Below are 57671 nucleotides of genomic sequence, written 5' to 3'. Positions count from 1 at the left end.
CACGTCGCAAAATCAGCCCCCGATCGGGCCTCGCGCCCCAAGGTCATAGCCGGCTAAGCTTGTGTCGCGGCTTATGCCGGCCGTTTCAAGCCCAGGTGGTCGCGCAGCGTGCGGCCTTCGTAGTCTTTGCGAAACAGGCCGCGCCGCTGCAGTTCCGGTACGACCAGCGTGGCAAAGGCGTCGAGTTCCCCGGGGAAGTAGGAGGGCATGACATTGAAACCGTCGGCCGCGCCGCTTTCGAACCGCGCCTGCAGCTCGTCGGCGATCTGGGTCGCCGTTCCAACGATGCGCCAATGGCCACGTGCACCCGCGAAATGCCGCGCCAGCTGGCGGATGGACAGGTTGTCGCGACGTGACTGCTCGATGACCAGCGCTTGCCGGCTCTGCATGCCTTCGCTGGGCGGCAGCTCCGGCAGCGGTCCGTCGATCGGATAGCGCGACAGATCGGAAATGCTGAGATAGCTGGACAGCAGTGCTACGCCGACATCGTCGGGGATGAGTTCCTGCAACTCCTCGTATTTTTCCTGGGCTCGGGCCTCGGTTTCCGCCACCACCGGTGCGACGCCGGGCATGATCTTGATGTCGTCCGGCTCGCGCCCATAGGCCGCCAGACGCCCCTTCAGATCGTCATAAAACGCCTTCGCCTCCTCGAAAGTCTGTGCTGCGGTGAACACGACGTCGGCGGTGCGGGCGGCTAGGTCGCGGCCGACATCCGAGGCGCCGGCCTGAACCAGCACCGGTGCGCCCTGCGGCGAACGCGGCAGGTCGAGCGCATCACGCACGGAAAAGCTCTGGCCGTCATAACCGGAAGCTCCGTCGAGCGTGCCGCGCCAAAGCCCGGCGACCACCTCGGCGAATTCACGCGCCCGTTCATAGCGATCGGCATGTGGACGCAAGCCGGTCGAGCCGAAATTGGCAGCCTCGATGGGACTGGCTGACGTGACCAGGTTCCAGCCGGCCCGGCCGCCGCTCAGATGGTCGAGCGACAGGAAGGTCCGCGCCAGCCCGTAGGGCTCGTTGTAGCTTGTCGAGGCCGTGGAAACGAGACCGATGCGGCTGGTCTGGGCGGCCAGAGCCGAAAGCAGGCTGATCGGCTCGAAGCCGATCGAGCGTGACGTCTGGCTGGCGATGCCGACATTGGCTTCGCGCAGGCCGGCGGCGTCCTCGCAGAAGACCATGTCGAACTTCGCTGCTTCCGCCGTGCGCGCCAGCTGGATGTAGTGCTCGATGTCGATGCCAGCGGTCGCATGCGCCTTGGGGTGGCGCCAGGCGGCGATATGGTGGCCAGTCGCCCACAGGAAGGCGCCGAGCTTCATCTGGCGGGGAGCAGTCATTGGTCGCCTCCCGCCGTCAGGCCGAGATGCGAGCGCAGGGTTGCCCCGGGATAGCTCTCTCGAAACAGGCCACGCCGCCGAAGCTCCGGCAAAACCAGATCGACGAAATCGTCGAGTGCCGAAAGTTGCGCCGGCATCAGCATGTTGAACCCGTCGCAGCGTTTCGCCCGGAACTGTTCTTCCAGCTTGTCGGCGATGACGGCCGGCTTATCATTCGTGACCGGCGAGACATTCATCAGCACCTTCACGGCGCCCGGGTGGCGTCCGCAGGCGGCAACAAGCCGCTTCAGATCGTCATAGCGTGCTTTCGCACTGTCGATCGGCCCGTCGTCCAGCAGGACGACATCGGCGGTGCGGGCGGCGCGATCCATGTCTGATACCAACAGGCCGGACAGGACCAGCACCGGTCTGTCCTGCGGCGACCGCGCGACGTTCAGCGGTCCGCGCACGGAAAAGAACGCGCCCTTGTGGTCGAGCAAATGCATCTTTTCGGGATCGTGGAAGCGGCCGCTGCCCTTGTCGAACTTGAGCGCGTCGGCATCCCAGCCCTGCCACAAGCCTTGGACGATGCCAATGTATTCCTCGGTACGGCGGCGAAAGTCGTCGGGCGAAAAGCCCTCGGGACGACTGAAATTGGCCGCTTCGCGCGGATCCTGCGCCATGGTCACATTCCAGCCGGTGCGGCCATGGCTGATGATGTCGAGCGACGCGAAACGGCGCGCCAGATTGTAGGGCTGGTGCGCGACCGTCGAGGCAGCGGCGACCAACCCGATCCTGCCCGTCACCGTCGCCAGTGCGGCCAGCAACGTCGTCGCTTCGAAGGGCGTCTGCCTGTTTGCAGCATCGCTGCCGGACGCCGGCGCGGAATCGGCGAAAATCACCATATCCAGCCCGGCCGCTTCGGCCTTTTGCACAAACCGCGCCAGAAGGCTGAAGTCCGGCTCGCCCCCGGGCGATGGATCGGTGGTTACCGGATACGGCGAAACGGCAAGATGCATTGTGGCGCCGTTGTCCATCGATGGTCCCTGCAAGACGAAATGCCATCGGAACTATGTTCGCCACATCCAGCGATGGCAACCGCTGGCGCTGGGCCAACTACTGGTCACTTGCCGGCCAGCCATCACTTTCCGGCCAGCCCCTATTTGCCAGCAAGCAGGTCGTTGATCAGCCGCTGGCAGCGCTCGGCCATGAAGTCGAGCAACAGCCGCACCTTGGGGTCCTGCAGCTTCTTGTGCGGATAGACGGCGGCGAATTGCACCGGCGTTGGTGGCGTGCTGCCCAGGATCACCTTCAGCCGCTGGTCGCGGATGAAAGGTTCGACCTCGAAGCGCGGCTTGTTGATGATGCCGCGGCCGGACAGCGCCCAGCCGGTCAGCACATCGCCATCGTCGGTGTCGTAGGGTCCGTGCACCTCGAATTTCTGCGGGCCGGTGGGGGTCTGCAGCGTCCACACATATTCGCGCGCGCCGGAGTAACGCAGCATCAGGCAGTCGTGCTTTTTGCCGATCAGATCCTGCGGCTCAATGGGTTCGCCGCGCGCCTCCAGATACTTCGGTGCCGCCACCAGCACGCGTTCGCATTCCATGATGCCGCGCATCCTGAGGCTGGAATCCTCGATGATGCCAAGCCGGAACGCGACATCGATGCCCTCCTTCATGATGTCGACATTGTGGTCGGACAGCCTCAGCCGCACCTCGATGTCAGGGTATCTGTCGTGGAAGTCGGGAATGCCCGACGCCACCAGCCTGCGGCCGAGGCCGAGCGGTGCCGTCACCTTTATGGTGCCGCGCGGCTGACCGGAAAGCGCCGAGACGGCGGCTTCCGCTTCGGTGATCGCCTCCAGCACCTGCTTGGCTCCCGAATAGAAAACCGTGCCATGCTCGGTCGGCATCAATTGACGTGTGGTGCGGTTGAACAGCCGCACGCCAAGGTGCTTCTCCAGTTCCTTGATGCGGTTGGAGGCGACCGCCGGCGAGATTCGCATGTCACGCCCTGCCGCCGACAGATTGCCGAGTTCGACCACGCGAACGAAGACAGCGATGTTGTCGAGATAGGCCATGCGGATTTCGTGGCTTTCATCCAGCTGCGCGCAACGACTCTAGTATTTTCCATTTTTTTTTGAAAGTCATCGCACACCTCGCCTCTTTCCGTTTGCGCGCGACACCGTAAAGTCGCGTCATCGGCAGGGACGACTTCAATGATGGATTTCGCGATTTTCTGGGACTGGCTGAGCTTTGCGGTGCGCTGGCTGCATGTCATCACCGGCATCGCCTGGATCGGCTCGTCTTTCTATTTCGTTGCGCTCGATCTCGGCCTGCGCCAGCGGCCGGGCATGCCCGTCGGCGCCTTTGGCGAAGAATGGCAGGTGCATGGCGGCGGCTTCTACCACATCCAGAAATATCTGGTGGCGCCTGCCGAGATGCCCGAGCACCTGACCTGGTTCAAATGGGAATCCTACGCCACCTGGCTGTCCGGCTTCGCCATGCTGTGCGTCGTCTATTATGCCGGGGCGGATCTGTTCCTGATCGATCCCAACGTGCTGCCAATGTCGGTACCGGTCGGCATCCTGCTGTCACTGGCGACAATCGGCGTCGGCTGGGTGGTCTACGATCTGTTGTGCCGCTCGCCGCTGGGAAAAAGCGACACCGGCCTGATGCTGGTGCTCTACTGCGTGCTGGTGTTCGTCGCCTGGGGGCTCACCCATCTGTTCACCGGGCGTGCCGCCTTCCTGCATCTCGGCGCCATCACCGCGACGATCATGTCGGCCAATGTCTTCATGGTCATCATCCCCAACCAGAAGATCGTCGTCGCCGACCTCATCGCCGGCCGCAAGCCCGATCCGAAATACGGCAAGATCGCCAAGCAGCGCTCGCTGCACAACAACTACCTGACGCTGCCGGTGTTGTTCCTGATGCTGTCGAACCACTATCCCTTAGCGTTCGGCACGCAGTTCAACTGGGTCATTGCCTCGCTGGTGTTCATCATCGGCGTGCTGATCCGGCACTATTTCAACAGCGTCCATGCGCGCAAGGGCAACCCAACCTGGACCTGGCTGGGAGCCCTTGTGCTGTTCATCATCATCATCTGGCTGTCGACCGCGCCGAAGGTGCTGACCGGCGAATCCAAAGAGTCCGCCGCGGCGCAGGTCTATGTCGCCTCCGCGCACTTCCCGGCCGTGCGCGACACGGTGCTCGGCCGCTGCTCGATGTGCCATGCGGCGGAGCCGGTCTATGAGGGCATCTACCACGCGCCCAAGGGCGTGATGCTCGACACCGACGCCGACATCGCCAACCACGCCCGTGAGATCTATCTGCAGGCCGGACGCAGCCACGCCATGCCGCCCGCCAACGTCTCCCAGATCACCGACAAGGAACGGGCGCTGCTGGTGGCCTGGTTCGAAGGCGCGGGGAAATAAGCATGACCTCGACACTTCTGCGCGGCCGCACGCTGTCCTTCGTGCGTTGGCCCGAGACCATCGATGACCATTCCGCCTGGCGCTACGAGGAGGATGGCGGCCTGCTGATCCGCGACGGTCGTATCGTCGCCGCCGGCGCCTATGCGCAAGTCGAGAAACAGGCCGGCGAGGGCGCAAGGAAGGTCGACCACCGGCCCCATCTGCTGCTGCCGGGCTTCATCGACGCGCATGTGCATTTCCCGCAGATGCAGGTCATCGCTTCCTATGGCGCCGAACTGCTCGACTGGCTCAACACCTACACCTTTCCGGAAGAGACGAAGTTCGCCAATGCGCAGCATGGCCGCCGCATCGCGCGGCTGTTCCTCGACGAGATGGTGCGCCATGGTACAACGACGGTGGCAGCCTACTGCTCGGTGCACAAGGCGTCGGCTGAAGCCTTCTTTGCCGAGTCGCATGACCGCAACATGCTCAACATCGCCGGCAAGGTGATGATGGACCGCAATGCGCCCGACGGCGTGCTCGACACGCCGCAATCCGGCTATGAGGACAGCAAGGCGCTGATCAGGGAATGGCACGGCAAGGGGCGCCAGCACTATGCGATCACACCGCGCTTCGCCATCACCTCGTCGCCGCAGCAGATGGAGATGGCTGGCGCGCTCTTCCGTGAACATCCCGACCTGCATATGCAGACGCATCTGTCGGAAAACCACGCCGAGATCGCGTTCACCCAGGGACTCTATCCGTGGTCGCGTGACTACACCGACGTCTACGAGCATTACGGGCTGCTGGGGAAAAAGAGCCTGTTCGGCCATTGCATCCATCTGTCGGAGCGCGAGGCGGACGCGCTCTCAGCAACGGGCTCGGTGGCGGTGTTCTGCCCGACCTCGAACCTGTTCCTCGGCTCTGGCCTGTTCGACTATCAACGCTTCCGCCGCCGCGAAAAGCCGATCCGTATCGCCGCTGCCACCGATGTCGGCGGCGGCACCAACTATTCGATGCTGCGCACCATGGACGAAGGCTACAAGGTAATCGCGCTGAACGGCGAGAAGCTCAATCCCTTCCAGTCCTTCTGGCAGATGACGCGCGGCAATGCCGAGGCACTGTCGGTGGCGCAAAAGATCGGCACGCTGGACGAAGGCACCGATGCCGACATCGTCGTGCTTGACGCCAGGGCGACGCCGGCGATGCGGCTCAGGATGGAGACGGTCGAGACGCTGGCGCAGGAGCTGTTTCTCCTGCAGACCTTGGGCGACGACCGCGCCGTGCGTGAGGTCTATGTCGCCGGGCGGGCGGCCAAGACCGACATGGCGACGTAGAACGCTTCGATGTGTTCTTTGCTTGACCCGGCGGCAGCCATCGGTCAAAGCGTGCGGCGAAGTTGACAGGGGAACGACATGGCCGTTGCTGACGACATCGCACTGATCAAGAGACAGGAAGAAGTTCTTGTCTTCCCCGCCTTCGATGAGGCCGTCGCCTTCAAGATCGGTTCGGCCATCCGTGATCGCGCGCTGACCGAGAACCTGCCTGTTATCGTCGACATCAGAACCTTCGACCGGCCGCTGTTCTATGCCGCGATGCCCGGCTCGAACGCTTCCAATCCCGACTGGGCGCGGCGCAAGATCAATGTCGTCAAGCGGTTCCTGAAAAGCAGCTATCGCAGCGTGCTGGAGCAGCAGCGCCCCGATCGCACCTTCAAGATCGGCGAAGGGCTGGATATCGCTGACTATGTGCTGGCCGGTGGTGGTTTTCCAGTCACCGTCAAGGGTGCCGGTGTCATCGGTGTGATCGCCGTCTCCGGCCTGCCGGAGCGCGAGGATCATGGCGTCGTCGTAGAGGCGCTGTGCGATCATTTGGGCATCGACAAGCGCGGGCTGGTACTGCCCCCGGAAGAAAAATGAGCGATCCCAAGGCCTTCCTCACCGCCATTTTCGGCGCCGCCGTCGCCGCCGCCGATCCCGAGCGAACCATCCGGGATCATTTGCCGGCGAAGCCCGGCGGCCGCACCATCGTCATCGGCGCCGGAAAAGGCTCTGCGCAGATGGCGGCGGCCTTCGAGAAAGGCTGGGACGGCCCGATCGAAGGGCTGGTCGTCACCCGCTACGGTTATGGTGCGCAATGTGAGCGCATCGAAATCATCGAGGCGGCACATCCGGTTCCGGACGCCGCCGGGCTGGAAGCTTCGCGACGGTTGCTGGCCAAGGTCCAGGGTCTGACGGCGGACGATCTGGTCGTGGCGCTGATTTCCGGTGGCGGTTCGGCGCTGTTGCCGTCGCCCGCCGGCAGCCTGACGCTGGCCGACGAGATTGCCGTCAACGAGGCGCTGCTCGCGTCCGGTGCCCCGATCGCGGCGATGAACACTATCCGCAAGCATATCTCCACCATCAAGGGTGGCCGGTTGGCGGCCGCCGCCTGGCCGGCCAAGGTGGTGTCGCTGGTCGTTTCCGACATTCCCGGCGACAATCCGGCGCTGGTCGCCTCCGGTCCGACCGTCCCCGACACCGGCAGCCGCGAGGACGCGCTGGCGTCGATATCAGCCTACGGCATGAAACTGCCGGCTGCGGTGATGGCGCATATCAACGCGCCGGCCGCCGATGCACCAAGTCCCGGCGATGAACGCTTTTCGCGCAACGAGGTGCACCTGATTGCCTCCGCCGGCGTGTCGCTCGAAGCGGCGGCGGCGGAAGCCAAGCGGCAAGGCGTTGAAGCGGTCATCCTCTCCGACGCCATCGAGGGTGAGGCGCGCGAGGTTGGCGGCGTCCATGCGGCAATCGCCCGCGAAGTGGCGACGCGCAACCGGCCATTTCCAAAGCCGGTGCTGGTCCTGTCCGGGGGGGAGACAACCGTGACGCTGCGCGCCAAGGGCAAGGGCGGCCGCAACTCGGAATTCCTGCTCGCCTTCGCCATCGGCATCAATGGCGTCGATGGCATCCACGCGCTGGCCGCCGACACGGACGGCATCGACGGTTCGGAAGACAATGCCGGCGCCTTTGCCGACAGCTCGACCGTGTCACGCATGCGTGCAGCGGGTGTGGACGCCAAGGCAATGCTGGCCGGCAACAATGCCTGGACGGCCTTCAACGCCGTTGGCGATCTGTTCGTACCCGGCCCTACGGGCACGAATGTCAACGACCTACGAGCCATCCTCATCAGGTAATCTCAACCGGCCATGAGCCGCTTCACCTGTTTCATGTCGTGCAGGAAACGCTCGCGTTCGGCTTCCTTGTCGGCAGGTTCATGGATGCGCAGGATGAAGGAGGGGTGGATGGTGATGAAGATGCGTAAGCCGTCCGCGCGCTCGATCACCTGGCCGCGCATCTTTGTCACCGCGATCGCCTTACCCAGCAGCGACAACGCCGCCGTTGCGCCAAGTGCCACGGCAAGGTCTGGCTTGATCAGTTCGAATTCCCTGTCGATCCACCAGTGGCACGCCTGAACCTCGCCGGCATTTGGCTTGGAGTGGATGCGCCGCTTGCCGCGCGGCTCGAATTTGAAGTGCTTGACCGCGTTGGTGACGTAGACCTTTTGGCGGTCAACCCCCGCGTCAGCGAGAATGGCGTCGAACACCTTGCCTGCCGGACCGACGAAAGGTTTGCCGGCGAGGTCTTCCTGATCGCCCGGCTGTTCGCCGACGAACACCACCTTGGCGTCATCAGGACCTTCGCCGAACACGGTCTGGGTCGCGTCGCGCCAAAGCGGGCAACGCTGGCAGCCCTTCGCCGCCTGGCGCAGTTCGGAAATGCGTGCCGCATCGCCTTCCTGCGTGGCGGGCTCACGCTTCGGCCAATGCCTAGCCTGCACCTTGGCGTGGTGCGGCGCGGGCGTCGTCGGCATTCTGGTGATCATGTCTTTGGCGGCCTTGTCCGCACCTGCGATCAGATCTGGAATGAGCGAGGCCTCGGGAAGGTTCCGCCAGTATTTCTTAGGCATCTCCTTCTGCATTGCCTTTACCTTCAGCCGCGCCGGATTGAAGATGTGCTCGAAATAGGTGAGCCACAGCGCTTCGGTGTCATCCTGCGTTGGCGCATCGCCCTTGGCAGCGCCTGGCCCGATCGCCAGCCTCTCGCCATCCCAATCGGCTGACACATGCGGCGTCAGGATCGTCCAGCGCATGCCGGTGAAACGCCTGACGAAGAAAGCCGCGTTGCGCTCGACGATGAAATGATCCGGCTCGAACCAGGCAACATAGCGCTCCTCATCACCGTCGCCGATCTTCCGGAACCGCACGAAGGCGCGCATCTTGTGGATGTCGCGCCGCACCGCCTTTTCCATAGTATCGAGGCGCCCGGTGTCGGGATCCGATGCGATCGCTAGCAGCTTGGGTTCTGTGCGCAGCCGCCACAGCACCCGGTAGAGAAGGGCGAACCGGTCGGGGTCGGCGTGGCAGAAGGCGATTTCGGCATGCTCGATGAACTCGCGCGGGACAACGAGTTGCACGCCCGCAGGCACGGCCGGCAAATCGCTTTGATTGGAGCTCGGCTCGACATGCCAGCCGATGTCCTCGGGCCTGACCTCATTCAGCGCCAGCCGTCGTGCCGCATCACGCCAACCGGAAAAGTCCGTTTCGCTGTCGAGCCGCACGCCGTATCTGGCAAAGTCGAACTGTGCCGGCCGCATGGTCAAAACAGCGCCAATTGTTCGCAAGGTGGCACGATCTTGCCGCGCAATCCGGCCTTGTCAGTGAGCGTTCCCGGCGACCACCCTTCGGCAATGATGAACGGGCGTAATTTTGCGATCGATTGGCAGAGGCGTCCGACGTCTTCCAGCCGCAGCCGCCGGTGGCGGCGGGTCTCCAGGATTATCGCGATCACCTTGGTGCCAAGACCCGGAACGCGCAGCAGCGCCTCACGGTCGGCACGGTTGATGTCGATGGGAAACTGTCCTCGGTTGCGCAGCGCCCAGGCCAGCTTCGGATCGATGGCGAGGTCGAGCATGCCATCGCTGCTGCCAGCCAGGATCTCCGGCTGCGAAAATCCGTAGAACCGCATCAGCCAGTCCGCCTGATAAAGCCGGTGTTCGCGCATCAGCGGCGGCTTCTGCAAGGGCAGGGACGACGACGAATCCGGGATCGGGCTGAAGGCGGAATAGTAGACGCGTCGCAGATGGTAGCTTCCGTAGAGCCGCGCGCTGGTGTGCAGGATGCCGTCATCGGAGGTCTTGTCGGCGCCGACAATCATTTGCGTCGACTGCCCGCCCGGCGCGAAGCGTTCGCGCTTTTTGGTCCTCAGTGTAGGTTCGGCTTTTTCTTCCATTTTCTGCCGCAACCTGGCCATGGAAAGTCGGATTGTTTCCGGCTTCTTTTCCGGTGCCAATTTCTTGACTCCCTCGTCGGTGGGTAGTTCGACATTGATCGACAGCCGGTCGGCGTAGAGTCCTGCCATCTCGACCAGTTCCTGCGAGCTCTCCGGGATGGTTTTCAAATGGATATAGCCGGAGAACTTCTCCTCCAGCCGCAGCCTTCGCGCCACCTCGACCATCTCGCCCATGGTTTCGTCTGGCGAGCGGATGACGCCTGAGGATAGGAACAGGCCCTCAATGTAATTGCGCCGGTAGAAATCCATGGTCAGCTTCACCACCTCGTCAATGCTGAAGCGGGCGCGCCGCACATTCGACGACGAGCGGTTGATGCAATAGCTGCAGTCATAGATGCAGAAATTGGTCAGCAGGATTTTCAGCAGCGAAATGCAACGCCCGTCCGGCGCGTAGGAATGGCAGATACCCATGCCTTCGGTGGAACCAATGCCGCCGGATTTGAGCGAATCCTTTTTCGCCGCACCCGACGAGGCACAGGAGGCGTCGTACTTGGCGGCATCGGACAGGATTGCAAGCTTTTCGCGGACGGTGAGTGCACTCATCCGTTCATGGTATGTTCTTAAGGGCTGGCGCGCCACCTCATTTGTTGGAAGCGGCTAAAAAGTGATCGCCGCCCGATCACAGAGCCATCACACCTCGTGCAGATAGAGGTGGTAGTCCAGTTCGCTGACCGTGCGTGCCACGCGCAGGTATTCTGACTGCTTGATCGCCACGAAGGTGCGGTGCAGGTCATCGCCGAGCGCGCCCTTCAGGAAGCTCGACGCCCTGGCTGCTTCGATGGCGGCACGCCAGTCGACCGGCATCGTCGTGCGCGTGATCGCTGCCTCATAACCATTGCCTGTCGTTTCCGGGCCGGGGTCGAGACCTTCGTCGAGGCCTTTGATGATGGCGGCAAGCACCGTCGCGGCGATCAGATAGGGGTTGGCGTCGACGCCGGACGGCCGGTGCTCGATGCGCCGGTTCTTCGCGTCGCCCGCCGGCACGCGCAGCGCCACCGAACGGTTGTTGACGCCCCAGGTCGGCGCCACCGGTGCATAGGATTGCGACACGAAGCGCCGCCAGGAATTGGCGTGCGGTGCAAACACAAGCATCGATTCGGCCATCGTCTGTATCAGGCCGCCGAGCCCCTGCAGCAACGGCAGCGACCAGCTCTCGCCACCGGATTCGGCAAAGACGTTTCGGCCGGCCTTGTCCTGCAGCGAGACATGGAAATGCATGCCCGAGCCAGCATATTTCTCGATCGGCTTGGCCATGAAACAGGCGGTGACGCCGTGGCGCCGCGCCTGCGCCCGCACCAGCCGCTTCAGCATGACCAGATCGTCGGCCGCCCGCATCACGTCCTTGCGGTAGTTCAGCGTCAATTCATACTGGCCGGGCGCATACTCGGAAATCACCGTCTCGGCCGGAATGCCTTGCGCCTTGGCCGCCGCATAGATGTCTGAGAACAGCGGCTCCATGCCGTGCAGGTGATCGACGGAATAGACTTCGGTCTTGCCCGAGACGCGGCCATCGAGCACCGCGCGCGCCGGCTGCACCTTGCCGTCGGCATCGCGCTCATTGGCCAGCAGGAAGAATTCCAGCTCGAAGGCGCCGGCCGGATAAAGCCCCTTGGCCGCGAGGATATCGACCTGCCGTGCCAGCGCAAGCCTCGGATCCGACGACATCGGCTGGCCGTCGAGGTAATACATCGCCATCAGCAGTTGGCCGCGCGGCGGATTTGTACCGTAGAGCGGCACCAGCGTGCCGGGGATCGGCCAGGCCCTGAGGTCGCCGTCACCGGTGGTCCAGATCAAACCGGTCTCGTGCACGTCCTCGCCGGTGATGTCGAGGCCGAGGATCGAGATCGGCATATGCCGGCCGCTCTCGAAAATGCTCTTGAGCTCGTGCCGGCGCACGATCTTGCCGCGGCCGACGCCATTGGCGTCGGTCAGCACGATATCGAAAGCTTCGATCTCGGGATGGGCGTCGAGAAAGGCTTGCGCCTCGGTGGGCGTCGAGCCCGAAGGTGAGGTCATGATCTGTCCGGCTTTGCTTGGCGCGCCCATCGGTCAGCTTGTCTCATGCCGCAAGCTTTGCCGCAACCGCGCCGAAGGCGGTGATCAGCCGGTTGACCTGGGCACCGGTGGTTGCAGGCGAGATCAGCATCATGTTGTGGAAGGGCGCGATCAGCACGCCGAGATTGACCAGCGCGACATGGATGGCCGCTTCCAGTTCCGGCGCATGCGCCGTCTCCGCCTCGGCGCCATTGTGCAGCGGACCGGGTGCGCAGATAAACTCGACGCGCGCGCCGACGCGGGCAACATGCCAGGGCAGCCGATAGCGGTCGATCACGCCGGTCAGCCCGGCATCGAGCCGCCGCGCCAGATGGTCCATGCGGGCGTAGTTTTCCTCGGTCATCACCTGTTCGAGCGTCGCGCGCATCGCCGCGAACTGAAACGGATTGGCCGAGAGCGTCGTGCCCATGCCGGAATAACCCGGCTCCTTGGTCCTGTTGTAGCCGGCGTAGCGCGAGGCGACATCGTCGCTCATGCCCCACACACTTGCCGGCACACCGCCGGCGATCGGCTTGCCCAACACGAAGAGGTCCGGCTCTAACCCGTATTTCCTGGTGTAGCCGCCGGGGCCGGTTGAGATCGTATGCGTCTCGTCGATCAGAAGCAGGGTGCCGGCTTCACGCGTCAGTCTGCGCAGCGCGTCATGGAAGCCCGGATCGGCCAGCACCATGCAGGAATTGGTCAGCACAGGCTCGGCGATGACGCAGGCCACGTCCTTGTCTTTCAGGGCGGCTTCCAGAGCGGCAACGTCGTTGAACTCGATCACCTTGGCCGTGCGGGTCAGGTCGCGGAATTCGCCGGCCAGCCCTGGCCGGTTGACCGGGATACCATCGACCAGCCGCACCATCGTCTCGTCGACCGAGCCATGATAGCAGCCATTGAAGACCAGGATCTTTTCGCGCCCGGTGACGGCGCGGGCAACCCGCAGCGCAAAGCGGTTGGCGTCGGTCGCCGTCGTCGCGATCTGCCAGAACGGCAGGCCGAAACGCTGCTGCAGCAGGGGGCCGATGGCCAGCGCGTCTTCGGAGGGCAGCATATAGGTCAGGCCGCGCCCGGCCTGGCGGCGGATGGCGCGCGCCACCGGCGGCGGCGAATGGCCGAACATCGAGCCGGTGTCGCCGAGGCAGAAATCGTCGAGCCTAATACCGTCGATGTCGGTGATCGTGGCGCCCCTGGCGTTGTCGACCAGGATCGGAAACGGCGTCGGCCAGTCGTTCATCCAGTGCATCGGCACGCCACCGAAGAAGCCGGGCAGGCCGTTGCCGACCTTCGCCAGTGATTTCGGCCGCGCCTTGCGGAAGGCTGCCGCCTCGATCTCCAGCAGATCGGCAATGCGGTCGCGATCGATGCCGCCGATGGACGTCCTTGAAGTGTCGCTGCTGTGCATGAAAACCCCTCTGGTCGGTTCCCTCTTAGCCAATCCGTGTCCGCAACCGCAATCGGCCGCGCATCTGCCCTGCATTGGCTCAGCCGCTGGTGCGGTGCTTGACCTGGAACCCGAAGTCAGCACCAATGTGGATGGCAATGGGCGTGCTGGGAGGGGAAATGCGGACGATCATCTGTGCAGCGGCGCTGTTCCTGTCGGCCGGCACGGCCTTCGCCTCCGGCGGCATCTGGTGCAATGTCGATGATACGGCGGTGAAATTCGAGGTCGGCGCCGGCGTCACCAGAGGCATGGGCGGCCCTACTTTCAATTTCAACGGTAACCTTGAAATTCTTGGTCGGCCCGCCAGTGACGATCTGCGCAAGACGGTGTTTGAGGATTCCAACCTGACCCAGTACTGGCTGGACAACAAGGAGTTGCGGCTGAACATCTACCAGGAGCATCAGCTCGCAGATGCCTACAACTATGTCGAACTGACGATCCTGACCAAGACCAGCGACGAAGGCGTCTATGACGGGCAGTACACGCTTGCCGTCTATGACAGCACGGCTGACAAGGACGGCGATGGCAAAACCGCCGATCTGACCGGCAAGGTTTCCTGCGGCGCCGAGTGACCCGCTGTTTTGAAGCTACCCGGTGATGTCGATGACGCCGCAGTCGCCGGCAGCACTGCCGAAGGCGACGCGGCGTTCTTCCTTGTCCCACATCATCGAGGTGATCGCGCCCTTGCCCGGTCGCCGCAACAGCACTTCCTTGGCATCGGAAAAGCGCACCGCCATCACCATGCCGTCATCATAGCCGACGGCGACGACATCCTGGCTCGGGTGGCAGGCGACCGCCGTCACCATGGCGTTGCCGCGCGTGCCGAGTTCCAGCGGCGCCTTGCCCATCGGCCCGTCCTTGCCCGAAAACGGCCAGACGATCGCCGCCGGCGCGCCGGAACTCGCCAGCCATTTTCCTTTCACGCTCCACGAAAGGCTTTTGACCTTGCCGGGATAGCCGGTCATACGCATGTGCTTGCCGTCGGCGAGCTTCCAGCCGTGCAGCGCGTTTTCTTGCATGGTGGTGACAAGGAAGGCACCGTCCGGCGAAAAGGTGATGCCGGTGTGGGCGCCGGCCCATTCGAGCTCCGCCGGCTTGCCTTCGGTGGCCGGGAAATGCAGCGTCGCGCCATTGTAGCGGGCAACGCCGAAGCGCATGCCCTTGGGCGAGAACGCCAACCCCTCGACCGAACGTGGATGGGCAAATTCCCTGGTCTTGCCGTCGGCGAAGCGCACGAAGGCGGTCTTGCCCGTCGCATAGGCGATGGCGCCCTGCGGTCCGGCGGCGACGCTTGTGATCCATTTTTTCCCGGCGCTCGCCAGTTCCTGGATATTGCCGCCTGCCTTCACGGCAAACACCTTGCCGTCCTCGCCACCGGTGATCAGCCGGTCATTGGCAGTATCATGGAAAGCGGCGAGCAGCCCGTCATTGGCCTGGACTGTCTTGTGGCCATGGTCGAGCCGATGGACGGCACCATCGGCCAGCGCGAAATGCGGCACGTCGGCGAGGAAGACGGCGGCGATGCAATGGCCTTCGAGATCAAGCGGGGCGACGGTCGGCATGGGAGACTATTTCCATTCGAGATTCTGCTTGCGACTCACCCTTACGGGGTTGGGCCATAGGTCTCAACCCGTGCTTCGGAGCGTCGTAGGGAGAGAAGAGGGCGCCAGAGCGGCTTCTTCCTTCTCCCCTTGTGGGAGAAGGTGGATTGGCGCAGCGCCAAGACGATTGAGGGTGCTGGACGGAGTTCTGTCAATGCCAAGCTGGAACACCCCTCTTCCGACCGAGCTTCGCTCGGCCACCTTCTCCCACAAGGGAAGAAGGAAGAAGGACAGCGAAATCAGGCCGCCTGGCAGGCGTCAAAGCTCTTCTTCAGCCGCTCGGCGTCGAGTTCGCGGCCGATGAACACCAGCCGGCTCTCGTGCTTCTCGCCATCCTTCCACGCGCGCTGGTGGTCGCCTTCGATGATCATGTGCACGCCCTGGATGACATAGCGCTCGTCGTCGCCCTTGAGCGCGATGATGCCCTTCAGCCGCAGGATGTTGGGGCCTTCCATCTGGGTGATCTTCTCGATCCACGGGAAGAATTTCTTCGAGTCCATCTCGCCGCCGCGCAGCGACACCGACTGCACCGTCACGTCGTGGATATCGGAAGGATGCGCGTGATGGTGGTGGTCGTGTCCGTCATGATCATGGTGGTGGTGGCCATCGTGATCGTGGTGGTCATGGTCATGATGATCGTGATCGTCATGCGCCTCGAGGAAATGCGGATCGTTTTCCAACGCCCTGGACAGGTCGAAGGCACCTCGGTCGAGCACTTCGGACAAGGCGACGCCGGCGCGTGTCGTGCGATGGATCTTCGCCGCCGGATTGATGGCGCGGATCGTCGCCTCGACCTTGGCGAGTTCTTCCGGGGTGACGAGGTCGGTCTTGTTGAGCACCACGACGTCGGCGAAGGCGATCTGGTCTTCGGCTTCCCTGGAGTCCTTGAGCCGCAGCGGCAGATGCTTGGCGTCGACCAGTGTCACCACCGCGTCGAGCCTGGTCTTGGAGCGCACGTCGTCGTCCATGAAGAAGGTCTGCGCCACCGGCACCGGATCGGCGAGGCCGGTGGTCTCGACCACGATGGCGTCGAAACGGCCCGGCCGGCGCATCAGCCCCTCGACGACGCGGATAAGGTCGCCGCGCACCGTGCAGCAGACGCAGCCATTGTTCATTTCGTAGATTTCCTCGTCGGATTCCACGATCAATTCGTTGTCGATGCCGATTTCGCCGAACTCATTGACGATGACGGCGTAACGCTTGCCGTGGTTTTCCGACAGGATGCGGTTGAGTAGCGTCGTCTTGCCGGCGCCGAGATAGCCGGTGAGAACGGTTACGGGGATCTGCGTCTGTGCGTCGCTCATGGCTTGCCTCGAAGAATCTGCGCCTTGAAAAAGGCCTCGAAAAAGGGATTGTCGGCTCCATATAGGATGTGTGCCGGGTTTTTGCACGAGGCAAACCGATGGGCCAAACCGGCTTGCCGAAATTACCGAATTTTCATTGGTGAGAGCCGCCATCGCAGCCTGGATCAGGACGCTGGAGGCCAATTCGAGAGGCAGATATGTCCGGCAAGCCATCCTCCTTCTCCTTGAGCCGGCGCAAGGCGCTCGGCTTGATCGCGGTGACCGCCGGTGGTGGTGCCTTCCTGCCAGCCGCGGCAATCGCCGCCCAGTCTTCGGCTTATGCCGGGCTTACCCTGTTCGAAAGCGGTGCCGGCGTCTGTGCCATCACACCTGAGGTGACGGAAGGGCCGTTCTATTTCGACCCGAAACTCGAACGTGACGATGTCACCGAAGGCAAGAAGGGCCTTGCCCTCACGGTCAGGCTGCAGGTTGTCGACGCGGCCTGCCGCCCGCTTGCCGGCGCCCGTGTCGACATCTGGCATTGCGACGCGCAAGGGGCCTATTCGGGCTACCCGGGACAAGGTGACGGCCGCGATGTCGACACGTCGGGCCAGACCTTCCTACGTGGCTGGCAGAAGACCGATGCAAGCGGCATCGTTTCCTTCGCCACCATCTATCCCGGCTGGTACCGCGGCCGCACCACCCATATCCATTTCAAGGTCTTCCCCGACGACAGTTCGGTGATGACCGGCCAGCTGTTTTTCCCCGACAGTCTCAGCGAACAGATCTTCACCACTGTCGCGCCATACAATGACAGGCCCGGCCAGCGTGACACCTCGAACGCCAGCGACGGCATTGCCAGGCAGGCCGGACCGCTGTCGCAAGCCGCACTGCGCGAGGTGGAGGATGCCTATCAGGCGCTGATGGTCGTCGCGATGAAGCTCGGCTGAGCCGCATTTCCTCACGCACGTCGCCCGCGGCGAAAACTCCTGTCGCGAAAAGTCGTTTGTCATCTAACTGAAATAAACATCTGGCATTAGCCACGGCGGACACCACAATGCTTGCCGGCAAAGCTGTTTGGAGCGCCGGAATCTTTTTGATCGTCGATTGCCAACCGGCCGGCTGCGTCTATGCTGATCGCACCGGTACGGCCGAAGAGGGATGACCATGGCCAAGGCGGACAAGACTGCAACAATGAGCCGGCTGCATTCTGCGGCAAGGCTGGCAAGAACCGCGCTCGCGGCGCGGCTTCTGGCGCACGGCTTCTATGCCGGCCAGGACCAGATCATGCTGGCGCTCGACCGTGAAGACGGCCAGACGCCGGGTAATCTCGCCGGTCGCCTCGGCGTGCGCCCGCCGACCATCACCAAGACCATCAACCGGCTGCAGGCGCAGGGTTTCCTGGAAAAGCGCGCCTCCTCGGCCGATGCTCGCCAGGCTCATATTTTCCTGACCGACACTGGCCGCGACATCATCCACGCCATCGAGAAATCGGTCAAGAAGACCGAAAAGCAGGCGCTGAAGGGCCTCGACAAGAAGGACCAGAAGGCGCTGTTCAAGCTGCTTGCCCGCATCGAGGCCAACCTCTCGAACGAGGAATTGGTGTTGATCGACGACGACGCCGAGACGGACGACTGATCGCCGGCGCAACGATCAAGCCGCTGCCGCCGCAGCGCCCTGGATCAGCGACGACCACCGCCCCGGTGTCAAGCCGAACGCTTTCTTGAATTGCCTGATAAAATGGCTTTGGTCGCTGAAGCCGGCCGCGATGGCGATCTGCGCCAGGGGCTCGCCGGCAGCGATCATCCGCCTCGCGCGCTGAAGCCGGCGCATCACTAGGAAGCGATGCGGGCTGGTGCAGAAGGCGGCCCGGAACTGCCGTGACAGGGCATAGCGATCGAGTCCGGTGATCGCTTCCAATTCGCCCGAACGCACGGGGCGGCCGAAGTTTTCCGTGAGATAGTCGCGCGCCAGCGTGGCCGCCCGCCATGCCGTTCTGGCCATCGGCTTTGCCGGCTGGCCGGCATGCCGGGCCAGGCTTTGCATCAGCCGCGCAAGGAAATCGGCAACGAACAGCTCGTCGAGTTCCTCATCCAGCGGCCCCAGCGCCGAAAGCAGCGTTGCGCACAAGGTGTCGTCCGTCAGCACGCCCTCCCTGACGAAGGGCAGCGACGCGCCGCCAAGGCAGTCGAGCATCAGCGACGGCTCGAGATAGAGCATCCTGTAGCGCAGGCCGTCCTCGGTGCCGGCGCCGCCGTCATGCAATTCGTCGGGATGCAGCGCGATGATCTGGCCTGGCAGGCTGTGGCGTGTCGCGCCGCGGTAGCGAAACGTCTGCACGCCGTGCAGCGTCACCCCGATCGCATAGGTGTCGTGGCGATGCAGGTCGAAGGCGCTGCCATGGAAGCGCGCCTCGATCCGCTCCATGCCGGCAGGGTCGGAGGCGGAGATGATGCAGTTTTCCGCTGCATCAGTGCACAAACGTCCAAGACCCTCGAAGGCCTGGCTGCCTAGATCGTGCGACATCTTCTCCTTCAGCCTCGCATTGGGGCACAAACTCGAATGGTCAATGTCTCATGTTCGATACGAAATTTGCAATCGTCCTCAGGGAGGATCTGCCGGTCTGGCAGAAACTCAACGTCACCGCTTTCCTGACCAGCGGCATTGTTGCCCAGTTTGCGGACATCATCGGCGAATCCTATCGCGACCGCGCCGGCAATCTCTACAATCCACTGTCAATCCAGCCGGTCATCGTGCTGTCCGCCGACCAGGCGACGCTCGGCACGATCCACCGGCGCACGCTGGAGCGCGGCGTGACGACATCGCTCTATGTCGAGGAGATGTTCGCGACCGGCCACGATGTAGCCAACCGCGCCGTCTTTGCCGAATTCGCGCCCGATGACGCCAAGGTGGTCGGCATCGCGCTTCGCGCCGACAGGAAGATCGTCGACAAGATCACCAAGGGTGCCCGCATGCACGCCTAAGGTGTGTCGAGATTCAGGTGATGCTGGCCTGCAAACGGCGGCCTCCTGCGCTTCCGGTGCTCACGTACTCTAAGTACGCTCCGCTCCGGTTCTCGAAAGCCACCGTTTTCGGCTCGGCCTGACCTGAATCTCAACACACCATCGCCCCATGGACTAAGCCTGCCGGCGGCTGTTGTTGTGCCAACCGGCTTTGGCGTGGCGGCGCGCGACAATTGGCTTGCTGGCAAGCCGCGTTTCCCGCAAAGGTGGGCTTCAGCCCAGCTTTCCATCCGGCCTGCACGTGAATGCTCCCCAAAGACATCCAGAAAGCGCAACGCCGCCGGTGGCGATCCTCTGCATGCTTTCCACTTATGTCTTCTTCACCTTTCTCGACACCAGCAGCAAATATCTCGTCCTGGCCGGCGTATCCGCGCTGATCGTCGCCTGGGTACGCTTTGCCGTGCATGTCGTGCTGGTCGGCACGCTTTTGCGCGGCTGGCGCCAACCGGTGCGGTTTCGCCCGGTCAACCTGCCGGCCCATATCCTGCGCGGTCTGTTCCTGTTCGGCTCGACCATGTTCAACATCCTGGCGCTCAGGTCCCTGCAACTGGCCGAGACCACCTCGATCTATTTCTTCGGGCCGATGGTGATTACCGCACTCGCCGGCCCGTTGCTTGGCGAATGGGCCGGCTGGCGGCGCTGGCTGGCGATCCTGGCTGCCTTCGCCGGAGTTCTCATCATCACCCGGCCAGGCGTAGGGGTCTTCGGCATCGGGCATCTCTTCGCGCTCGGCTCGATGCTGTCGAACTGCTTCTACGTCATCATGACGCGCCGCATGTCGGCGAGCGAGACCTCGGAAAGCCTCATCCTGTTCTCGGCACTGGCGCCGGCGGTGCTGCTTTTGCCCTTGCTGCCGTTTTCGTTCTCCCTGCCGCATGACGGCTGGCACTGGTTCGTGCTGCTCATGCTTGGCGTGTTCGGCGGCGTCGGTCACTGGCTGCTGGTCCAGGCCTACCGGCTTGCGACGACCACGGCACTGGCGCCCTATCCCTATTCGCAGATGGTATGGATGATCATTTCCGGCTGGATCGTCTTCAATCAGTTTCCCGACCGTTGGACACTGGTTGGCGCCGCAATCATCGTCGCCAGCGGCCTCTACATCGTCCATCGCGAGCACCGGCTTCGGCTGCAGAGCCGCGCGGCCTCGGATGTCGAGGCGGAAGCGTTGGCAAAAAAACTTTGATTTGCCGCCGATCGATGGCATAACGCCGCCTTTAAACAGTTTAGGTCTGGAACTCAGGTCGTTCGGGGAGCGCAAGGCGCTGGCACAAAAAATCAAGCTTTCGACGATCGCGGATGCGCTCGGCGTATCCACGGCCACGGTGTCGCTGGCGCTGCGTGACAGCCCGCTGGTTGCCGGCGCCACACGCGACCGCATCAAGGAACACGCCCGCGCCATCGGCTATATCTACAATCGACGCGCCGCCAGCCTGCGCACCTCGCGTTCGGGCATTGTCGGCGTCGTCGTCCACGACATCATGAACCCGTTCTTCGCCGAGATCCTGCGCTCGATCGAAAGCGAACTCGACCGCAGCCGGCAGACCTTCATACTGTCCAACCACTATGACCAGCTGGAGAAGCAGCGCACCTTCATCGACACGCTTTTGCAGCTTGGCGCCGACGGCGTCATCATGTCGCCGGCCATCGGCACACCGGCTTCCGACATCCTGATGGCCGAGGAGAACGGCCTGCCTGCGGTGCTGATCGCGCGCACCGTCGAAGGCGCCGACGTGCCGGTCTTTCGCGGCGACGACGCCTATGGCACCGGGCTCGCCACCAACCATCTGATCTCGCTCGGCCACAAGCGCATCGCCATGATCGGCGGCACCGACCAGACCTCCACCGGTCGCGATCGCTACCAGGGCTATGTCAACGCCATGGAGGCGGCCGGGCTGGAGGTCAGGCCGTCCTGGCGCATCGCCGGCCCGCGCACCAAACAGGCCGGCTTCGAGGCCTCGGGGCAGTTCCTGGCGCTAAAGGACAAGCCGACGGCCGCCTGCTGCTGGAACGACCTTGTCGCCATCGGTCTGATGAACGGCATTGCACGTGCCGGCCTGGTGCCGGGCGTCGACATCTCCGTCACCGGCTATGACGATCTCGAAGAGGCCGCGATCGCGACGCCGGCGCTGACCACCGTCTGGAACGGCCAGCGCGAAGTTGGCCGCCGCGCCGCCAGTGCGCTGCTCGACAAGCTGAATGGGCAGACGGTGCGTCCGTCGCAGGAATTGATCAAGCCGGAACTGCATGTGCGTCAGTCGACCGGCAAGCCGGTGGAGCGTGCATGACCAAAGCCGAACAACTGCAGACCGTCGCCGTTCTGGTGCCGGGGCACTTTAACGACCATGCCGTCGAGCGCATCGAGCGCACTTTCCACAAGGTTAGAATCGAACGCGCCGATCCGGCGCTGGTCACCGACGAGATGCGCAGCAACGTGCGTGCTATCGCCTCGTTTGCCGGCATCGACGCTGCGATGATGGATGCGTTGCCCAATCTCGAGCTCATCGCCTCCTTCGGCGTCGGCTATGATTCGGTCGATGCCGGCCATGCGGCCGCGAACAACATCATGGTCACCAACACGCCGGATGTGTTGACCGAGGAGGTCGCCGACACCACGATCGGGCTGCTGATCAACACTGTCCGCGACCTGCCGCGCGCCGAGACCTGGCTGCGTGACGGCAGCTGGCTGCGCAAGGGCAACTATCCGCTGAGCCGGCTGACCTTGCGCGGGCGCAAGGTTGGCATTTTCGGCATGGGCCGAATCGGGCAAGCCATCGCGAGGCGCCTGGAAGCGTTCGGGTTGCCGGTCGCCTACCACAACCGACGCCGGGTCGAAGGCTTGGGCTACGAGTACCATTCGACGCTGAAAGGTCTTGCCGAAGCGGTCGATACGCTGATTTCGGTGGCGCCCGGCGGCGCCTCGACGGAAAAGGCGGTCAACGCCGAAATCCTGTCGGCGCTCGGCGCCAACGGCGTCTTCGTCAACATCGGTCGCGGCAGCACGGTCGACGAGGCAGCGCTGGCGGCAGCGTTAGCCAACGGCACAATTGCCGCTGCCGGCCTCGATGTCTTCGCCGACGAACCGAACGTGCCCAAGGCGCTGCTCGACGCGCCGAACACCTCGCTGTTGCCCCATGTCGGCTCGGCCTCGCACCATACACGCCGCGCCATGGCGGATCTCTGCGTCGACAATTTGGTGTCCTGGTTCGCCGAGCGCCGGCCGCTGACCCCGGTGCCGGAAACGGTCAACGTGAAGGCTGCCAGCTAGCCAAAGGCAACTCGATGGCTGTGAAGCCGCCCGAAAATTCCACGATATAGATTGTCACCAGTGGCAGGGAACAGATCGTTTCGATTCCATACCCAAAGCCGCCGGCTGCCACCTATCTCGCAGGCGTATTCATTCTTTTCTGGCTAGGCGGCTGGGCTGTGGGTGAGGTTTCCGCCGCCCGTCAGCTGATGACGATGCCTGTTGGAGGCGGAACGGCATTTCTCGTATTCTGGCTTTGCGCATGGACGGTCGGGGGCCTGTTCGCAATGCTGTCCATTCGCCGCGTTTTCCAGAAATCCGTGCCTGAAGTGATAAAGCTCGAGGTCGCCGGGCTCGTCTATGATTCGGGAACGCCGCCCTTCAAGATGCCCATCTCCAGGTCATTCCCAGCATGGCCCGCTCTGTTTCCGAAGCGGACCGCACTTAAGATCGACCGGACCCAGCTCAAATCGCTGAGACTCCGCGAGGGCGATACATGCAACCGCCTGACGGTCGACGCTGGTGCCCAGCGAGTCGAACTCGCTTCGGCCGCCACCGATGTCGAGCGCGAATGGCTCTTCAAGTTCCTTTCCGATCGCTATTCGCCGGCTGTCCCGCAAATAGTTCGACGCGTTCCGTTTCGTCCTCGGCAGCCATTGATGCTCTGCATTGCCACACCTATTAACGTCCGCTTAACCCTTTGAAATCATTCTTCATCCTGTCCGGATGCGGGATGAAGACGATGAAAATGCTTTCCGTAGTGATCGCCGCCGTCGCGCTGTTTGGCGGCGTTCAGCTGTTGCATGATGGCAGTGGTGAAAGTGCCGCCGGTGAGGTCGCGCCGTCCAACAGCTTCAGGCTGGTGGCCAATGGCGACGAAGGCAATTGCGCGGTCACGCGCGGCGCTGCGGTTTCGGATGACCTGTCGCTGTTGACGGTGGCACCGAACTGCCGCCGGCTCCTGCCCGGCATCGAGCGGGCCAAGTTCTGGCGGGAGGAACAGGACGGCACCGTCGCCTCCAGCGCCAACGGCGTCGATCCGATCGTCACCTTCGCCGTTGCTGACGGCGACGGTTACGAATCCTATGCCCCGGCCGCACCATTGTTGTCGCTGGCGGCCACCGGTGATCCGAGGGACTGATTATTCCGCAGCGGCACGCGCACCGGCTTTCGCCACGGCGTGCTGCCGCACGGCATCGCCGAAGGCACGGAAAATCTTCGCCGAGTTGCTGTCCGATTTGACCCAATATTCCGGATGCCACTGCACGCCGACGGCGAAGGCGCGTGAGTCGCGCACCGAAACCGCCTCGACCGTGCCGTCGCTCGCGACCGCCTCGATCTGCAGCTTCGGGCCGAGCCGGTCGATCGCCTGGCGGTGCAACGAATTGACCTTGATGTCGCCTGCACCGAACACGCCGGCCAGACAGCTTCCGGGCTTGATCGAAATGGTTTGGTGGATGGCGAAGCGTTCGTCCTGTTTGTCGCTCACCGGCGCGCGGTGGTCGAGCGAACCCTCGCGCTCCTGGATCTCGGTGCCGAGCGTGCCGCCAAGCGCCACGTTCATCTCCTGGATGCCGCGGCAGATGGCGAGCAGCGGCACGCCGCGCTCAACCGCCCTGCGGATCAGCGGCAGCGTGGTGGAGTCGCGCGCCGGGTCATAGGGGCCATTCGCCTCACTGGCGTCGCCACCGTAGAGCGAGGGATGCACATTGGATTTCGAGCCGGTGACCATGACGCCGTCGACCGACGACAGAAGTTCGTCGAAGTCTAGCCTGTCGCCGAACGATGGCACCAGCAGCGGGAACACGCCGGCACCGGCAATCGCCGCTTCCAGATATTGCTGCGGGGCGGCATGCCAGGTGTAGTTGTCGAACTGACGGACGTCGGTCGATATGGCGACGAGCGGCTGATGCATTTTGGCTCTGTTTTCCATCTGGGCAAAGGGTGTCCTGCCCACAAAATAGGCGATCCGCCGGCATTTTTCCATGACAAGTTTCGCCATGTTGCATGGGCCACGAAACGGCCTGTTAGACTATAGTTGCAGGGCAGCTGGGCTTCGCCGTCAAATCGGGCCGCCGCGCTGGACTCGACTTCTTGCCTGTGTATTGTTTCGCGCGGACCGATGCGGGAGCGAGGATTTCCCGAACGTCGGTCTGTTGGTCCAAAAGGGAGGAACTGCATGGATCGTCGTTCATTCATTCGCAAGGCTGGTGTTACCGGCGTCGGTGCTGCAGCGGCGGCGGCCACGCTCGCGGCGCCGGCAATAGCCCAGTCCAATCCCAAGGTGACGTGGCGACTGGCCTCGTCCTTCCCCAAGTCGCTCGACACCATCTATGGCGGCGCCGAAGTGTTCTCCAAGATGCTGTCGGAAGCCACCGATGGCAACTTTCAGATCCAGGTCTTCGCCGCCGGCGAACTCGTGCCAGGCCTTCAGGCCGCCGACGCCACCACCTCCGGCACCGTCGAGGCCTGCCACACGGTGGCATATTATTACTGGGGCAAGGACCCGACATGGGCGCTCGGTGCGGCGGTTCCCTTTTCGCTCAACGCGCGCGGTATGAATGCCTGGCACTACCATGGCGGCGGCATCGACCTGTTCAACGAGTTTCTCGCCACGCAGGGTCTTTTCGGCCTGCCAGGCGGCAACACCGGCGTGCAGATGGGTGGCTGGTTCCGCAAGGAGATCAACACCGTCGCCGACCTGTCCGGCCTCAAGATGCGCATCGGCGGCTTTGCCGGCAAGGTGGTGCAGAAGCTCGGCGTCGTGCCGCAGCAGATCGCCGGCGGTGATATCTATCCGGCGCTGGAAAAGGGCACCATCGACGCGGCCGAATGGGTCGGCCCGTATGACGATGAGAAGCTCGGCTTCTACAAGGTCGCGCCCTACTACTACTACCCCGGCTGGTGGGAAGGCGGTCCAACCGTCCATCTGATGTTCAACAAGGCGAAGTACGACGAGCTTTCGCCGGCCTACAAGTCGCTCCTGCGCACCGCCGCCCAGGCTGCCGATGCCGACATGCTGCAGAAGTACGATTCTCTGAACCCGGCAGCGGTGAAGCGGCTGGTGGCCGGTGGTGCGAAGCTGCGCCCGTTCAGCCAGGACATCATGGCCGCCTGCTTCGAAAAGGCGAACGAGGTCTATGCCGAAATGGAGGCCACCAACGCGCCGTTCAAGAAGATCTGGGAATCGATCAAGGGCTTCCGCAAGGAGCACTATCTCTGGGCGCAGGTGGCCGAATACAATTTCGACACCTTCATGATGGTCCAGCAGCGCAATGGCAAGCTGTAGACCATCCATTGCCTCCTTGGAGAGACCCCGGGCCCGCTCGCCCGGGGTCTTTCTTTTCAGGCTGGCGAGGAACTGATCTCGACTAGGATTCCGCCGGGGGCAAGGCAGTAGAAGGTGGTCGAATTGACGCCGCCGCGCGTCAGCTCCTGGACCTCGCCCGGCGCGAGGCCCGCATCGGCAAGCTCGGCCTGCTTGGCGTGCACAATGTCTGGTTTGCCGACGAAGAAGCCGACGTGAAAACCATCGGGATAGGCGGCCGTCTCTCCCGTGCCCGGTGTCATGAGGTTGAGGGCAAAGCCGTCGGCTCCCCGTAGGAGCGCGAAGGCGTCCTTGCCGCGCATGGCGAGAAGCTCGAAGCCGAAATGGCTGGTGAAGAAGCCGGCAAGAGCTGCGACTTCGGTGGTAACGAGATTGGCATGGTTCAGTTTCATGGTCTTTGTCCTGTCGCGGGTTGAAAGGCGGACAGGCATGGCTGCAGACCGTGAGCCGGCGGGGCCGTGGCATCAGGAAATCCGGACACGACCCAACCGGCCCACGGACTTTCGCCTCGCTTGCCGGCCGCGGGTTCTCCCGCAAATCATGCGGCGAACAGGCCTCCGTTCAAAAGCGGAAGAGACCGGACTACCGAACCGGCCATGTCTTTTTCGGCGCGCACCCAATAGCCGATCGATGGATTGCCGGCAAGCGCGCAAGGCCAAGCGACGGCCGGGCCGCTCAGCCTGGGTGCGGCACCACCAGCACCTTGACCTCGCCAGGCGCCGGCGGATTGGCGATCACCGCTGCCGCGTCTTCGAGCGCCACCTGCCTGGAGATCAGCCGGTCGATCTCGATTGCGCCCGATGCAATGAGCTCGGCGGCGCGGCGATGCGTGAAGGGATTGAGGAACGAGCCGAGCACTTTCAATTCCCGGAACAGCAGGTCGAAGGGCTCGAATTCCGCTTTCATGCCTTGCGGCGTCACGCCGACGATGACGACCATGCCGCCGGCGCGGGCCAGCCGCATTGACTGCTCGACGGTCTCTCGCACGCCCGCGCATTCGAAGACGACGTCGACACCGCCTGGCGCCATGCCCGCCGGTCCGGCCACGGCATTGATGACATCGACGGTGGTCGGATCGACCGATGCCGTGGCCCCGAGATCCTCGGCGAGCGCGCGCCGTGAGGCTTGCCTGGTCGACAGTATGATGGTCGTGGCTCCGGCCAGACGCGCCAGCTGCACGGTGAGCAGTCCGATCACGCCGCCGCCAAGCACGACCACCGAGCTGCCTGGTCTGATTTCGGCCAGGTCGACGCCATGCAGGCAACAGCCGAGCGGTTCGCAGAAGGCACCATGCGTCGGTTTCAGGCTGGCAGGCAGGAGGAAAGCCTGCTTCTGCGGCAAGGCAAGGTATTCGGCAAAGCCACCATCGCGATGAATGCCGATGGCGCGCAGGTTGCTGCAGAGATTGACCCGCCCGGCATGACAGTGCGCGCAACGCCCGCAGGCGATGTTGGGGTCGCCGGTGACACGGTCGCCAACGGCAAAGCCCGATACGGATTTTCCGATTGCCTCGATGGTGCCGGAGAATTCATGGCCGGGCGTCACCGGCGGCGTACACGGAAATTCGCCGTGGAACAGATGCCGGTCCGTGCCGCAGACGCCGCAGGCTTCAACGCGGACCAGAAGCTCATCCGGCCCGATGTCGGGTTTGTCGACCTCGCGCAGGGCGATGCTGCCCACCGCTTCCAGCCGCACCGCTTTCATGATCCTGGCCATGCTGGTTTCAGTTGAAGCTTGGCGGTTGCGACAGGTCCGGCTGCGGTGCCGCCGGTTTGGCCGGCGGCGTGTCGCCGAAACTCGGCGGTTGCGACAGATCGGGCGCGGCAGGAGCGGCCGGGGCCGTGCCGCCATTGGCCGGCGGTGTACCAAGCGGCGAAAGGCCGGGAATCTCCGGCACCTTGTAGTCGATCGTGCCGGGATCGACCACCGTACCCTTGTAGTGCATCACCATCTGCGGGAAGGCGATGGTCAGCCCGATCATGATCACCTGGATGCAGACGAAGGGCACCGCGCCCCAATAGATCTGTCCGGTGGTCACTGGCGCGATCTGTTTGCCGGTGAGGCGGTCGAGGTAGGGCACGCGGGCGGCGACCGAGCGCAGGTAGAACAGCGCGAAGCCGAAAGGCGGATGCATGAAGCTGGTCTGCATGTTCACGCCCAGGAGCACGCCGAACCAGATCAGGTCGATGCCGAGCTTGTCGGCGGCCGGCGCCAGCAGCGGCACGATGATGAAGGCGAGTTCGAAGAAGTCGAGGAAGAAGGCAAGGAAGAAGACGAGGATGTTGACGCCGATCAGGAAGCCGACTTCGCCGCCCGGCAGCGAGGTCAGCAGGTGTTCGACCCAGATGTGGCCGTTGACGCCATAGAAGGTCAGCGAGAACACCCGCGCGCCGATCAGGATGAACAGCACGAAGGACGACAGCCGCGTCGTCGAGGTCAGTGCCTGCTTGACCACGTCCAGCGACAGCCGCCCCTTTGCCGCCGCCATGATCAATGCGCCGACAGAACCCATGGCGCCGCCCTCGGTCGGGGTGGCGATGCCGAGGAAGATGGTGCCCAAAACCAGGAAGATCAGCGCCAGTGGCGGGATCAGCACGATGATCACCTGCTGCGCCAGCCGGGACATCATGTTGAAGTTCAGGCGTTTGTCGGCAATTGCCACGATGTAGATGAAGAGCACGCCGGCAGTGGCGCCGAGAATATCGGCATTGTCGCCATGCGCAGGCGCGAGATAGCGATACGCCGCATAGGAGATGGCCGCCGTTACCGCCAGCGCCACCAGCAGCGACGTCACGCCATGGCCTAGCGTGCGCGCTTCCAACGGCAGCGCCGGCACCAGTTTCGGCCGGAAGATCGAAACGATCAGGATGTAAAGCGCGTAGAGACCGGTCAGGACAAGGCCGGGAATCAGCGCGCCCGCATACATGTCGCCGACCGAGCGGCCGAGCTGGTCGGCCAGAACGATCAGCACCAGCGACGGGGGGATGATCTGGGCGAGCGTACCCGACGCGGCGATGACGCCGGATGCCAGCCGGCGATCGTAGCCATAGCGCAGCATGATCGGCAGCGAGATCAACCCCATGGCGATGACGGAAGCCGCCACCACGCCGGTGGTCGCCGCCAGCAGCGCGCCGACGAAGATCACCGCATAGGCGAGGCCGCCACGGATCGGTCCGAACAGCTGGCCGATCGTGTCGAGCAGGTCTTCGGCCATGCCTGATCGCTCGAGCACGATACCCATGAAGGTGAAGAACGGAATGGCGAGCAGCGTGTCGTTCGACATCACCCGGCTGCCATAGAAATTATCCGGCAGTGCGTGCAGAAGCGGCCAGGCGAGGTTGATCGATCCTCCTGAATAGGGCGAGAGGAGCACGCCGATGAAGAAGAACATCAAGCCGTTGGCGGCCAGCGAAAAGGCGACGGGGTAGCCGATCAGCAGGAAGATGATCAGCGAGGCGAACATGATCGGCGCCATGTTCTGGGCGATGAACTCCATCACGAGCGCACCTCGTCGGCCAGCGCCTTGGCTTCCAGTTCGGCCTGCTCATGCGCGGAGATGAAGGGATTTGGGTCGTCCATGTCGCCACGCATGATGGCGATCTTCTTGATGATCTCGGAAATACCCTGCAGCGCGAGCAGGAAGAAGCCGACGAGCAGGATGGCCTTCGCCGGCCAGATGATCAGTCCACCGGAGTTGTTGGACATCTCGCCGCTGCAAAATGACAGCGACACATAGGGAACGAAATAGATGACCATCAGCGTCACGAACGGCATCAGGAAGAGGATATGGCCGAGCAGGTCGATCCAATGCTGCACGCGGCGCGAAAACAGGCCGTAGACGATGTCGATGCGGATATGCTCGTTCTGCTTCAGCGTATAGGCGGCGGCCAGCATGAAGGCGGCGCCGAACAGATACCACTGCAGCTCCAGCCACGCGTTCGAGGATATGTCGAACACCTTGCGGATGATGGCGTTGGCGGCACTGACCAGGATCGCCAGCAGGATCAGCCACGACACCCATTTGCCGATGAATTCATTGAGGCGATCGATACCCCGCGACAGAGCGAGCAGCCCTTGCATGCAGTCCTCCCTTGTACGGAGGCGTGTCGGCTCCCCCTCGTTCCGTCACGCCGCGTGGCCCAACGGTATGCCGCGCGTGGCCGGACGGGTCAACAAGGATAGAGGCAGCAAACGTCATCGCGTGGGAGGGCAGGGCCGGATACCGCCGGTCTGCCCCGGCGTCATGCAACCAAAGTCTGAGGGATTCAGGCGATTTTGCCGGTGTCGCGGCCGGCACCGATCAGCACCAGCGTGGCGACCAGGAACAGATACATCCAGGCGTCGCGCCATTCGACCGGGAAATAACCGGCCCACAGCGATTCAGCCATGCCGAAGGCGGCCGCACCCAGCGCCGCGCGCGGCGGCGAGAGATAACCGCCGACCGCGGTCACGAACAGGATCTTCAACCCGTAGACAAGGCCGGAGCCGAAGCTGACATTGCCGTAATAGAGGCCGGCCATGACGCCGGCGAGCGCGGCGCAGAAGCCGCCGAACAGCACGGCCTGCCGGAACACGCCGCGAACGTCGACGCCGCACATCGCGGCTGCCTTGGGGTCGTCGGAGACGGCGCGCCAGCGCCGGCCGAAGCTCGAGCGGGCAAATGCCCAGGCGGCCAGCGCGATTGCCGCCAGCACCACCGCGCAATCGATGAGCTGGATGAGCGTCAGCGTTGCCCTGAAGGTCGCGTCCTGCGCGAAAATGATCGGCTGCGCCAGCATCGGCGGCAGCCACAGATCATGTGTGTCGGAGGCGATGCGACTTGCCTCGGACAACAGCAGCAGGATGCCGAGCGTCGTCACTACGATCGCATTGGGCGAGCGGTCGGCCAACGGTTCGAAGACGCTGCGTGACAGGACATGGCTGACCAGCGCGGCGTAGAGGAAAGCCGAGACGATGCCGAGTGCCACCGCCGCCAGCAGCGTCAGCCACAGTACCTGATAGCCGAAGGCCGCGGTGAGGATCATCGTCTGGCCGCAAAAGGCGAACAGCGCGCCATAGGCAAGATTGGTGCGGTGCAAGATGCCGTTGGTCAGCACATAGCCGAAGGCAAGCAGCGCATAGAGCGCGCCCGAATGCAGCCCGTTCAGCACCTGCTGGAAGAAGTAGAGCATGCAAAACCCTCGGATCATGTCGTCCAGAAGCAACTGACGTGACGACGACATGTTCAAAAAGGCTGCGGGGGACCGCATCCCTGCGAAGGTTTGCATCGCTGAATCTAACTTGTCAAATGCGATTTATCGGTTAGATTTTCGGCATGACGGTATCCTGGACCCCACACCGCTTCACTGGCGGCCTGCTTGCGCTCGACACGACGAACACCGTGGTGCTGCGCGGCGATCCGGAGCGAACCTTCGATCGCTTCGATGATCCGATCGAGATCGCCCGCTTCGCCGATGCGGCGAGCGGCTTTCGCGCCGCCGAGCTGGGCGACAGGCAACTGGTGGTATCCTCGCCGGTGGCAATCGCACCCGTCGTGCTGTCGATCCGCGAGGCGACGGACCGGCTGTTTCGCGGCGCTGTGTCGAAAGGCACGGTTGCCACCGCCGATCTGCCCGGGTTCCTGACGGCCTGCGCGGCGGGGCTGGCTGGCAGCCGGACCGAGATCGGTGCGCCGGGTAGGCCGTTCGGTGATCCCCTGACGCCGATCGCCTTCGAGGCGGCGCTGGCGGTTTCCGCCCTGTCGCTGCTGCGCGACGACACCGTCGCGAGGCTCAGGATCTGTCCCAACTGCACCTGGCTGTTCGTCGACAGAAGCCGCAATTCCAGCCGTCTTTGGTGCGACATGGCGGTGTGCGGCAACCGTCAGAAGGCAAGTCGTCACTATCGCCGCCGCCGCATGGCGGCCAATGAGGTCTAGGATGCTTAGAGGAATTTCCCGTTTGATCGTTGTCGGCGCCGCCCTGATTGCCGCCGTCGCACTCGGCGCCTGCCGCGATACCGGCAACAAAGAAGGCAAACTGTTCGAGATTTCCGGCAAGATTTTCGTCTTCAACTACCGTCTCGCCAGGGCGACCTATGTCGTCACGCTGCGGCCGCTGCAGCCGATGGGAGACGGCCAGGTGGCGGTCGCCAGCTTCCAGGATCCCGCCGGCGGCGCGCCTTTGGTGGTCGAGCAGAAGGTCTGGCCGAAGCTCGACAAGGTGACGCTGGAGAGCCCGGCCCTGACTTGCGTCGTCAAGAACAAGCCCTATGCGATCGCCATCAGCATCAAGGGCGCCGACGGCGCGATCCTGCAGAAGATCGACACCAGCTTGATGTCGACGGAGGACCAGTCGGTGCTGCCCGACCGGCCGCTGGTCATCGATCAGCTCTACACGGCCAATCCCGATCTCGTCGGCCATCCCGACGGCAAGTTGCCGGGCGAACTCAAGCCGGATTGCTCGAAGGGCATCTGACGCATCGCCGCCATGTCCGGCCGCGCGGAAATTTTCGTGCGCCGGGCGACGTCCGCGGAGCGGTTTCGCACATGATTCGGGATCGCCGCGGACTGTTCGTTGCGCGTTGCCTGGCCCCTTCGATTTTGTTTGACCTGTCTTGCAAGGGGAGAAAGGATGCGTCATCCGACTCCGACGTTGGCTGCCTGCCCCCGCGCGGCCTCCGCACAGGAAATGCCTGATGACGCTGCATGACGTCGCGCTCGACGACAAGTTCGACCTCGCAAAGGAGCGCATCTTCCTGTCCGGCGCGCAGGCGGTCATCCGCATGCTTCTGATGCAGCGCGAGCGCGACCGTCGTGCCGGCCTCAACACAGCCGGATTCGTCTCCGGCTATCGCGGCTCGCCGCTCGGCGGCCTCGACATGCAGTTGTGGAAGGCGAAGAAGCAGCTTGCCCAGGCCGACATCGTCTTCCAGCCCGGCCTCAACGAGGAGCTTGCCGCCACCGCTTGCTGGGGATCGCAGCAGACGGAACTGCTGGGCGAGGGCACCCATGATGGCGTCTTTTCGGTCTGGTACGGCAAAGGTCCGGGCGTGGATCGTTCAGGAGACGTGTTCCGCCATGCCAATCTCGCCGGCTCGTCCAGGCATGGCGGTGTGCTCGCCCTGATGGGTGACGACCACATGGCCGAATCGTCGACCAATGCGCACGCCACCGAATTCCTGTTCGTCGACACGATGGTGCCGATCCTCAACCCGGCCGGCGTCCAGGAGATCATCGATTACGGCCTCTACGGCTTTGCCATGTCGCGCTTTGCCGGCACCTGGGCGGCGATCAAATGCGTCAAGGACAACATCGAATCGACGGCCTCGGTCGATGCCGCGCTCGAACGGCTGAACATCGTCGTGCCCGAGTTCGACATGCCGCCCGGTGGCCTCAACATCCGCCACGAGATCGACATGCTCGGCCAGGAGGAGCGGCTGCATGAACACAAGCGCGCCGCGGCCTCCGCCTTCATCCATGCCAACGGGCTGAACCGCATCGTCTATTCGGGCGGCCGCAACCCGAAGCTCGGCATCATCACGCTGGGCAAGAGCTATCTCGATGTCCGCCAGGCGCTGGAAGACATCGGCATCGATGAGGCGGTGGCCAACCGCATCGGCGTGAGGCTGTTCAAGGTCGGCTGTCCCTGGCCGCTCGACCTGCATCATATCGCCGACTTCGCCCGCGGCCTCGACACCATCGTCGTCGTCGAAGAGAAGCGCTCGCTGATCGAGGTGCAATTGCGCGAAAGCCTCTACGGCACCGCCACGCAGCCGGTCATTGTCGGCAAGAAGGACGAGCGCGGCGACTGGCTGTTCCCGGCCAAGGGCGCGCTCGATCCCAACGAAATCGCCATTGCGCTTGGTGAGAGGATTGTGCGGACGATCGGCCCGTCGGAAGAGATCTCTGCGCGGGTGGCGAAGCTGCGACAGTTCCAGGCAATGCTGGCGGACGCCACCGACATCGGCTCACGCACGCCGTTCTTCTGTTCCGGCTGCCCGCACAATTCCTCGACCAAGGTGCCGGACGGCTCGATTGCCGCGGCCGGCATCGGCTGCCACTTCATGGCTCTGTGGATGGACCGCAACACCCTTGGCTTCACCGCGATGGGCGGCGAGGGCGCGCAATGGGTGGGCCAGGCGCCGTTCTCGAAACGCGATCACATCTTCCAGAATCTCGGCGACGGCACCTACAATCATTCCGGCACGCTGGCGATCCGCTTCGCCCTGTCGACCGACGCCAACATCACCTACAAGATCCTCTACAATGACGCCGTCGCCATGACCGGCGGCCAGCCGCACGAAGGCGGGCTGACCGTCGACATGATCGCCAGGCAAGTGCGAGCTGAAGGTGTCGGCCGCATCGCCATCGTCACCGACGAGCCGGATAAATATGCCGGCAAGGCCGAATTCCCGGCCGGCGCCACCATCCATCACCGCGACGACCTCGATCTCGTCCAGCGCGAGCTGCGTGGCGTCAAAGGCGTATCGGTGCTGCTCTACGACCAGACCTGCGCCGCCGAAAAACGCCGCCGCCGCAAGCGCGGCACCTTTCCCGATCCCGACAAGCGGGTCTTCATCAACGAACTGGTCTGCGAAGGCTGCGGCGATTGCGGCGTACAGTCGAACTGCGTCTCGATCCAGCCAGTCGAGACCGAGTTCGGCCGCAAGCGCAGGATCGACCAGTCGAGCTGCAACAAGGATTTCTCCTGCGTCAACGGCTTCTGCCCGTCCTTCGTTACCGTGCACGGCGCCAAGATCCGCAAGGCCGAAGGCATGGCCGGCAAGGCTGACCCGCTCGACGGCGTGCCGGTGCCCGCCGAATTCCCGCTTGGCGAGCAGGGCTGGGCGGCCATCATCAACGGCGTCGGCGGCACCGGCGTCGTCACCGTCGGTGCGGTGCTCGGCATGGCGGCCCATCTCGAGGACAAGGGCTGCGGCATGATCGACATGGCCGGCCTCGCCCAGAAGGGCGGCTCGGTGTTCACCCATGTCCGTATCGCCCGCACCCCGGACGACATCCATGCCATCCGCGTTTCGGCCGGCAAGGCCGACCTCGTGCTTGGCTGCGATCTCGTCGTCTCGGGCGCCAAGAAGGTGCTGACGGCGGTCCGCGAGGGCCACACCATCTTCCTCGCCAACACCGCCGAGATCATGCCCGGCGAATTTGCCCGGTCGGCCGATTTCTCGTTGCCGGTCGAGCGCCTGAAGAAGGCGATCCGCACCGCTGCCGGCGAGGACAGGGCGCATTTCTTCGACGCCACGCGCACGGCCACCGCACTGTTCGGCAATTCGCTCGGCGCCAACATGTTCATGCTCGGCTTTGCCTTCCAGCACGGCGGCTTGCCGCTGTCGGCCGAGGCCGTCGAGAAGGCGATCGAGCTCAATGGCGAAGCCGTGGCGATGAACATCGCCGCCTTCCGCTGGGGCCGCCGTGCCGCCCATCAGCCGGATTTCGTGCGCGGCCTCGTCGCCCAGCCGGGTAAGACCGCGCAGGCTGCCGCGGTCGCCGAGACGCTGGACGACATCATTGCCCGCCGCGTCGCATTCCTGACCGCCTATCAGAACGCTGCCTATGGCAAGCGCTACGCCGAAAAGCTGGCCGTCTTGCGGGCCGCCGAGGCCAAGGCCGTGCCCGGTTCGACCGCGGTATCGGAAGCTGCCGCCAGGAACCTGTTCAAGCTGATGGCGATCAAGGACGAGTACGAGGTGGCGCGGCTCTATACCGACGGCTCGTTTACCGCCGAACTGCGCAAGCAGTTCCAGAGCTACGAAAAACTCGAATTCCATCTCGCGCCGCCGATCATGGGCCGCCGCGGCAATGACGGCACGCCGCGGAAATCGAGCTTCGGTCCCTGGATGATGAAGGGTTTTCGCCTGCTGGCGGCGATGAAAGGCCTGCGCGGCACCGCCTTCGACCTGTTCGGCTACACCGCCGAGCGGCGCATGGAGCGGCAGCTTCTTGCGCAGTACGAAGCGGATCTGGAGCTGGTCGCCAACTCGCTGGCGCCGGCCGGGGTCGATGCGGCAATAGCCCTTGCCTCGGTGCCGGCCCTCATTCGCGGCTATGGCCACGTCCGCCAGGCCAGCGCCGAAAAGGCCGCGGGCGAACGCCAAAGGCTGCTCGAACGCCTGTCGGGCACGCCGGCACGGCCGAGACTTCAGGCCGCCGAATGATGGCCTTGTTTACCTGAAGCTAGATTTCCCAGTCTGTCCGGCATTTGCGCACCCTCGGCAACCGAGCCAAAACCACCGTTCTAAGCCTTTCTTAAGGCGGGTGTGGCATGACAAGGCCTAGCGTTGGGCCGACGATATGGGCAGAACAAAGACCGAAAACATCCCCGCGGATGTTTATATCCAGTTTGTGCGGTCGTTGTTCGACAACGCCCACATGCTGGTGATCGGCGGTGCGTGCTACTGGATCCTCGGATTCATGATCTACTTGCGCACGCACAATCCGTTGTTCCTGGCTTTCTCTTTTGTTCTGCTGTCCATCAGCCTTTTCCGCTACTTCGGCATTCGCGCCTTCAGGAAGGCTGGCGGTGTAATAGCCAATGTTGAAGAAGCGCAGCAGTGGGAGCGCAACTACATCCTCAAGGGCAGCCTGCAGGGCCTCGGGCTGGGCACGCTATGCTTCATATCGATCTATGTGTATCCCGATCCCTTTGCCGAACTGGCCGCGACGTCGCTGACCTTGGCAACCTTGGTTACGGTTGTTGGCCGGAACTACGGATCTCCGCGCATGGTGCGGATTTTTTCCGTGACCTTCATTGGTCCGGCAGCACTCGGACTCCTGCTGCGCATGGATGTCCCCTCGGTCCTTCTGGGGCTGATGATCATCCCATTGACTTTCATCACGATCAACAGCGCCGACCACGTCCGCAACGTGCTTTTCTCGGCGGTCATCGGCCACAAGGAAGCGAGGAAGCTCGCGCGCAGGTTCGATCGCGCCCTCAACACCATGTCGCACGGCCTTGTCATGCTCGGCCCGGACGGGCGCGTGGCGGTGGCCAATGCCGAAGCGGCGCATCTGATGTCGCTCAAGTCGCCGGATGCGCTGCTCGGGCGGTCGATCCATGGTCTTTTGATGCGTGGCGTCGCCGGCGGCATGCTGGCACCGAAGGATTGCCGCTACATCGAAGCCCAGCTGACCCGCGCCCTGCGCGAGGGCCGCGACCGCAAGGTGCTGGTTTCCCTCGCCAACGGCCAGCACTATGAATTCTCGGCTCGCGAAGGCAGCCAGGAACTGGGCGTCATCACCTTCGAGGACGTCACCGCCCGTGTCGAGGCGGAAGACAAGATCCGCTTCATGGCACGCTACGACAACCTCACCGGCCTGCCCAACCGCGCCTATTTCCACGAACTGGTCGGCGAGGCCATGGCGTCCGGCGACCTCGACCGTCTTTGCGGGCTGGCAGTGCTCGACCTTGATGATTTCAAGAGCGTCAACGACACGCTTGGGCATCCGATCGGCGACGGTTTGATCTACGCCGTCGCCGAGCGGCTTGCCGCCATTGCCGGGCAAGGCATCACGGTCAGCCGTTTCGGCGGCGACGAATTCATGATCTTCTTCGACCGCGTCGAGGATGAGAGCCATCTGACCGGCCAGCTCGACGAGATTTTCGCCGGCTTGCAGGGGGAGGTCGACGTCGCCGGTCACGGGCTGCGCATCCAGGCCAGCGGCGGCGCAGTACTGTCGCGGGTCAAGGATACCGATGTCGACGCCATGATCGTCAAGGCGGACCTCGCGCTCTACAAGGCCAAGGAACTCGGCAAGAACAGCTGGCGGCTGTTCGAGGCCTCGATGGATGCCGCCTTCCGCAATCGTCAGCTGATGAAGGCGGATCTGCGCACCGCCGTGGAAAGCAAGGCCCTGAGGGTGGTCTATCAGCCGATCGTTGCGATGAACACCATGCGTATCGCCAGCTGCGAGGCGCTGTGCCGGTGGGACCATCCAGATCTCGGGCCGATCTCGCCCAGCATCTTCATTCCGCTGGCCGAGGAAATGGGCATCATTTCCGAGATCAGCACCTTCGTGCTGCAGGCGGCCTGCACCGAATGCGCCAAATGGCCAGACCAGACCAGCGTCTCGGTCAATCTCTCCGCCAAGGATTTCCGCAACCGCGACGTCGTCCAGAAGGTTCGTGATGCGTTGACCAGCTCCGGCCTCGCCGCCGGCCGGCTGGAGATCGAGGTCACCGAAACGGCGTTGCTCGACGACAAGTCGCTGACGCGCCAGTACATCGAGGAGCTGAAGCAGCTTGGCGTGCGCATTGCGCTCGACGATTTCGGCACCGGCTATTCGAGCCTGAGCTACCTGCACAAGCTGCCGCTCGACAAGATCAAGATCGACCGTTCGTTCCTGATCGACGTCACCCAGAACAGCCGTTCGCTCGAACTGCTCAAGGGCATCGTCAATCTGTCTCGACCGCTCGGACTTTCCGTGACCGTCGAAGGTGTCGAGACCTTCGAGCAGCTCAAGATCCTGGCCTTGCAGGTCAAACCGGATCTCGTGCAGGGCTTCCTCTTCGGTGCCGCGCTTAGTGCGTCGGGTATCGAGACGATGTCGAGTGTCACCTGGCCATTCGTCGCGGACCTGCGTCTAACCGGCAAACGGACAGCCCGTTAGAGCAATTCCAGGAAAGTGTGAAACGGTTTTCCGTCCGAAATTGCGTCAAAACAAAGGGATAGAGCAGTTCGCCGTGTTCCGTGAAACGGTGATCTAGTGTCGTCGTTTCGAAGTTCGCTTGAACTCCTCCCTCGGCGCTGGGTCGTCGAGCGAACGTTCGGCTGAGCCATGCCATGGAGCCTCCTGGTGCGCGACTGCGAAACGCATCGAAGTCTCAGAACGCCATGATCCAGATCGCCCTCGGCGGCATCCTTCTCACGCGAATTGCTGACCAACAAACATTCTCAACGGCGCTCAGCCGTTAAGGTTAACAGAAGGTAAATCAACAACATCGATATTTCAGCTTGTGTCTCATTTCAGCTCGAATAGCTTATCAGCAGGCGGATTTTCGAGGACAGATAATGGATGCTGCAGGGGCTGCAAGGAATGCGTCTGGCGTGGTCAGCACAGCCGGGGATTCAGTGCTGAATCGATCGATTATGCAATTGCTGGAGCATGTCGATTATCGCCTCATTACAGGCGGCGAAGATCTGGAGGCGATCTACCGACTGCGCTACAAATCCTACCTGCGCTCAGGCATGTGCGGCCCGATCGCCCGCGGGATGTTCGAGGATCGTTGGGACGATCTGCCGAACTCCTACAGGTTCGGTGTCTATTGCTATGGCGAACTGGTCAGCACCATCCGCTTCCATTACATTTCTAGCGAGCACCCGAATTCGCCCTCCGTCGATGCCTATCCGGAAATACTGATCGAGCGACTTGCCCGCGGCGAAACCTTCATTGACGGAACCCGGTTCGCAACCGATCCCGACAGCGCGCCGGCGCCCGGAGTGCTGCCTTTCCTGACACTCAGGCTTGCCATGGTGGCCTCGCGCTACTTTGGCCAGAACTCGGTGCTTACGCCGGTCAAGCTCGAGCATTCCAATTTTTATGCCCGTTACTTCAACGCCGTGCAGAGGACCGAGGGTAAAGTGTTTCCGGGCGTTCTTGCCCCGATCGCACTGTTCGAAATCCCTTCCGGCGAAAATATGCGTCTGACGCTCGAACGGTTCCCATTCTTCAGGTCGACGCCGATGGAACAGCGGCTGATGTTTGCCAATCCGGCCATCAACGGACTGACACCCCTGTCCGTCGTGCCAACAGCGAAATATTATCGCGACGCCGCCTGAGGCTCGCGATTTTCGTAAAGCGCCTGGAGCTTTCCGACCACTTCCGCGTTTTGATGACGGCGGCGCTGTCGCCCTAGTCTTTGTCATCATCCCGACGGATTTGTCAGAAGGAACCGGACATGACCATTTCCACGCTTGCGCTCACCCCGCTCATCTCGCTGATCGCCGGCGTGCTGATCCTGGTGATGCCAAGGCTGTTGAACTACATCGTCGCGCTCTATCTGATCGTCGTTGGATTGCTCGGGCTTTTCCCGCACCTCGTCCGCTGAAGGGGCGCTGCGGCGAGGTCACCTCGGGAGCATCCTCCTAGACGCCTGGACCCGGGGATAAGGGTCAAGGCGCAATCCGGCAGCAGGGCCGCCTGCGGGCGCCGGCTGTTGTCCGGCTCCAGCAAGCCGGCTTCAATTTTCCTTTGAGGCGTTGTCGGCTGTGATGCGGCAATAGCGCCATTGCTCTCGGCCCGGCTTTTCGCTATGTGCCTGAAAGATGTCTTCGAAGGGGTATTGCTATGGCTGATCACACGCCGACCGGTCCTGTCGAACTGGGCGCGAAGATGGACTATGCCGAGCATGACCGCACCTATGCGGGTTTTCTCATGCTCGCCAAATACGGATCGCTCTTTTGCCTAGCCATACTCCTGGCGATGGCTTTTGGCTTCTTCGCGGGCGGCTTCTTTTCGGCGACCATCCTGTTCGTTCTGATTCTGGCCGCCGGCGCCTTTATCCTCCGATAGACTTTTCCGATACCTTGTCCACGGCGCCGCCGCGAGGCCGGTCGGCGTCTTGCGGGAACAGCTTCCGGCCGAAAGGATCATGCGGTGGGACAGACGGTTTTCATCCCTCGTGAACTCGATGCCAACGAGCCGCGCGTCGCGGCTTCGCCCGATACGGTGAAACGGCTGGCGGCGTTGGGTCTCGACGTCCTCGTCGAGACCGGTGCCGGGACGCGGTCGCGCATTCCCGACGAGGAATTCGCCAAGGTCGGCGCCACGATTGGCAAGGCCTCCGATGTTGCCAAGGGCGATGTCGTGCTGAAGGTGCGGCGGCCAACGGAAGCCGAGTTGAAGAGCTACAAGCCGGGTGCGGCGGTCATCGCCATCATGGATCCCTACGGCAATGATGCCGCCGTGGCCGCCCTGGCCAAGGCGGGCGTCACCGCCTTTTCGATGGAATTCATGCCGCGCATCACCCGGGCCCAGTCGATGGACGTTTTGTCCTCGCAGGCCAATCTCGCCGGCTACCAGGCAGTCATCGACGGCGCTTCGGAATATGACCGGGCACTGCCGATGATGATGACGGCGGCGGGCACGGTGCCGGCGGCGAAAGTCTTCATCATGGGCGTCGGCGTCGCCGGCCTACAGGCTATTGCCACGGCGCGCCGCCTCGGCGCTGTCGTCACCGCGACCGACGTTCGCCCCGCCGCCAAGGAGCAGGTCGCCTCGCTTGGCGCAAAGTTCCTCGCTGTCGAGGACGAGGAATTCAAGGCTGCCGAAACGGCCGGCGGCTACGCCAAGGAAATGTCGAAGGAATACCAGGCCAAGCAGGCAGCACTCACCGCCGAGCATATCGCCAAGCAGGACATCGTCATCACCACGGCGCTGATACCCGGCCGGCCGGCGCCCAAGCTGGTGTCGGCGGCGATGGTCGCGTCGATGAAGCCGGGCTCGGTGCTCGTCGACCTCGCGGTCGAGCGCGGCGGCAATGTCGAGGGCGCTGAAGCCGGCAAGGTTGTCACCACGGTCAACAACGTCAAGATCGTCGGTCACCTCAATGTGCCCGGCCGCATCGCCGCATCGGCCTCGCTGCTCTACGCCAGGAACCTGTTCGCCTTCCTCGAAACGCTGGTCGACAAGACGACGAAGACGCTTGCCATCAACCGCGACGACGACCTGGTCAAGGCGACGATGCTGACCGACGGCGGCAAGATCGTGCATCCTGCTTTCATGAAGGCTGACCAGCAGCCACATGTCGAGCCGCCTGCAATCCCAGCCACGACCATGGTCGCCGACGCTTCGGCCAAACCGGCTGCGTCTAAGAAAGCCGCGCCAAAGAAACCGGCCGCACCCAAGTCGCCCTCGTCGAAGTCGAAAGGCATTGCGTGATGGATCAGACCTTGCAGAAAGCCCTCGACCAGCTCGACCAGGCCTCGGCCGCCGTTCGGCTGGCGGTGCAGAATATGGCGACCGCGCCTGGCGGTGCCGATGCGGCGGGTGACGCCGCGCACGCGCTGTCCGGCGGCGCCATCGATCCCTTTGTCTTCCGCTTCGCCATTTTCGTGCTGGCGATCTTCGTCGGCTATTATGTCGTCTGGTCGGTGACCCCCGCCTTGCACACGCCGCTGATGGCGGTCACCAACGCCATCTCATCGGTCATCGTCGTCGGTGCGCTGCTCGCCGTCGGCATCGCGGCTTCCGGCATCGCCGCCGGCTTCGGCTTCGTCGCGCTGATGCTGGTCTCGGTCAATATCTTCGGCGGCTTCCTCGTCACCCAGCGCATGCTGGCCATGTACAAGAAGAAGGACAAGTAGAGCGCCATGAACGCCAACTTCGCGTCCTTCCTCTATCTGGTTTCCGGCGTCCTGTTCATCATGGCGCTGCGCGGCCTGTCGCACCCGACCACCAGCCGTCAGGGCAACCTCTACGGCATGATCGGCATGGGCATCGCCATCGCCACCACGCTTGCCCTGGCGACCCCGTCAGCCGGCCGCTTCGGCCTGATCGTGCTCGGCCTCGCCATTGGCGGCGGCGTTGGCGCCATCACCGCGCGCCGCATCGCCATGACATCGATGCCGCAGCTGGTTGCGGCCTTCCACTCGCTGGTCGGCCTTGCCGCCGTCATGGTGGCGGCCGCGGCCATCTATGCGCCGGAAAGCTTTGGCATCGGCACGAATGGCGACATCCATGCCCAGGCTTTGATCGAGATGAGCCTTGGCGTCGCCATCGGCGCCATCACCTTCACCGGTTCTGTCATCGCCTTCTTGAAACTCGACGGCCGCATGTCGGGCAAGCCGATCATATCGGCGGTCGCCACTTCATCAACGCCGCCCTTGGCATCGCGTTGATCGTGTTGATCGTGCTTCTGGTCGGCACGGAATCGAAACTGGTCTTCTGGCTGATCGTCGCGGCCTCGCTGGTACTGGGCATCCTGCTCATCATCCCGATCGGTGGCGCCGACATGCCGGTCGTCGTCTCGATGCTGAATTCCTATTCGGGCTGGGCAGCCGCGGCTCTCGGCTTCACGCTCGGCAACCTGGCGCTGATCATCACCGGCGCGCTGGTCGGCTCTTCCGGTGCGATCCTGTCCTACATCATGTGCAAGGGCATGAACCGGAGCTTCATCTCGGTCATTCTCGGCGGCTTCGGCGGCGAGACGGCGGCAGCGGCAGATGACGGCATCGAACGCACCGTCAAGCAGGGTTCGGCCGACGACGCCGCCTACCTGATGATGAACGCGCAGAAGGTCATCATCGTGCCGGGCTACGGCATGGCGGTCGCCCAGGCGCAGCATGCGCTGCGCGAGATGGCCGACAAGCTCAAGGCCAACGGCGTGGACGTGAAGTACGCTATTCATCCTGTGGCCGGCCGCATGCCCGGGCACATGAACGTGCTGCTCGCCGAGGCCAACGTGCCCTATGACGAGGTGTTCGAACTCGAAGACATCAACTCCGAATTCGCGCAGGCCGACGTTGCCTATGTCATCGGCGCCAACGACGTCACCAACCCTTCGGCCCGAGACGACAAGTCGTCGCCGATCTACGGCATGCCGATCCTCGATGTCGACAAGGCGCGCACCTGCCTGTTCGTCAAGCGCTCGCTCGGCTCCGGCTATGCCGGCATCGACAACACGCTGTTCTACAAGGACGGCACCATGATGCTGCTCGGCGACGCCAAGAAGATGACCGAGGAGATCGTCAAGGCGATGGATCATTGATCCGACCATGGCGCGATTGAACACACATAAAAGCCCGGCCTCACAGCCGGGCTTTCTTGCTTTTTGAACGGGCGGAACCGGTTCAGCGGCTTGTGATGAACACCGCTTCGTCGTCGTCGCGCTGCCTTCCACCGAGGGCCGCTGCAGCACTGGCGATGAAGGCACCGATGACCAGCGACAGTGCACCAAGCAGTGCAAAAGTCGCACTGCCTTTCCTGGCTGTGTCTGCCGCCTGCTTGGCCTTGACCTTGGCGTCCTCAACCTTCGCAACAAGAGCATCGACACGCGCCTTGGCGTCGGATTCGGACAGGCCGGTGCGGGCGGCGACCAGCTGCGACAGGTAGGTCTTGTCGTCGGCCGAAATCTCACCCGCCGTGGCACTGGCGATCAGGATGCGCGAGGCCTGTCCGACCGCGGCAGCATCGCTGTCCGGATTGGCGGCCGCGAGCTTGTTCGGATCGGCCGGACGGAACAGCGAATCCACCAGATAGGACGTCGGATTGTCAGTCGAAGCGCCACCGGCGTTGGCCGAAGCACCGCCCGACGCTCCCATGGCGGCACCCGAAGCCACGGTGGAGACTGCCTGCACGCCTGAACCGAGCGCGGTAGAAAGAGCCGAGCCAAGCACGCCGACGACGAGCAAGGTTGCCAATGCCCACGCGAGGAAGCCGTGGGCGGTATCACGGAAATAGACCTCGTCGGTGTGGATGCCGACCCATTTGGTGCGCAGGCGTCCCGCAAGGTAGCCGCCGACACCGGAGGACAGCCATTGCACGATGATCAGCCAGATCGCGGTGGACACCGCGAAGGTGGTGACCGAAGCTCCCGAGCCCGACCAGGGTGAAACCATGCTCAGCCCAAGCCCTGAGCCGAGCAGCATGAGGATGAAGGTCAACGTCGAGGCCGCGAAGGCGCCGGCAATGATCGGTCCCCAGCTGACGGCGGTAGTGGAGGATTCTGTGGATGAGGAAACATCGACAGCCGATAGGGTGGACTGCATGTATTCCCCCTACCGTACAAAGAGCATGATCAGAATAATGATTGGAATCGGGATTCCGAGCAACCAGAGTAAGATACCGCGTCCCATGAAGGCCTCCTGTGAGAAATTGGGGTCGATACCGTCACAATGTCCCTCAGGGACTTCTGTTCCGGCGGGTTTCAAATGATTCCAGGGCGCCGTTGGCGCGTGAGCGCGCCAGACATGGTGAAACCGGAACTGGCAGGATAGCCTTGCCAATTCCTTCGAAGCGCCACTTTCCTTGTCGAGTAGGAAGACAAATGACTCAGAAGACATTCCTGGAGGCGCGAAAAGCAAAAGCCCGGCGGATTTGGGCTGCTGTCCGCAGGCCGCGCTCAGCAATTTTCGTCGGCCTGGTCTTGCTCTCCGGTCTGTTCACCTGGGGCGGGACTCTCGCCGCTACAGCTGGTGCGCCGATTGGCGCGACGTCGGCCAGTCTGGTTGCCAAAAACATCGCGCATCTTTCTCCCGTGGGCTTTGAAGTCGTTCGCGTTCCCAATGGCGGCGAACCGCCACTGGTCGCCGGTATCTGGTACCCGACAACCGCCGAGCCGCACGATGTGCCGCTGGAAAGCTTCAACCAGCGCGTCGCGCCTTCCGGTCCGGTAAAGGGCAGTGTGCTGCCGCTCATCGTGATCTCGCATGGAGGCGGCGGATCCTACGCCGGTCATTATGATACGGCGCTCGCATTGGCGAGAGCTGGGTTCGTCGTGGCCGCGGTCAGCCATGCCGGCGATACTTACGACGACCAGAGCAAGGTGCTGATGCTGTGGCGCCGGCCCGCTCAACTAAGCCGGCTGATCGATTTCATGCTGAAGGACTGGCGGGGACACGCCGACATCGATCCGCGGCGCATCGGCGCCTTTGGGTTCTCGAATGGCGGCTTCACCGTACTCGTCGAAGCGGGGGGAATACCCAACCTCGACAGGATTGACCCCTACTGCGCGGCAAATCCCCGACACGATCTTTGCACCGCGCTGGCGAGAGCGGGGGTCCATTCAGTTGCAGAAGCGGTCCAACCACCGCCGGAGGCGTGGAAGCCTGATCGGCGAATCCGCGCCATTGCAGCTGCCGCGCCCGCGTTCGGCTTCATCTTCGACCGCGCCGGCCTCGCCTCGGTTCAAATCCCGGTGCTCATGTGGCGCGCGGCCAACGACCGGCATCAACCCAACCCCTGGTATGAAGAACACGTCCGTTCGGCGCTGCCTCGACCACCAGAGTATCGTGTTGAACCCCTGGCGGGCCACTATGCATTCTTGCCCCCATGCAGCGCCCAACTGCGCGCCGCCGCTCCCACGATTTGCATCGACGCACCTGGCTTCGACCGGGCCGCGTTTCATCGGCGCCTGAACGCCGCCCTGGCAAGCTTCTTCAGAGCATCGCTACGGTCTTAAATATCCAGGTTGGCGACCGACAGCGCGTTGTCCTGGATGAACTCGCGTCTCGGTTCGACCTCGTCGCCCATCAGCCGCGAGAACAGCGAGTCGGCGTCGGTGGCGTCATTGACCTTGACCTGCAGCAGCGAGCGCACATTCGGGTCGAGCGTGGTTTCCCAGAGCTGTTCGGCGTTCATCTCGCCGAGGCCCTTGTAGCGCTGCATGGTCAGGCCCTTGCGGCCGGTCGCAAAGACGGCGTTGAGCAGCGCCAGCGGCCCCGAGATGGTTTCGGACACGTCCTTGCGGCGCAGCACCGGCGGCGTGCCGTAGACGTCGCTAAGGCGCTGTGCGTAGCGGTCGAGCTGGCGTGCATCGGCCGAATTGATCAGCGCCAGATCGAGATGCGCGTATTCCTTGACGCTGCGCACCGTACGTTCGAACACATAGCCGCCGACGCCTTCATTCGAAGTCGACATGCGGCCGGTCCAGCCGCGCTCGGTGTCCTCGGCGATGATGTCGAGACGTTTTGCAACCCGCTCAGCCATGGTATCGGCGCGGCCGAGATCGGTGAAGACGTCTGGGTTGAGCCCGCCGGCAATCGCCGCCTGTTCGACCACGCCTCTGTTGTAGCGCGTGTGCAACCCGTTGATGAGTTGGCGCACGGCCAGTGCATCGTCGATGGCGCTGCGCAGATCCTGCCCGGCGCGAACCTCGCCCGAGCCCAGCGAAAGCGATGCTTCCTCCAGCCCCGAACCGATCAGGAACTCCTCGAAGGCGCTCTCGTCCTTGATGTATTGCGAGCTCTTGCCGCGCGTCACTTTGTAGAGCGGCGGCTGGGCGATGTAGAGATGGCCGCGCTCGATCAGCTCCGGCATCTGCCGGAAGAAGAAGGTGAGCAGCAAGGTGCGGATGTGGGCGCCGTCGACGTCGGCGTCGGTCATCAGGATGATCTTGTGATAGCGTAGCTTGTCGGCGTTGAACTCGTCCTTGCCGATCGAGGTGCCGAGCGCGGTGATCAGCGTGCCGATCATGTCGGAGCCGAGCATGCGGTCGAAGCGCGCCCGCTCGACATTGAGGATCTTGCCGCGCAAGGGAAGGATCGCCTGGTTCTGGCGCGAACGCCCACCCTTGGCCGAGCCGCCGGCGGAATCACCCTCGACGATGAAGATTTCGGATTTCGCCGGGTCGCGCTCCTGGCAGTCGGCCAGCTTGCCGGGCAGCGAGGTGACGCCGAGCGAGCTCTTGCGGGTGATATCGCGCGCCTTGCGTGCCGCTTCGCGCGCCGCCGCGGCCTGAATCACCTTCTCGATGACCACCTTGCCCTCGGTCGGGTGTTCTTCCAGCCAGGTGCCGAGCGCCTCGTTGACCAGACCTTCGACAACCGGGCGGACTTCCGACGAGACCAGCTTGTCCTTGGTCTGCGAGGAGAATTTCGGATCGGGAACCTTGACCGAAAGCACCGCCGTCAGCCCTTCGCGGCAGTCGTCGCCGATCAGCGAGACCTTTTCCTTCTTGGTCAGGCCCGAGGAGTCGCCATAACCGGTGATCTGACGGGTCAGCGCGCCGCGGAAACCGGCCAGATGCGTGCCGCCATCGCGCTGCGGGATGTTGTTGGTGAAGGCCAGCACGTTCTCGTGGTAGCTGTCGTTCCACCACATCGCCACTTCGACGGTGATGCCGTCGCGCTCGGCCTTGATGGCGATCGGCTTGTCGATCAGCGGTTTCTTGACCCGGTCGAGATATTTGACGAATTCCTCGAGACCGCCGTCATAGTGCAGCTCGTGGCGCACGACGTCGGCATGGCGGGCATCGGTCAAAACGATGCGCACGCCGGAATTCAGGAAGGCGAGCTCGCGCAACCGGTGTTCCAGCGTGCCGAGGTCGAACTCGACCATGGTGAAGGTTTCGGATGACGGAAAGAAGGTGATCTCGCTGCCGCTGCGTCCTTCATAGGTGCCGGCAACCTTGTTCTGCTCATAGCTGCCCGTCGCCTTCAGCGGCGCGTCGGCATTGCCGTGTGTGAAGCTCATCTCGAAGATCTGGCCGTTGCGGCGGATCTTCAATTTCAGCCATGCTGAGAGAGCGTTGACCACCGAGACGCCGACGCCATGCAGGCCGCCCGACACCTTGTAGGAGTTCTGGTCGAACTTGCCGCCGGCATGCAGCTGCGTCATGATCACTTCGGCCGCCGAAATGCCTTCGCCGGTGTGGATATCGGTCGGAATGCCACGGCCATTGTCGATCACCGTCACCGAACCGTCGGGGTTGAGCGTCACGGTGACGAGGTCGGCGTGACCGGCCAGCGCCTCGTCGATGGCGTTGTCGACCACCTCATAGACCATGTGATGCAGGCCGGAACCATCGTCGGTGTCGCCGATATACATGCCAGGGCGTTTGCGGACAGCATCCAACCCCTTCAAAACCTTAATGGAATCGGCGCCGTATTCGGCTTCAACGCCGTTGTTGTTTTCGATCTGGTCGCTCATGAAAACCTGTTGTCTGGATGCCGCTAGCGCGGCGCTAAAAATCGGCCCCGAATCGCGCCTCTGATATTGCGTAGATATAGGCGCAAAAGGCGGTTTTTCCAAGGTTTGCAGGCATTTCCCGAGGGATGAGCCGGCTATTGACGGCGGGCCTCGATCTTCGCCAGCCGCTCGCGCAGAAATTTGATCATGAACTGGTAGCGCGGGGCCAGCCGGCCGCTGCGGTCGAGCTCCAGTGTCATGTCCAGCGCTTGGGAAAGCACCGCCTTGGGGTTCTTGGCAACCTGAGCGTAATCGATCAGGGCGACCACCAGATCGCGTTGCCAGGTGGCGTTGTTCGGATCGGCGTCGGCGAGTTTCTGGCGGATGTCGAGACTGTCCTGGAAGGCCTGACGCGCGCCTTTGATGTCGCGCTGCTTGACTTTGAGCATGCCGATTTCGGACAGCGTGATCGACAGGTCGCGTTGCCAGTCGGCATTGGCGGGATCGAGCTTGGCCAGCCGGTCGGCGATGGCGAAACTGTCGGTATAGGCCTTGAGCGCGCCCGCCCGATCGCCTTGCATCGCAAGGATGCCGGCGACCTTCTCGAGGCAAATCGAGAGATCACGCTGCCAGTCCGTGTTGGCAGGGTCGCCGGCCGCCAGCACGCGGGCTATCCCCAAGGCGTCCCGATAGGCGGCCAGCGCCGCCAGCCAGTCTTCCTGGTCGCTCAGCGCATTGCCGATCTTGGCGTTGCCGACAGACAGGTCGCGCTTCAGCTCGCTATTGTCCGGATCGCGGTCCACCAGTCGTTCGGCGATCGCCTGGCCCGCCCGATAGGCCGCGAGCGCGCCCGCCGCATCGCCACGCTCGCGCTTGAGATCGCCGATGGTCGTATGGCTGACCGAGACGTCGCGCTGCCGCTCGGCATCCTGCGGTTTCTTCGCGGCCAGCGCCAGCCGGATCTTCAGGCTCTCTTCATAGGCCGCCTGTGCATTGTCCAGCTGGCCGGCGGTACGCGCCAGCGCGCCGATCTCGTCATAGCTGATGGTCAGGTCGCGCTGCAGCTCGGCGCGATCCGGTTCATGGTCGGCGAGCTGTTTCTTGATCGACAGGCTTTCCTGGTAGATCTGTGAAGCACCCGCCAGATCGCCTTGCGTCACCAGCACGTTGCCGATCTTGTCGTCGGCCATGGCGAAGTCACCGAACCACGGCAGATGCTCGGGCTCGGCCGCCGTCAGATCTCGCAGCATGGTTCTGGCGGTCTGATAGTTCTGCAGCGCTGCCGGCAGGTCGCCTTGTGCCAGCCTGATGTTGCCGAGCTTGATGTGGCTGACGGCGAAATCGCGCTTCACGCTCGGGTCGGTCTCCCGGCTGGAACGCAGCTCGAGTATGGACACCAGCGCTGCAAAGGCGCGGCCCGCCGCATCGGTGTTGCCGACCAGGGTGTAGAGCTTGCCAAGCTCATCCAGCGTACGGATATGACGGTCGGCGTCGTCCGGCGTCAGCGCCGTTTGCCCAGCTTCGCCATAGAGGGCCAACACCGATTCATAATCCTTGATGGCGTTAGCATAGTCGAGGTCTGCGCGCGCCGCGCCGCCTGACAGAAAACGCGTCGCGGCTTCGGACAGCGTGCGGCTGACGAAATTGGCCTTCAGCGCGTTGCGCGAGACATTGTCGATGTCGGCGGCCCTGGCGAGGATCGCTCGTGCGCCATCGAAAGCGCCGAGCGACAGCTGCTCCTCGGCCTGCCGGCGCAGCTCCGCCACTTGGGGATCGTCGGAGGCGAGCGTCTTCATTTCGCTGCGCACCTTGACGAAGGCGTCGGCCGCCTCGTGCAGCCTGGCGTTCAGGCTGTCCGCAGACAGATGGCTGGTGTCGGAACCGATCAGCGCGCCATAGAGCGGCGCCAGCGGCATGTCGGCGTCGCTGGCGATCTGCTCGACTTCGCCACGCATTTCGGGCGTCACGTCGGCCATGGCGAGCAGCAGGCGTTCGCGCTCCGGCAGCTGCTCCTTGGCCGCCGTGGCAAAGAACAGCTTCGGCAGGCCGCTCTCGACATAAGGCAGCTGTTTTCCGCGCGACAGGTCATACACCTCCTGCTGCACGAGCGTCAGCACCGAGCGGATCTCGAGACCGTCGGTGCCGAGATATTTGGTCAGCGCGGTCGTGAACGGCGAATTCTGGCCGCTGCCGTCGGCGGCGGTCTCGCCGGGCGCGGCCGAGAAGGCGAACAGGATGTTTTCGGCGCGGCCAATCCGGCCAAGTCCCGGCTTGACCTTGTCTGCGACGTCCTTTGCCAGGGACGTCGCGCCGCGCCCTTCGCCGCCACTGCCCGAGAAGGGATCGCTGCGGCAGGCGTCGAGCACGATCAGCCCGACCTTGGCCGTGGCGGCCACGGTGTCGCGCACCTCTTCGAGCGGCAGGCTGGTCTTCTCAAGCGCGTCGAGCGAAGAGGCGTCGGCGTCGATCGGCAGCAGCCGGTTGTCGCCAGAAATTTCGACGCCATGGCCGGAGAAATAAACCAGCGCCACGTCGGCGTCCTTGGCATCCTCGCGAAAATCGACGAGCGCACGGCGCATGCGCCTGAGATCGCGATTGGTTTCGAGAAAGACCTCGAAGCCGAGCTTCTTCAGCGCCGCTGCCATCGCCTCGCCGTCATTGACCGGATTGGCGAGCGGCCGGATCAGGCGGTAGTCGTCATCGGCGATGACCAGCGCCACGCGCCGCTCCGCCACCGCCGAGGCGGTGGTCACAAGCATCAGCAGCAAGGCAAACAGCAAGCGCAAGTCGAACCGCCCCCCGGCTCAGTCGATTGCCGACCATTCCACCTCTTTATGGCATGAGCAAGCCGGGCTTTTGGCCGAAAACCGGCTCCTTCAGGCCGCCCGCATCGGCTTCAGGGCCTCGCTCCAGCGCAACAGCTCGTCCAGCATGGTCCTGGTTCCGCCCTGCACCTGCTCGCTGGCCTGGAAAGAGCCGTCACTCTCGAGCAGTTTCTGATACAGCGGCAAGGAAACCCCTTCGGAAATCGGCATTACACCGACCGCGGTCAGCAGCGGCTTGAGAGCTTGCGCGGCGCGCAGGCCGCCGGAGACGCCGCCATAGCTGAGGATGGCGGCGGGTTTGTATTTCCATTCGCGCGCGAGATAGTCGATCGCGTTGACGATCGCCGGAGCGACGAAATAATTGTATTCCGGCGCCACGAAAACAAAGGCGTCGGCGGCATCGATCGCCTTCGACCAGGCCTTGGTGTGGTCGTTCTGGTAGTTGCCAAGCTTGGGGTGATGCGGCTCGTCCAGAACCGGCAGATTGAACGAGGCGATGTCGGTCAGCACCGGTTCGAATTTCCCGTGCTCGCGCGCGAATACCTCCAGCCACTCGGCAAAAACCGGTCCGGCACGGCCGGGCCGCGTGCTGCCGATGATGATGTTCAACTGGTGCTTCAAGGCGGGCTCCTTCGATTGGCAGTATCTGTTGGTGACTGTCACCTACGGCAGAGCATGACCGCGGACAAGGCGGCACCTCCGGGCGAACGGTCACATTCGGCTGAACAGACCGTCTGCTTTCACACTTAGGCTTGCCGTTCGGTCACATGGACGCCCGGATTGCCAGCCACTACATTGATGTATCAGCGGAGCATCCGATGGACGTCCAGCCCGCCCCATTCGTTCCCCCGGCGCCAAAGCCGCGCACGACGCCTCCCTCGACGCTGGAGATGATCCGCATCGTCTACCGCAACCCGCTCGAACTGTGGGGTGAGCACACCTACAACGAGCCCTGGATTTCGGTGAATGGCGTTGGCGGACATCTAGTTGTTGCCAACGATCCTGGCCTCATCCGCCATGTGCTTGTCGACAATGCCAAGAACTACAAGATGGCGACGGTGCGCCAGAAGATCCTGCGGCCGATCCTGCGCGACGGCCTGCTGACCGCCGAGGGCGAGGTCTGGAAGCGGTCGCGCAAGGCGATGGCGCCGGTGTTCACGCCGCGCCACATCTTCGGCTTCGCCCAGCCGATGCTCAGGCGCACGCAAGAGTTCGTCACCCGCTACGAAGACGGTGGCACGTCCGACATCGCTCATGACATGACTCTGCTCACCTACGACATCCTGGCCGAAACGCTGTTCTCCGGCGAGATCGCTGGCGAGCCGGGCAGTTTCGCCAACCAGATCGACCGCCTGTTCGAGACCATGGGCCGCGTCGATCCGCTCGACCTGTTGCGCGCGCCCGACTGGCTGCCGCGGCTGACCCGCATCCGCGGCCGCAAGACCATGGCCTATTTCCGCAAGATCGTCACCGACACGGTCAAGATGCGCGAAGAGAGATTCAAGCGCGATCCCGATGCCGTGCCGCAGGATTTCCTGACACTCCTGCTCAAGGCCGAGGGACCGGAGGGGCTGACGCGGGCCGAGGTCGAGGACAACATCATTACCTTCATCGGCGCCGGCCACGAGACCACGGCGCGCGCACTCGGCTGGACGCTTTACTGTCTCGCGGAATCGCCATGGGAGCGCGACAGGGTCGAGCAGGAGATCGACCAGGTGTTGGCGCGCGAACCCGATCCGACGAAATGGCTCGACGCCATGCCGTTCACCCGCGCCGCCTTCGACGAAGCGCTCAGGCTCTATCCGCCGGCGCCGTCGATCAACCGCGAGCCGATCGAACCGGAGATGTGGAAGGATCTTTATATCCCGAAGCGCGCTGCGGTGCTGGTCATGCCGTGGGTCGTCCATCGCCACAGGAAACTGTGGGACCGGCCCGACGCCTTCCTGCCCGAACGGTTCCACCCGGGAAACCGCGAAAAGATCGACCGCTTCCAGTATCTGCCGTTTGGCGCGGGTCCTCGCGTCTGCATCGGCGCCAGCTTCGCCATGCAGGAAGCGATCATCGCGCTCGCCATCATGCTGTCGCGCTTCCGCTTCGACACCACCGTCGACACGAAACCCTGGCCGGTGCAGAAGCTGACCACGCAGCCGCAAGGCGGCCTGCCGATGCAGGTCACTCGACGTTAGTTCTGGTACTGACGTACTCTCAACACACCTTGGGACTGTCGAATCAAGCCGCGGGCTTGCGCTGCTGGAACTGGCCGGCGGCGCGGAAGCGCCAGAGGTAGCTTGGCAGGATCGTGGCGATCGATTGCGGCTGGATGCCGAGCCCAGCCAATGTCCGGTTAGCCTTGGCCGCCGCGTCCGAAACGATGTTGTGCTCGCGCAGCTGCATCACCTGGTCCTTGGTCAGCAGCGGATTGGGTAAGAGGCCAAGGATCGATGCCTGGATGTTCGCCACCCACCACGGCACCGGCACCAGCAGGCGCTTGCGCTCGATCACGTCAAGCAGTTCTTCCATGCATTCCTTGAAGGTCAGCACCTTGGGGCCGCCAAGCTCGTAGATCTGGCCGCCATCGACCTTGCCCTCGACCGAGCGCGCCACTGCTTCGGCGACGTCGCCGACATAGACCGGCTGGAACTTGGTCTGACCACCGCCGATCAGCGGCAGCACCGGTGAATAGCGCGCCATGTTGGCGAAGCGGTTGAAGAAGTCGTCCTCGGGCCCAAAGTTGATCGACGGCCGGAAGATCACGGCGTCCTTGATCGTCTCCAGGACGGCCTTTTCGCCCAGCGCCTTGGTGCGCGCGTAATCCGATCCGGAGTTCAGATCGGCGCCAAGCGCCGAAACATGGGTGAGGCCGGCGCCGACGGCGCGCGCCGCCTCGGCCACCGCGCGGGCGCCGAACTCGTGGACGGCGGAGAACTTCTGCCGGCCGCTCTCATGCAGGATAGCGACCAGATTGACGACATGGTCAGCGCCCTGCACGGCGCGGTCGATCGACCAGCGCATGCGCACATTGGCCTGCACCGGCTGGATCTGGCCGACATTGCCGAGCGGCTGCAGATGGCCGGCAAGATCGGGCCGCCGGCAGGCGACCCGGATGCGATAGCCGCGCTTGGCCAGCGCGCGCACGACATGGCGGCCGACAAAGCCCGACCCGCCAAAGACGACGACGAGCTTTGGGGTCTGCAGGATTTCGGTCATGGCTGGCTCCGGCGCTCGCAAGCTTGGCTGAAGCCGTTTCATAATCCGTTTTGCGTCGAAGGCAAAGGGCGACGCGTCGTCGCTGCTGTCCTTGTTTCGACCTTGTCAGAACGCCTTGCCGATGCGGGCGTCGACCGAATGGCGGTTGCCGCCGCGAATGACGAAGAACAGCAGGATCGCGGCCCACAGAAGCGACTTTTCCGCGCCCGAAAAACCCTGGCCCATGGTGACCCAGTGGAACCACACGGTGACCAGCAGCACGAACAGGCCGGCAAAGGCGGCCGGCCGCGTCAAAAGGCCGATGACGAGTAAAATGCCGCCGAAAAATTCGGTGCAGGCCAGCAGCAACGACCAAAAAGCGCCGGGATAAAAGCCGAGACCCTCGACCATTTCGGCGGCGCCGAAAGGATTGGTGATCTTCTGCGAACCATGGACGGTGAGAAACGCACCGGCAACAGTGCGAAGAACGGTTTCCGCGCCATCATGCAAGGCTGCGTAAAGCCTGCCAAGGACCGGGATGACAAGGTTGTTGCGGGGACTGTCCGTGCTTGCCGACATTGTGACTCCTTGGTTTGCTGATCGTTGCAGACGGCCGATCGGGCCGGTCGAAGTCAAGTAAACAAAAGTTGACATTTTTAAACATGTTTTATTGACGCATCTTGCAGCACCGGCGATTCTCCAAGGTCATGGAGTGACGCAGAAAACCCCGCCGAGGCGGGGTTTTCCGGGTGACATCCACGCGAAGCCAGGGCCGACGGAGCGGCCTGACCTGAGACGGTATCAGGAGGGCGTGAAGCAAGTACGCCCACCCCAGCCCTGAACATCCGACATGGTGCCGCCGACCTTCTTGCAAGCCGCGATGAAATCGGCGCTGCAGTTGGCGAATTTTGCGTGGCCGTTCTTGCAGTAATGATCCTCGGTGGCACCGCCACTCGGGGCGGTGATGACGCCGGGCGCGGACGGTTTCACCGGCGCGGCCTTCAAACTGGCCGCCTGGGTGGCGCCCATGAACGAGCCGAGAAGAAGGACTGCGGTCAGCATGGTGATCTTGGTGTTGGTCATGGCAATTTTCCTTTTGATTTGGGTTGGGTTTCCGAGGCGCAAAGGGACATCCTCCGCGCGAAACAGGCTTTCGTTTCGGTTTGCTGTTCCCCTCGGGGTGGATCGGGCAAGCTCGCCTTGCCCTGGACAAAGCTGGGTCGCAGCGATGCGCGGAAAGGTTCAGCGGCGCGCAAAAAAAATTTGCACCGCACCGCGCTTTGAGCGGGCGGATTTCAGATAACTATTTGATAAATAATGGATTATTTAGGAAGAATAACGCGCGGCGAATTCGGAAATGCGCTGCACCACCGCCTTGGGCGCGGTGATGCCCCGCGCTTGCGCCTTCTCGGCGGCCTCGGCCCGGGCACGTCCCGGCACATGCACGCCGAAGCGCCGCCGCAGCCGGTCGAGTTGGTCCTTCATGCGCTGCTCGAAGTCGGGATCGAGCAACTTGGGCTCGACGGCAAGCACGAACAGCCCGGTTCCGGGACTGTCCGGTCCGCCGCTGAACCACGGCGCGTCGAGCGACCAGTTGGCGCCCGACAGGCCCGCCGCCAGCACTTCGACCATCAGCGCGATGTTGGCGCCGCGCTGGCCACCGAAGGCAAGCATGGCGCCTTTCATGGCGGCGGCCGGATCGGTGGTCGGGTTGCCGCTGGCGTCCAGCGCCCAGCCTTCGGGGATTGTCTTGCCGTCCTCCGCCGCCTTGCGGATGTTGACGAAAGCGGTGGCGCTCGACGACTGGTCGATGACCAGCGGCGCGCCGTCGGCGGCGGGTGCTGCAAACGACATCGGGTTGGTGCAGTAGACCGGCTTGACCGAGCCCGAGCCGGCAAGCACGGCCGGCCCGTTGGTGGCGGCGAACGACACCAGCCCAAGTGCTGCCAGCCTTCCGGTGAAGTAGCCGAGCGCGCCGCATGTATAGGCGTTCTTCTGCGAGAAGATGGCGACGCCGAACAACCGGGCGGCCTTGACGAGGTCGTCTATGGTGCGGTCGAAGCCGGTATGCGCCAGCCCGCCGCGCGCGTCGGAGAGATAGACCGCCAGCGCCGGCCGGGTGATCACCGGGTCGGCATTGCCGTCGATGCGTCCGGCTTCGAGCGCCTCGAGATAGTCGATGAAATGCGTCAGGCCGACGGTCGAAAGTCCTTCGGCCTCGGCGGCGATGATCGAGGCGGTGAGCGATTGCGCCGCTTCCTCATTGGCGCCGGCGCCAAGTGCCGCCATCCGGCACAGTCCTTTTGCCTGGTCGAGACTGAGTTGCATCATGGCCGTCCTGCGATTGCGGTAATTGTTCGGGTTGGCTGACCCTGTGAGTAGCAGCACATGAGGCGGCGTTTGTGTTGAAAATCGTCCGCAACTGCAAGAAAAGCGGCGGACCTGTCCGTCGCCCCCAACCAAGGCCCTTGCCTGTGCGTTTCTAACCGATCTTGTTGGGGATCCGTGCCTCGATCCTGCTGAAGGCGAAGACCAGAATGCCGGTGATCGTCATGTAGATCAGCGCCAGCAGCAGCAAGGGTTCGTAGGTGAGGTAGGTGTCCTGCCGCACCTTGGACGAAACGGCGAAGATGTCGATGACGCTGATCGTCGCCACCAGTGGCGTCGACTTCAGCTGCAGCACCGTTTCGCCGGTCAGCGTCGGCAGCGCCCGGTAGATGGCTTGCGGCAGCCAGATGCGGCGAAATGCCTTCCAGCGGCTCATGCCGAAGGCGCGGGCGGCCTCGAGCTGGCCCTTGGGAACGCCGGCAAAGGCGCCGCGCATCACCTCGCCCTCATACCCGGCGAAAGACAAGGTCAGCGCCAGCACGCCGTAGGGCCAGGCTTGCCGCAGATACGGCCACATCCAGGATTCGCGGATCCACGGATATTGCGGAAACAGCGAGCCCAGGCCGTAATAGAGCAGCCACAGCTGGATCAGCAGCGGCGTGCCCCGGATCACCGTGCAGAAGACCTTGGCGGGTGCGGCGAACCAGAAGGAGCCGGTGGCCTGCGCCAGCCCGAGCGGCACGGCGAGCA

Annotated in this window: 51 protein-coding genes and 1 pseudogene (2 of these 52 only partly in view); 27 read left to right on the top strand and 25 right to left on the bottom strand. The window is 63.4% G+C overall.

Going from position 1 to position 57671, the window contains the following annotated elements; genetic code table 11:
- On the top strand, positions 1-57 hold the end of the coding sequence (gene xdhC, locus AC1RZR_RS02980) for a xanthine dehydrogenase accessory protein XdhC (RefSeq protein WP_481827591.1). 852 nt of this gene lie to the left of the window's left edge; 57 of the gene's 909 nt are visible here — the last part of the coding sequence; its start codon lies beyond the left edge, outside the window; its stop codon occupies positions 55-57.
- 14 nt (positions 58-71) lie between these two features.
- Here the strand turns inward: xdhC and AC1RZR_RS02975 are convergent, their stop codons facing one another.
- The 3 genes from AC1RZR_RS02975 to AC1RZR_RS02965 all read right to left on the bottom strand — a co-directional run bounded on the left by AC1RZR_RS02975 (position 72) and on the right by AC1RZR_RS02965 (position 3393).
- A complete protein-coding gene (locus AC1RZR_RS02975; RefSeq protein WP_481827590.1) occupies positions 72-1334 on the bottom strand; it encodes an LLM class flavin-dependent oxidoreductase in 1263 nt (420 codons plus the stop codon).
- Complete coding sequence (locus tag AC1RZR_RS02970) at positions 1331-2350, bottom strand: LLM class flavin-dependent oxidoreductase (protein ID WP_481827589.1); 1020 nt, start codon at positions 2348-2350, stop codon at positions 1331-1333. The genes AC1RZR_RS02975 and AC1RZR_RS02970 overlap by 4 nt, the downstream gene beginning before the upstream one ends.
- Positions 2351-2472: 122 nt before the next feature.
- Positions 2473-3393 carry a LysR family transcriptional regulator gene (locus AC1RZR_RS02965; RefSeq protein ID WP_481827588.1) on the bottom strand — a complete coding sequence of 307 codons (921 nt, stop codon included), beginning with the start codon at positions 3391-3393 and terminating at the stop codon, positions 2473-2475.
- A gap of 138 nt (positions 3394-3531) precedes the next feature.
- Here AC1RZR_RS02965 and AC1RZR_RS02960 point away from each other — a divergent pair, with 138 nt between their 5' ends.
- The 4 genes from AC1RZR_RS02960 to AC1RZR_RS02945 all read left to right on the top strand — a co-directional run bounded on the left by AC1RZR_RS02960 (position 3532) and on the right by AC1RZR_RS02945 (position 7903).
- Positions 3532-4749 carry a urate hydroxylase PuuD gene (locus tag AC1RZR_RS02960; protein WP_481827587.1) on the top strand — a complete coding sequence of 406 codons (1218 nt, stop codon included), beginning with the start codon at positions 3532-3534 and terminating at the stop codon, positions 4747-4749.
- A gap of 2 nt (positions 4750-4751) precedes the next feature.
- On the top strand, positions 4752-6065 hold the full coding sequence (guaD, locus tag AC1RZR_RS02955; RefSeq protein WP_481827586.1) for a guanine deaminase: 1314 nt from the start codon (positions 4752-4754) through the stop codon (positions 6063-6065).
- Between the two features lie 78 nt (positions 6066-6143).
- Positions 6144-6647, top strand: coding sequence for a heme-degrading domain-containing protein (locus AC1RZR_RS02950; RefSeq protein ID WP_477272136.1), 504 nt, complete (start codon positions 6144-6146; stop codon positions 6645-6647).
- Positions 6644-7903 (top strand): glycerate kinase type-2 family protein, encoded by a 1260-nt coding sequence (locus AC1RZR_RS02945; RefSeq protein WP_481827585.1) that lies wholly within the window; start codon positions 6644-6646, stop codon positions 7901-7903. The genes AC1RZR_RS02950 and AC1RZR_RS02945 overlap by 4 nt, the downstream gene beginning before the upstream one ends.
- A gap of 2 nt (positions 7904-7905) precedes the next feature.
- On the opposite strand, the gene AC1RZR_RS02940 is transcribed toward AC1RZR_RS02945, so the two are convergent.
- From AC1RZR_RS02940 to AC1RZR_RS02925, 4 genes are all read right to left on the bottom strand, one after another.
- Positions 7906-9363 (bottom strand): UdgX family uracil-DNA binding protein, encoded by a 1458-nt coding sequence (locus AC1RZR_RS02940; protein ID WP_481827584.1) that lies wholly within the window; start codon positions 9361-9363, stop codon positions 7906-7908.
- 2 nt (positions 9364-9365) lie between these two features.
- Complete coding sequence (locus AC1RZR_RS02935) at positions 9366-10601, bottom strand: putative DNA modification/repair radical SAM protein (protein WP_481827583.1); 1236 nt, start codon at positions 10599-10601, stop codon at positions 9366-9368.
- Between the two features lie 87 nt (positions 10602-10688).
- Positions 10689-12074: a glutamine synthetase family protein gene (locus AC1RZR_RS02930; RefSeq protein WP_481827582.1), complete on the bottom strand. Its 1386-nt coding sequence runs from the start codon at positions 12072-12074 to the stop codon at positions 10689-10691.
- Positions 12075-12117: 43 nt separating this feature from the next.
- A complete protein-coding gene (locus tag AC1RZR_RS02925) occupies positions 12118-13500 on the bottom strand; it encodes an aspartate aminotransferase family protein (RefSeq protein ID WP_481827581.1) in 1383 nt (460 codons plus the stop codon).
- A gap of 158 nt (positions 13501-13658) precedes the next feature.
- On the opposite strand from AC1RZR_RS02925, the gene AC1RZR_RS02920 reads away from it, so the two are divergent.
- Positions 13659-14111, top strand: coding sequence for a hypothetical protein (locus AC1RZR_RS02920; RefSeq protein ID WP_481827580.1), 453 nt, complete (start codon positions 13659-13661; stop codon positions 14109-14111).
- Between the two features lie 15 nt (positions 14112-14126).
- Here AC1RZR_RS02920 and AC1RZR_RS02915 read toward each other — a convergent pair whose 3' ends face one another.
- Positions 14127-15101 carry a WD40 repeat domain-containing protein gene (locus AC1RZR_RS02915; protein WP_481827579.1) on the bottom strand — a complete coding sequence of 325 codons (975 nt, stop codon included), beginning with the start codon at positions 15099-15101 and terminating at the stop codon, positions 14127-14129.
- 278 nt (positions 15102-15379) lie between these two features.
- Positions 15380-16444, bottom strand: coding sequence for a CobW family GTP-binding protein (locus AC1RZR_RS02910; RefSeq protein ID WP_481827578.1), 1065 nt, complete (start codon positions 16442-16444; stop codon positions 15380-15382).
- 197 nt (positions 16445-16641) lie between these two features.
- Here AC1RZR_RS02910 and AC1RZR_RS02905 point away from each other — a divergent pair, with 197 nt between their 5' ends.
- Positions 16642-17373 (top strand): intradiol ring-cleavage dioxygenase, encoded by a 732-nt coding sequence (locus AC1RZR_RS02905; protein ID WP_481827577.1) that lies wholly within the window; start codon positions 16642-16644, stop codon positions 17371-17373.
- 217 nt (positions 17374-17590) lie between these two features.
- On the top strand, positions 17591-18061 hold the full coding sequence (locus AC1RZR_RS02900; RefSeq protein WP_095084311.1) for a MarR family winged helix-turn-helix transcriptional regulator: 471 nt from the start codon (positions 17591-17593) through the stop codon (positions 18059-18061).
- A 15-nt stretch (positions 18062-18076) separates the two neighbouring features.
- Here the strand turns inward: AC1RZR_RS02900 and AC1RZR_RS02895 are convergent, their stop codons facing one another.
- On the bottom strand, positions 18077-18949 hold the full coding sequence (locus AC1RZR_RS02895) for an AraC family transcriptional regulator (RefSeq protein WP_481827576.1): 873 nt from the start codon (positions 18947-18949) through the stop codon (positions 18077-18079).
- 50 nt (positions 18950-18999) lie between these two features.
- Here AC1RZR_RS02895 and AC1RZR_RS02890 point away from each other — a divergent pair, with 50 nt between their 5' ends.
- From AC1RZR_RS02890 to AC1RZR_RS02865, 6 genes are all read left to right on the top strand, one after another.
- Positions 19000-19407, top strand: a complete 408-nt coding sequence (locus tag AC1RZR_RS02890; RefSeq protein ID WP_477272157.1) for a DUF2000 family protein — start codon at positions 19000-19002, stop codon at positions 19405-19407.
- A gap of 337 nt (positions 19408-19744) precedes the next feature.
- Positions 19745-20629, top strand: coding sequence for a DMT family transporter (locus AC1RZR_RS02885; protein WP_481827575.1), 885 nt, complete (start codon positions 19745-19747; stop codon positions 20627-20629).
- Between the two features lie 79 nt (positions 20630-20708).
- On the top strand, positions 20709-21731 hold the full coding sequence (locus tag AC1RZR_RS02880; protein ID WP_379101671.1) for a LacI family DNA-binding transcriptional regulator: 1023 nt from the start codon (positions 20709-20711) through the stop codon (positions 21729-21731).
- On the top strand, positions 21728-22711 hold the full coding sequence (locus AC1RZR_RS02875) for a 2-hydroxyacid dehydrogenase (RefSeq protein WP_481827574.1): 984 nt from the start codon (positions 21728-21730) through the stop codon (positions 22709-22711). The genes AC1RZR_RS02880 and AC1RZR_RS02875 overlap by 4 nt, the downstream gene beginning before the upstream one ends.
- 158 nt (positions 22712-22869) lie before the next feature.
- On the top strand, positions 22870-23394 hold the full coding sequence (locus tag AC1RZR_RS02870; protein WP_481827573.1) for a hypothetical protein: 525 nt from the start codon (positions 22870-22872) through the stop codon (positions 23392-23394).
- Positions 23395-23432: 38 nt separating this feature from the next.
- Entirely contained in the window at positions 23433-23831 is a 399-nt protein-coding gene (locus AC1RZR_RS02865; RefSeq protein WP_481827572.1) for a hypothetical protein, read from the top strand.
- On the opposite strand, the gene AC1RZR_RS02860 is transcribed toward AC1RZR_RS02865, so the two are convergent.
- On the bottom strand, positions 23832-24605 hold the full coding sequence (locus AC1RZR_RS02860; RefSeq protein ID WP_481827571.1) for a gamma-glutamyl-gamma-aminobutyrate hydrolase family protein: 774 nt from the start codon (positions 24603-24605) through the stop codon (positions 23832-23834).
- A gap of 264 nt (positions 24606-24869) precedes the next feature.
- Between AC1RZR_RS02860 and AC1RZR_RS02855 the strand changes: the two genes are divergently transcribed.
- Entirely contained in the window at positions 24870-25979 is a 1110-nt protein-coding gene (locus AC1RZR_RS02855; RefSeq protein ID WP_481827570.1) for a TRAP transporter substrate-binding protein, read from the top strand.
- 56 nt (positions 25980-26035) lie between these two features.
- On the opposite strand, the gene AC1RZR_RS02850 is transcribed toward AC1RZR_RS02855, so the two are convergent.
- The 5 genes from AC1RZR_RS02850 to AC1RZR_RS02830 all read right to left on the bottom strand — a co-directional run bounded on the left by AC1RZR_RS02850 (position 26036) and on the right by AC1RZR_RS02830 (position 31189).
- Positions 26036-26410 (bottom strand): VOC family protein, encoded by a 375-nt coding sequence (locus AC1RZR_RS02850; RefSeq protein WP_481827569.1) that lies wholly within the window; start codon positions 26408-26410, stop codon positions 26036-26038.
- 283 nt (positions 26411-26693) lie between these two features.
- Positions 26694-27722 (bottom strand): zinc-dependent alcohol dehydrogenase family protein, encoded by a 1029-nt coding sequence (locus AC1RZR_RS02845; RefSeq protein ID WP_481829004.1) that lies wholly within the window; start codon positions 27720-27722, stop codon positions 26694-26696.
- 19 nt (positions 27723-27741) lie between these two features.
- Positions 27742-29517, bottom strand: a complete 1776-nt coding sequence (locus tag AC1RZR_RS02840; protein ID WP_477272173.1) for a TRAP transporter large permease — start codon at positions 29515-29517, stop codon at positions 27742-27744.
- Positions 29514-30098 (bottom strand): TRAP transporter small permease subunit, encoded by a 585-nt coding sequence (locus AC1RZR_RS02835; RefSeq protein WP_481827568.1) that lies wholly within the window; start codon positions 30096-30098, stop codon positions 29514-29516. The genes AC1RZR_RS02840 and AC1RZR_RS02835 overlap by 4 nt, the downstream gene beginning before the upstream one ends.
- Before the next feature lie 185 nt (positions 30099-30283).
- Entirely contained in the window at positions 30284-31189 is a 906-nt protein-coding gene (locus tag AC1RZR_RS02830) for a branched-chain amino acid ABC transporter permease (protein WP_477272177.1), read from the bottom strand.
- 143 nt (positions 31190-31332) lie between these two features.
- Between AC1RZR_RS02830 and AC1RZR_RS02825 the strand changes: the two genes are divergently transcribed.
- The 10 genes and pseudogenes from AC1RZR_RS02825 (at position 31333) to AC1RZR_RS02780 (ending at position 43723) form a co-directional block, all read left to right on the top strand.
- Positions 31333-31935, top strand: coding sequence for a CGNR zinc finger domain-containing protein (locus AC1RZR_RS02825; RefSeq protein ID WP_477272179.1), 603 nt, complete (start codon positions 31333-31335; stop codon positions 31933-31935).
- Position 31936: 1 nt separating this feature from the next.
- On the top strand, positions 31937-32473 hold the full coding sequence (locus AC1RZR_RS02820; protein WP_481827567.1) for a hypothetical protein: 537 nt from the start codon (positions 31937-31939) through the stop codon (positions 32471-32473).
- 220 nt (positions 32474-32693) lie between these two features.
- Complete coding sequence (locus AC1RZR_RS02815) at positions 32694-36173, top strand: indolepyruvate ferredoxin oxidoreductase family protein (protein ID WP_481827566.1); 3480 nt, start codon at positions 32694-32696, stop codon at positions 36171-36173.
- 136 nt (positions 36174-36309) lie between these two features.
- Entirely contained in the window at positions 36310-38625 is a 2316-nt protein-coding gene (locus tag AC1RZR_RS02810; RefSeq protein ID WP_379101299.1) for a putative bifunctional diguanylate cyclase/phosphodiesterase, read from the top strand.
- 461 nt (positions 38626-39086) lie between these two features.
- A complete protein-coding gene (locus AC1RZR_RS02805) occupies positions 39087-39794 on the top strand; it encodes an N-acyl amino acid synthase FeeM domain-containing protein (RefSeq protein WP_481827565.1) in 708 nt (235 codons plus the stop codon).
- A gap of 119 nt (positions 39795-39913) precedes the next feature.
- Complete coding sequence (locus AC1RZR_RS02800) at positions 39914-40063, top strand: DUF3096 domain-containing protein (RefSeq protein ID WP_111544933.1); 150 nt, start codon at positions 39914-39916, stop codon at positions 40061-40063.
- Positions 40064-40302: 239 nt separating this feature from the next.
- Positions 40303-40527: an aa3-type cytochrome c oxidase subunit IV gene (locus AC1RZR_RS02795; RefSeq protein ID WP_111544932.1), complete on the top strand. Its 225-nt coding sequence runs from the start codon at positions 40303-40305 to the stop codon at positions 40525-40527.
- 84 nt (positions 40528-40611) lie between these two features.
- Entirely contained in the window at positions 40612-41895 is a 1284-nt protein-coding gene (locus tag AC1RZR_RS02790) for a Re/Si-specific NAD(P)(+) transhydrogenase subunit alpha (RefSeq protein WP_481827564.1), read from the top strand.
- Complete coding sequence (locus tag AC1RZR_RS02785) at positions 41895-42320, top strand: proton-translocating transhydrogenase family protein (protein ID WP_006339983.1); 426 nt, start codon at positions 41895-41897, stop codon at positions 42318-42320. The genes AC1RZR_RS02790 and AC1RZR_RS02785 overlap by 1 nt, the downstream gene beginning before the upstream one ends.
- A 6-nt stretch (positions 42321-42326) precedes the next feature.
- Positions 42327-43723: pseudogene (locus AC1RZR_RS02780) on the top strand (NAD(P)(+) transhydrogenase (Re/Si-specific) subunit beta).
- 82 nt (positions 43724-43805) lie between these two features.
- On the opposite strand, the gene AC1RZR_RS02775 reads toward AC1RZR_RS02780, so the two are convergent.
- The gene (locus AC1RZR_RS02775) at positions 43806-44723 is read right to left on the bottom strand and encodes a hypothetical protein (RefSeq protein WP_481827563.1); all 918 of its coding nucleotides are present in this window, start codon (positions 44721-44723) and stop codon (positions 43806-43808) included.
- A gap of 278 nt (positions 44724-45001) precedes the next feature.
- On the opposite strand from AC1RZR_RS02775, the gene AC1RZR_RS02770 reads away from it, so the two are divergent.
- The gene (locus AC1RZR_RS02770) at positions 45002-46135 is read left to right on the top strand and encodes an alpha/beta hydrolase family protein (protein ID WP_481827562.1); all 1134 of its coding nucleotides are present in this window, start codon (positions 45002-45004) and stop codon (positions 46133-46135) included.
- On the opposite strand, the gene gyrB is transcribed toward AC1RZR_RS02770, so the two are convergent.
- The 3 genes from gyrB to AC1RZR_RS02755 all read right to left on the bottom strand — a co-directional run bounded on the left by gyrB (position 46132) and on the right by AC1RZR_RS02755 (position 52028).
- A complete protein-coding gene (gyrB, locus tag AC1RZR_RS02765) occupies positions 46132-48603 on the bottom strand; it encodes a DNA topoisomerase (ATP-hydrolyzing) subunit B (RefSeq protein WP_477272199.1) in 2472 nt (823 codons plus the stop codon). The two genes, AC1RZR_RS02770 and gyrB, sit on opposite strands and share 4 nt — an antisense overlap.
- Positions 48604-48737: 134 nt before the next feature.
- Positions 48738-51368 carry a caspase family protein gene (locus tag AC1RZR_RS02760; protein ID WP_481827561.1) on the bottom strand — a complete coding sequence of 877 codons (2631 nt, stop codon included), beginning with the start codon at positions 51366-51368 and terminating at the stop codon, positions 48738-48740.
- A 90-nt stretch (positions 51369-51458) separates the two neighbouring features.
- Entirely contained in the window at positions 51459-52028 is a 570-nt protein-coding gene (locus AC1RZR_RS02755) for an NADPH-dependent FMN reductase (protein ID WP_481827560.1), read from the bottom strand.
- A gap of 197 nt (positions 52029-52225) precedes the next feature.
- Between AC1RZR_RS02755 and AC1RZR_RS02750 the strand changes: the two genes are divergently transcribed.
- Positions 52226-53593, top strand: a complete 1368-nt coding sequence (locus AC1RZR_RS02750; protein WP_477272205.1) for a cytochrome P450 — start codon at positions 52226-52228, stop codon at positions 53591-53593.
- A 43-nt stretch (positions 53594-53636) separates the two neighbouring features.
- On the opposite strand, the gene AC1RZR_RS02745 is transcribed toward AC1RZR_RS02750, so the two are convergent.
- The 5 genes from AC1RZR_RS02745 to AC1RZR_RS02725 form a co-directional block, all read right to left on the bottom strand.
- Positions 53637-54614: a complex I NDUFA9 subunit family protein gene (locus AC1RZR_RS02745; RefSeq protein ID WP_477272207.1), complete on the bottom strand. Its 978-nt coding sequence runs from the start codon at positions 54612-54614 to the stop codon at positions 53637-53639.
- Positions 54615-54719: 105 nt separating this feature from the next.
- On the bottom strand, positions 54720-55172 hold the full coding sequence (locus AC1RZR_RS02740) for a DoxX family protein (protein WP_477272209.1): 453 nt from the start codon (positions 55170-55172) through the stop codon (positions 54720-54722).
- A 222-nt stretch (positions 55173-55394) separates the two neighbouring features.
- The gene (locus tag AC1RZR_RS02735; protein WP_379101327.1) at positions 55395-55676 is read right to left on the bottom strand and encodes a hypothetical protein; all 282 of its coding nucleotides are present in this window, start codon (positions 55674-55676) and stop codon (positions 55395-55397) included.
- Positions 55677-55919: 243 nt separating this feature from the next.
- Positions 55920-56921 (bottom strand): Ldh family oxidoreductase, encoded by a 1002-nt coding sequence (locus AC1RZR_RS02730; protein WP_481829003.1) that lies wholly within the window; start codon positions 56919-56921, stop codon positions 55920-55922.
- Positions 56922-57075: 154 nt separating this feature from the next.
- Positions 57076-57671 carry the 3' portion of an ABC transporter permease gene (locus AC1RZR_RS02725; RefSeq protein WP_477272214.1) on the bottom strand. The gene runs 214 nt beyond the window's last position, so 596 of the gene's 810 nt are visible here — the last part of the coding sequence; the start codon falls outside the window, past its right edge; its stop codon occupies positions 57076-57078.

This window comes from Mesorhizobium bavaricum, from assembly GCF_056781655.1.
The sequence above is the reverse complement of the archived record's forward strand: the minus strand, read 5'-3'. Positions and strand labels throughout refer to the sequence as shown.

Coding starts and splice junctions, on each gene's coding strand:
- AC1RZR_RS02975 (WP_481827590.1), bottom strand. CDS start 1,334: ATGACTGCTCCCCGCCAGATGAAGCTCGGCGCCTTCCTGTGGGCGACT.
- AC1RZR_RS02970 (WP_481827589.1), bottom strand. CDS start 2,350: ATGGACAACGGCGCCACAATGCATCTTGCCGTTTCGCCGTATCCGGTA.
- AC1RZR_RS02965 (WP_481827588.1), bottom strand. CDS start 3,393: ATGGCCTATCTCGACAACATCGCTGTCTTCGTTCGCGTGGTCGAACTC.
- AC1RZR_RS02960 (WP_481827587.1), top strand. CDS start 3,532: ATGATGGATTTCGCGATTTTCTGGGACTGGCTGAGCTTTGCGGTGCGC.
- guaD (WP_481827586.1), top strand. CDS start 4,752: ATGACCTCGACACTTCTGCGCGGCCGCACGCTGTCCTTCGTGCGTTGG.
- AC1RZR_RS02950 (WP_477272136.1), top strand. CDS start 6,144: ATGGCCGTTGCTGACGACATCGCACTGATCAAGAGACAGGAAGAAGTT.
- AC1RZR_RS02945 (WP_481827585.1), top strand. CDS start 6,644: ATGAGCGATCCCAAGGCCTTCCTCACCGCCATTTTCGGCGCCGCCGTC.
- AC1RZR_RS02940 (WP_481827584.1), bottom strand. CDS start 9,363: ATGCGGCCGGCACAGTTCGACTTTGCCAGATACGGCGTGCGGCTCGAC.
- AC1RZR_RS02935 (WP_481827583.1), bottom strand. CDS start 10,601: ATGAGTGCACTCACCGTCCGCGAAAAGCTTGCAATCCTGTCCGATGCC.
- AC1RZR_RS02930 (WP_481827582.1), bottom strand. CDS start 12,074: ATGACCTCACCTTCGGGCTCGACGCCCACCGAGGCGCAAGCCTTTCTC.
- AC1RZR_RS02925 (WP_481827581.1), bottom strand. CDS start 13,500: ATGCACAGCAGCGACACTTCAAGGACGTCCATCGGCGGCATCGATCGC.
- AC1RZR_RS02920 (WP_481827580.1), top strand. CDS start 13,659: ATGCGGACGATCATCTGTGCAGCGGCGCTGTTCCTGTCGGCCGGCACG.
- AC1RZR_RS02915 (WP_481827579.1), bottom strand. CDS start 15,101: ATGCCGACCGTCGCCCCGCTTGATCTCGAAGGCCATTGCATCGCCGCC.
- AC1RZR_RS02910 (WP_481827578.1), bottom strand. CDS start 16,444: ATGAGCGACGCACAGACGCAGATCCCCGTAACCGTTCTCACCGGCTAT.
- AC1RZR_RS02905 (WP_481827577.1), top strand. CDS start 16,642: ATGTCCGGCAAGCCATCCTCCTTCTCCTTGAGCCGGCGCAAGGCGCTC.
- AC1RZR_RS02900 (WP_095084311.1), top strand. CDS start 17,591: ATGGCCAAGGCGGACAAGACTGCAACAATGAGCCGGCTGCATTCTGCG.
- AC1RZR_RS02895 (WP_481827576.1), bottom strand. CDS start 18,949: ATGTCGCACGATCTAGGCAGCCAGGCCTTCGAGGGTCTTGGACGTTTG.
- AC1RZR_RS02890 (WP_477272157.1), top strand. CDS start 19,000: ATGTTCGATACGAAATTTGCAATCGTCCTCAGGGAGGATCTGCCGGTC.
- AC1RZR_RS02885 (WP_481827575.1), top strand. CDS start 19,745: ATGCTTTCCACTTATGTCTTCTTCACCTTTCTCGACACCAGCAGCAAA.
- AC1RZR_RS02875 (WP_481827574.1), top strand. CDS start 21,728: ATGACCAAAGCCGAACAACTGCAGACCGTCGCCGTTCTGGTGCCGGGG.
- AC1RZR_RS02865 (WP_481827572.1), top strand. CDS start 23,433: ATGAAAATGCTTTCCGTAGTGATCGCCGCCGTCGCGCTGTTTGGCGGC.
- AC1RZR_RS02860 (WP_481827571.1), bottom strand. CDS start 24,605: ATGCATCAGCCGCTCGTCGCCATATCGACCGACGTCCGTCAGTTCGAC.
- AC1RZR_RS02855 (WP_481827570.1), top strand. CDS start 24,870: ATGGATCGTCGTTCATTCATTCGCAAGGCTGGTGTTACCGGCGTCGGT.
- AC1RZR_RS02850 (WP_481827569.1), bottom strand. CDS start 26,410: ATGAAACTGAACCATGCCAATCTCGTTACCACCGAAGTCGCAGCTCTT.
- AC1RZR_RS02845 (WP_481829004.1), bottom strand. CDS start 27,722: ATGAAAGCGGTGCGGCTGGAAGCGGTGGGCAGCATCGCCCTGCGCGAG.
- AC1RZR_RS02835 (WP_481827568.1), bottom strand. CDS start 30,098: ATGCAAGGGCTGCTCGCTCTGTCGCGGGGTATCGATCGCCTCAATGAA.
- AC1RZR_RS02830 (WP_477272177.1), bottom strand. CDS start 31,189: ATGCTCTACTTCTTCCAGCAGGTGCTGAACGGGCTGCATTCGGGCGCG.
- AC1RZR_RS02825 (WP_477272179.1), top strand. CDS start 31,333: ATGACGGTATCCTGGACCCCACACCGCTTCACTGGCGGCCTGCTTGCG.
- AC1RZR_RS02820 (WP_481827567.1), top strand. CDS start 31,937: ATGCTTAGAGGAATTTCCCGTTTGATCGTTGTCGGCGCCGCCCTGATT.
- AC1RZR_RS02815 (WP_481827566.1), top strand. CDS start 32,694: ATGACGCTGCATGACGTCGCGCTCGACGACAAGTTCGACCTCGCAAAG.
- AC1RZR_RS02810 (WP_379101299.1), top strand. CDS start 36,310: ATGGGCAGAACAAAGACCGAAAACATCCCCGCGGATGTTTATATCCAG.
- AC1RZR_RS02800 (WP_111544933.1), top strand. CDS start 39,914: ATGACCATTTCCACGCTTGCGCTCACCCCGCTCATCTCGCTGATCGCC.
- AC1RZR_RS02795 (WP_111544932.1), top strand. CDS start 40,303: ATGGCTGATCACACGCCGACCGGTCCTGTCGAACTGGGCGCGAAGATG.
- AC1RZR_RS02785 (WP_006339983.1), top strand. CDS start 41,895: ATGGATCAGACCTTGCAGAAAGCCCTCGACCAGCTCGACCAGGCCTCG.
- AC1RZR_RS02775 (WP_481827563.1), bottom strand. CDS start 44,723: ATGCAGTCCACCCTATCGGCTGTCGATGTTTCCTCATCCACAGAATCC.
- AC1RZR_RS02770 (WP_481827562.1), top strand. CDS start 45,002: ATGACTCAGAAGACATTCCTGGAGGCGCGAAAAGCAAAAGCCCGGCGG.
- gyrB (WP_477272199.1), bottom strand. CDS start 48,603: ATGAGCGACCAGATCGAAAACAACAACGGCGTTGAAGCCGAATACGGC.
- AC1RZR_RS02750 (WP_477272205.1), top strand. CDS start 52,226: ATGGACGTCCAGCCCGCCCCATTCGTTCCCCCGGCGCCAAAGCCGCGC.
- AC1RZR_RS02745 (WP_477272207.1), bottom strand. CDS start 54,614: ATGACCGAAATCCTGCAGACCCCAAAGCTCGTCGTCGTCTTTGGCGGG.
- AC1RZR_RS02740 (WP_477272209.1), bottom strand. CDS start 55,172: ATGTCGGCAAGCACGGACAGTCCCCGCAACAACCTTGTCATCCCGGTC.
- AC1RZR_RS02735 (WP_379101327.1), bottom strand. CDS start 55,676: ATGACCAACACCAAGATCACCATGCTGACCGCAGTCCTTCTTCTCGGC.
- AC1RZR_RS02730 (WP_481829003.1), bottom strand. CDS start 56,921: ATGCAACTCAGTCTCGACCAGGCAAAAGGACTGTGCCGGATGGCGGCA.